Origin of the sequence: Cypionkella aquatica, from assembly GCF_030161095.1 — a bacterium.
In the GTDB taxonomy this organism is placed as follows: Bacteria; Pseudomonadota; Alphaproteobacteria; order Rhodobacterales; family Rhodobacteraceae; genus Cypionkella; species Cypionkella aquatica.
Genome location: NZ_BSPP01000021.1, coordinates 1 through 55,069, shown reverse-complemented (window position 1 = coordinate 55,069; position 55,069 = coordinate 1). Strand labels below are relative to the sequence as shown.

Sequence of the window (55,069 nt, the reverse complement as noted above, 5' to 3'; positions counted from 1 at the left end):
CGTTTCTAAGTGCCGGGGCAAAACCGACCACGGTGATGTTCCAGTTTGATCTGATGGAGTTCTGGAAGAAAAAGTAGCCGTTACGCTGCTGTAACCCGCCGTTCATCGCTTTGTTGTAGCCTTGTGCCAGCTTTTGGGCGTCACAAGGGGGCGGGGTCATGCCGGATCAGGCGGTATTGCGCGTCGATATGGACGGCACAGGGTTGCGGGTCGATCGCGCGGCTTTGGCGCGGGCGCTCGCGGATTTGCCGCGGGCTGCGCCGGTGGTGGTGATGATCCACGGCTATCGCTTTGCGCCGGGCGCGCGCGGCGGCAATTGCCCGCATCGGCATATTTTCTCGATGCAGCCGCCTGCACAGGATTGGACGGCGATTTCGTGGCCGCGGCATCTGGGGCTCAGCGGCGGGCGGGCTTTGGCGATTGGCTTTGGCTGGCCCGCGCGCGGCGGCTTTCACGGCGCTTGCCTGCGGGCAGGGCGGGCGGGGCGGGCTTTGGCGGAGCTGGCGGCTTTGGTGCAAAGTCTTGATCAGGGGCGGGCGTTTGATGTGGTGGGGCATAGTCTGGGGGCAAGGGTTGCGCTGGCCGCCCTGCCCCATGCGGCACCCGGCGATCTGCGGCGGATGATCCTGCTGGCCGGGGCCGAGACGCGGCGGCCTGCGTTGCGCGCGATGGGGTCGGCTGCCGGGCGGGCGGTGCAGGTGGTCAACGTCACCACGCGCGAGAATGATCTGTTTGATTTCCTGTTCGAGTGGCTGGGCGGTGCTGGCCTTGATACTGCGATTGGGCAAGGCTTGTGCAACACGCCGGTGAATTGGCTGGATGTGCAATTGGACCAGCCCGCAACTTTGGCGGCGCTGGCGCGGTTGGGGCATGATCTGCCCAGCGCCCCGGCGCGGATCAGCCATTGGTCGCCCTATTTGCGGCCGGGGGCCTTGGGGCTGTATCGCGCCATTCTGGATGGCAGTTTACCGGTCGAGGCTTTGCAGCGTGCGTTGCCCGAGCGGCGCGATCCGCGCTGGTCGCGGCTGCTGGCGGGGTGGCATTGGCCGTTGGCCGGGCGGACCCAGCGGGCTTAGGGCCGCTGGCACAAGACACTGGCACCCGAAGATGTTACGCCCCGTAGCTGTCCTGCACCGTGCGCACCAGCGCCGTGCGGATCATGTTCGACAGCAGCGGCAACAGGCCAAAATACAGCAGCCAAGTGGTTTCAGAAGCATGGTGGATCAGCGTCTCATTCGCCAAAACCATGCCAAGGTTGTAAATCACCATCACGCGCGTCATCACCGCATCGGTGCCGCGCATCTCGGGCTGTGGCCAGCGAAAGCGGTTGATCGCGTAAGATCCGTCGATGACATCCAGTGTGTAAAGCCCTGCCGCGAATACGAAATACAGGCTGAGGAAGCGCTGGCACAGCAAAGGCTCGGCATGGTAAATCAGCAGCGCCAAGACACCGGGCCCCGCCAGCAGGATTAACGCCACAGTGGCCGGGGCCGAGACTTGCGCGCGGGTGCGGGTGATCAACAGCTGTGATTTCATCACCAGCCGCAGCCCCATACCCAAGACGAAAGCCACCATGAAGGTGGTGCGCGCGTCATCCAGCCATATCCGCAGCAATGGCCAAGCAAACAGGATCAGCAAACCCGGCAGCAGGATTTCGACGGGAAACGGCGTGGTGCGGCGAAAGCTGCGGAAAAACTGCGCCAAGCTGTCAAGTGTGGTATCCAGCATTCTGCCATCCCCGGTTGATCGCGACCTTTCTTAAGCCGCAATCGGGCTGGGGTGGGGCTGCAATGTGGCCAGATTGCGGCAGCCGCCGTTTCGGACGATCCAAACCCGTTTCGCGCAGGCAAAACCCGTTTCGCGTAGGCAAACCCAGAGTCGCAAGGGGCAACGCCGTTTCGAGCAGGACAAAGCGGCGGCGGTCAGTCGTTTTCAGGCGCGCCTTCTTCGATCGCATAGCGGCTGAGCACGCCGCTTTGGCTGATAAAGAACAAGAACAGCGCGGCGGTCAGACCAAAGGTCTTGAACGTCACCCAAGTGTCGGTGCTGAACAGCCGCCAGATCACCTCGTTTGCCAGTGCAAGGCCGAAGAAGAACGCGCAGAGGCGGCGAGTCAGGATCATCCAGCCGGCGGGTTGCAGCGGCAGCGTCTCTTCCATCACCAGTTTCAGATAGGATTCGCCGCGCAAAAGCCCGATGCCCAGCATGATGCCGAACGCTAGATAAAGCAGCGTCGGCTTCATCTTGATAAAGCGCTCGTCGTTCAGCCAGACCGAAAGGCCACCCATCACGATCACCAAAACCAGCGTCATCAGCTGCATTTTCGACAATTTGCCGGTCAGCTTCCACAGGATCGCGGTGGTGGCGATGATCAGGGCGATAAAAATCGCCGTCATCACGATGAACCCCGAATAGTCGCGGCCAAGGATCTGGAAGGTCTGATCCTTGAAGAACCGGAAACCCGCAAAGAACAGCACGATCGGGCCAAGCTCTAGCCCCAGCTTGACCATCGGGTTCAGTTTCGCCGGATTTGTCTTTGCGTCAGTCACAGCCCTACCCCGCCCATTCCATCACCACTGCTCCTAGCGCAATCAGCGCCATCAGGCCAGTGCGCGCGAGCCCGACTTTCTCGCCCAGCACAAGCCAGCCGATCAGGGCTGCGAACACGGTCGAGGTTTCGCGCAGCACGGCGGCCTCGCCCACACGGTCGAGCCGCGTGGCGATCATGATCGAGCCGAATGAGAAATAGGCGACAAACGCGCCGATCAGCCCACGTTTGAACAGGGGGATGGCTTGGGCGCGGCTGAGCGATGCGATGCGCCGCGCCATCAGCGCAGGAATGAAGATGCCGTCGAGCATGAAGAACCATGCCAAGAAGGTGAACGGATCAGCGGTGGCGCGGATGCCCCAAGCATCGTAGGTGGTGTAGATGGCGACGAACGCCCCGGTTGCGGCGGCAAAGCCCAGCGCCGGGACCAGCGTGGCGCGGTTTTCGGTCAGATGGCGCAGATTATACGCGGCAAGGCCAAGGATCCCCGCGACCAGCAGGCAAACCCCGAACCATTGCAGCGGGTGGTAATGCTCGCCAAACACCAGCCCCGCGCCGATCACGGTGAACAACGGCCCGGTGCCGCGCACCACCGGATAGACCACGGTATAAGCGCCGCGATCATAGGTCATGGCTTGCAGCAGTTTATAGATCGCGTGGATCACGAAAGCGCCCGCGAAGATCGCCCACATATGCGGCTCTGGCCATGGCACGATGAACAACGCAAAGGGGGTGGCGATGACGCCATAGGTCAGATCAATGACGGCGCGTGACAGCCAAGGGTCATGCTTGCCCTTTTGCAGCGCACCAAACAGCGCGTGCAAGACGGCGGCCAGCAGCGCCAAGCCCAAGGCGAGGTGCTGGCCCGTCGGGGTGCCTGCGATGGAGACCAGCCAGTTTGACATTCTTCTCGCTGCGCTTGGGGCCAGCAGGCGGGGGTTTCACACCCCCGCACCCCCGTGGGATATTTGGGAACAGATGAAAGGCTTAGTCGGGTTGACCGACAAGGGCGCGGGCGAACTCATCGGGGTCAAAAGGGGCGAGGTCGTCGATCTGCTCGCCCAAGCCAATGGCATGGATCGGCAGGCCGAACTTGTCGGCCAGAGCGACCAGCACGCCGCCCTTGGCGGTGCCGTCGAGTTTGGTCATCACAAGGCCAGAAACATCCGCGATCTTGCGGAAGATCTCAACCTGACTGATGGCGTTCTGACCGGTGGTGGCGTCGAGGACAAGCAGGGTGTTGTGCGGTGCGGTCGGGTCTTTCTTGCGGATCACGCGGACGATCTTTGACAGCTCTTCCATCAGATCCTGACGGTTTTGCAAGCGGCCCGCGGTGTCGATCAGCAAAAGGTCTGCGCCGTCAGCTTGCGCTTTGCTGAGGGCGTCGAAGGCGAGGCTTGCGGGGTCAGAGCCTTCGGGGGCGGTCAGCACTGGCACGCCTGCGCGGTTGCCCCAGACCTGCAATTGCTCCACAGCCGCCGCGCGGAACGTATCGCCCGCCGCGATCACCACCGATTTTCCGGCCGCTTTGAACTGCGCGGCGAGCTTGCCAATTGTGGTGGTCTTGCCCGATCCATTGACACCCACCACCAGCACCACCTGCGGCTTTTGCGGATAAAGTGGCAGCGGCCGGGCTACGGGGGCCATGATGCGCGCGATTTCGGCGGCCAAGGCATCACGAAGCTCTGACGTCGATATCCGCGTGCCAAAGCGCCCTTCGGCAATGTTGGCGGTGACGCGGGTGGCGGTATCAACGCCCATATCGGCAGTTATCAACAGCTCTTCGAGGTTTTCCAGCATGGCGTCGTCAAGCAAGCGGCGCGGCTCGTCACTGCGCCCGATCAGGCGCGAGATCAGGCCGGGTTTGGCCTCTGATGGCGGTGGGGCTGATGCGTCAAGCGGGGCTTCGGGGGCTGCCACCAAAGCCTCAAGCCCTTCGCCGATCTTGTCGGAAGAGCGGAACATCCGGTCTTTCAGCTTTTTGAAGAAGGACATGCGGCCTCGTGGCGAAAGGGGTTTCATCTCACCTAGTCAATTTGACCGGGGTTTGGAAGGGCTCTGGCCTTGGCGCTGGGCCAATAAAGCCGGGCGTTGGCTGGATCGGGCTGCGCGGCGGCTGTGGCAAGCGGTCGGAACCTGCGTGTGGGATCGCGGGGCTGATCGGTTGGGGGCTGTTGGCTCTGGCCCTTCGGAATTCTCATGTTAGATTGACGGCATGCAAAGTGCCCCTCTTCGATCCATGCCAATGGCGCTGTTTGCGCTGGCAGCGCTGCTGCCGCTGGCGCTGTTTGGCGCGGGCGTGGTCTGGGGCGGCTGGTGGAGCGTGGCGGGGCTGCTGTATATGACGGCGCTGGCGGCGGGTCTGGATCAGATCACCGGGTTGTTTCTGGGAGATGCGCCCGAGGGGGCAGAGTTTCCGGCGGCAGATGCGTTGCTGGTGGCACTGGCGCTGGGCGCGCTGGGCCTGATGCCGCTGGCGGTCTGGGCGGTGGCGGGGGACAGCGGGCTGTCGGTTTCGGCGCGGGCGGCGGTGTTTGCGGGCAGCGGGCTGTGGCTGGGGCAAGTGGCCAATCCGGCGGCGCATGAGTTGATCCACCGCAACGGGCGCGGCTTGTTCCGGCTGGGCGGGCTGGTCTATTGCTGGCTGCTGTTTGGTCACCATACCTCGGCGCACCGGCTGGTGCATCATCAGCATGCTGCAAGCGTCGACGATCCGAACACGGCGCGCGCGGGCGAGGGCTATTATGCCTTCCTGATCCGGGCATGGCGCGGCAGTTTCAAGCGCGGCTGGGCTGCGGAAGATGCGCTGCGCCGGCGCGGCAAGACCGGAGTGCATCCCTATGCTGTCTATATCGGGATGGCGGCGCTGTGCCTGTGCCTTGGCTATGCCATCGCGGGGATTGGGGGAAGTCTGGCTTGGGCGGCGCTGGCAGCACATGCGCAGAGCCAACTGATGCTGTCCGACTATGTGCAGCACTATGGCTTGCAGCGCGAGATGCGCGCGGATGGCCGACTGGAGCCGGTCTCGGCCCGGCACAGCTGGAACGCAGGTCACTGGTTCTCGGCGGCGTTCATGCTCAATGCGCCGCGCCATTCCGATCACCATGCGCATCCGGCCCGCCCTTACCCGGCGCTGCGCCTGCCCGATCAGGATGCTGCGCCGCGCCTGCCGTGGCCGCTGCCGCTTGCCTGTCTGATCGCCTTGGTGCCGCCGCTGTGGAAACGCGCAATCCGGCCGCATCTGAACCAATGGCGCGCGCGCGCAGCTGGGGCATAGCTTTGCAGACACAAAGCTGTCACTGGCGTTTCGCGCGTTCTGCAGGCAGGATCATGGCTAACGGAGATCCCGATGCGCCCAAGCTTTAGCCTGACCTGCCTTGCCCTGTTGGCAATTGCCGCCCCATTGGCGGCACAAACCCTGACCCCGCCCAGCCCGCCGATGACGGGGGCGGCGTTTGAGGCCTATGTCAGCGGCAAAACCCTGACCTATGCGATGGATGGCGAGGTTTACGGCACCGAGCAGTACAAGCCGGGCCGCAAGGTGATCTGGGCTTTTACCGAAGATGAATGTCGCGAAGGCAGCTGGTATGAGAACGGGCCGCAGATCTGCTTTGTCTACGAAGACCCGAACGATCCGCAATGCTGGCTTTTCTTCATGGGCGCCCGGGGCATGACGGCGCAGTTCATCGGCGAAGGTGGCAGCGGTGATCTGTCAGAAGTGGCGCAAAGTCAGGGGCCGATGCCCTGCATGGGGCCACAGGTCGGGGTTTGACCGCAAAGTGGTGCCGCCGAGGGTGGCATCGAGCCCCCCTCGGCGGCGCTGCCGGGGCGACACAGCACGGGCCGGAAGGGCTGTTATGTCGGAGCCTGCGGCGCGAGTATTTCAAAAAGAGCAATTCCTTTGCGCATTGCTCTTTTTGAAATACTCCCCCCGGAGGGTCGGCAGCGGCAGGCGGCGATCCGATATCAACATGGCGTTGGACCGATCAGCCGGGGCGCATGCCGCGTGGCTGGGGGCGATCAGAACAGGCTGCCTTGCTCAAAGCCGCCGGGTTTTGGCTTTTTTGTCGGGCGCGGGCCGAGGCTCAGGCGGCCATCGCTGAATTCGATTTCCAGCGTTTGGGCTTTCTCGGCTGCGGATTTGGTCATCACAACGTGACCATCGCCGCGCACCACGGCGTAGCCGCGCTTCAGCGTCTGGTCATAGCCCAAAGTGGTGCGCATCCGCTCTAGCGCGTCCAACCGCTGGGCGAGCAATGCCAAGCGCTGGCCGGGGGCCGATTGCAGGCGTGCGTCCAGCTGTGTCAACTTGGCGCGGCCATCGGCGGTTTTGCGGCCTGCATCCGCGATCAAGCGGGCCAGCGACAGGGGCAGGCGCGAGGCCCACTTGTCAAAGGCGGCGTGTTTGCGCTCCTGCGCCCGCGCCGCGCGATCATTCAGGCGCAGCTGCGCGGCGTTCAGGCTTTCCGCGCGCCGCGCGATCAGGCCAAGCAGCGCTTCGGGGCGCAGGCGCGAGGCGATGGTGGCATAGCTGCCGCGTTTCTTTGCCGCCGCCATCCCCAAGGCGCCGCCCAAGCGTTGCCCCGCCGTATCAAGCCGTTGGCGCGGGGTGGCAAGCAGGCTCTCCAGCCTTGGCAGGGCGCGGGTCAGGTCGCGCAGGCGCTGATCGCGGCGTTGCAGCGTTTGGGCGATGCCGCGCGACTGGCGGGCAGCAAGATCGGCCAGCGTGGCGATCAGATCCATCCGCACCGGCACCGCGATTTCGGCGGCGGCGGTGGGCGTGGGCGCGCGCAGATCGGCGGCATAGTCGATCAGGGTGGTGTCGGTTTCATGGCCGACCGCCGAGATCAGCGGGATTTCAGATGCGGCGGCGGCGCGGACGACGATTTCTTCGTTAAATCCCCAAAGGTCTTCCAAACTGCCACCGCCCCTTGCCACGATGATCAGATCAGGTCGCGGGATTGGCCCACCCGGTTGTAGTGCGTTAAAGCCTTTGATGGCGGCAGCGACTTCCGCCGCGCAGTTTTGCCCCTGCACGGCCACCGGCCAGATCAGCACATGGCGCGGAAAGCGGTCGCGCAGGCGGTGCAGGATGTCGCGGATCACCGCACCAGAGGGCGAGGTGACAACGCCGATCACCTGCGGCAGATAGGGGATCGGTTTCTTGCGGGCGGGGTCGAACAGGCCCTCTGCCCCCAGCGCTGCTTTGCGTTTTTCCAGCATCGCCATCAAGGCACCTGCGCCCGCGGGGGCGACATCATCGACGATCAACTGGTATTTCGACTGGCCGGGGAAGGTGGTCATCCGCCCGGTGGCGATCACCTCCATACCCTCCTCGGGGCGGACCTGCATTTTGGCGACCTGGCCCTTCCAAGACACGGCGTCGAGGGAGGCGCGATCATCCTTCAGCGCGAAATAGAGATGACCCGAGGCCGGGCGGCTGACGCGGCCAACCTCACCACGCACCCGGACAAGGCCGAATTCGCCCTCGATCACCTTTTTCACCGCGCCGGAAAGTTCCGAGACGGTGAATTCGGGGGAATTGGAGGGCGCGGGGGTGTCTTCGAACATATCCATCGGGGGATTTTGCCCGAGCGCGCGCGGCAGTGCAATCGCGATACCGGCTTTTGGCTGAAAACCTATGCCACGCCTTTTCACCGCCCTCGAATCGCCCGTTTTGTTAACCTTGGTTAATATTTGGTTAAGATGAAGGGAAGGTCGGCTGAAAGTGAGGGATTGCTTGCAGAAAATCGGCAGATCTACCGCTCTGCGCGTGTTGATGGCTGTATTTGCCTGTCTTGGCAGCCCGGCACCTGCGCAAAGCTGTGATGAGAATTATGAGGGCGTCTGCGTGCCTGTGGCCTCGGACGTCGATTGCGCCAATGGCAGTGGCAACGGGCCGGAATATGTCGAAGGCCCGGTCTATATCGTCGGTCGTGATATTTATAAGCTGGACCGCGATGGCGACGGCGTGGCTTGTGAGCGCAAGTAGGCACCGCAGGGTTGCGTGGCAAAGGGCGGCAGCCTATGACGCCTGCATCCAACATCCAAGCGGAGGCACGCCATGAACATCCTTATCCTAGGCTCGGGCGGGCGGGAACATGCTTTGGCTTGGGCGGTGAAGCAGAACCCCAAGACCGATCGGTTGATTGTGGCTCCGGGGAACGCGGGCATTGCGATGCTGGCGGAATGTGCGGATTTTGACATTCTCGATGGTGCGGCGGTGGTGGCGTTCTGCGAGGCCAATGCGATTGATTTCGTGATCGTCGGGCCAGAGGCTCCGCTGGCTGCAGGCGTCGCCGATGCGACACGGGCGGCGGGGTTTCTGACCTTTGGGCCGAGTGCGCAAGCGGCGCGGCTGGAGGCCTCGAAGGGGTTTACCAAAGAGATTTGCGATGCTTGCGGTGCGCCGACGGCAGCCTATGCGCGGTTCACCGAGGCGGGTCCGGCAAAGGAATACATCCGCGCCCAAGGTGCGCCGATTGTCGTGAAGGCCGATGGTCTGGCTGCGGGCAAGGGCGTGATCGTGGCGATGACCGAAGCCGAGGCCCTCGCTGCCATCGACGACATGTTCGGCGGCGAGTTTGGCGCGGCAGGCGCCGAGGTGGTGATTGAGGAATTCATGACCGGCGAAGAGGCCAGTTTCTTCATCCTCACCGATGGCGTCAACGCGCTGCCGATTGGCACGGCGCAGGATCACAAGCGGGTGGGCGATGGCGACACCGGGCCGAATACCGGCGGCATGGGGGCCTATTCGCCTGCCCCAGTATTGACCGATGCGATTGCGGCCCGCGCGATGAAGGAAATCGTTTTGCCGACGATTGCCGAGATGGCGCGGCGCGGCACGCCCTATCAGGGAGTGCTGTATGCGGGCCTGATGATCAAGGACGGTCAGGGGCGGCTGGTGGAATACAACGCCCGCTTTGGCGATCCGGAAACCCAAGTGCTGATGATGCGTCTGGGCGCGCAGGCGCTGGATCTGCTACTGGCCTGCGCCGAGGGGCGCTTGGACCGCGCTCAGGTGAATTGGGCGGATGATCATGCGATCACCGTGGTGATGGCCGCCAAAGGCTATCCGGGGACCTATCAGAAGGGCTCGGTGATCGAGGGGCTGGAGCGGATGCCGGAAGACAGCCGCCATATGGCATTTCACGCCGGAACCACGCTGAAAGATGGTCAGATCACTGCCACCGGGGGCCGGGTGCTGAACATCACCGCGCGGGGCGACACGCTGACCGATGCGCGCAACCGGGCCTATGCGATGATTGACCTGCTGCACTGGCCCGAGGGATTTTGTCGCAGCGATATTGGCTGGCGCGCGCTGTAGCCGAATTCCGCCGCGGAATTCGTGCACGGAATTCGCGCGAATTCCGGCTTGGCCCGCAGGTTTGCGCCCTCTTGCACCTATGCGGGTTCCTGCATAAACAGCCCGCATAAAGCATTTGGCGAAGGATGGCGGATGCCGCTTCTCGTGATGAAATTTGGCGGCACTTCGGTGGCCGACCTTGCGCGGATCGAAAACGCCGCGAAAAAAGTGCAGGCCGAGGTCGCGCGCGGCTATGACGTGATCGTCATTGTCTCGGCAATGTCGGGCGAGACCAACAAGATGGTTGGCTTTGTCGAAGGCACGTCAAAGCTGTATGACGCCCGCGAATATGATGCGGTGGTGTCCAGCGGTGAGAATGTCACGGCGGGCTTGCTTGCGTTGCGCTTGCAGGAAATGGATATCGCGGCGCGGTCGTGGCAGGGTTGGCAAGTGCCGATCAACACCACCTCGGCACATTCGTCGGCACGGTTCATCTCGATCCCGCGCGACAATATCGACGCCAAATTTGCCGAAGGCTTCAAGGTCGCGGTGGTCGCAGGTTTTCAGGGCGTGTCGGCCGAAGGTCGGATCACGACTTTGGGTCGCGGCGGCTCGGACACCACGGCGGTGGCTTTCGCTGCCGCCTTCGGGGCCGAGCGTTGCGATATTTATACCGATGTCGATGGGGTCTATACCACCGATCCGCGCATCACCAACAAAGCCCGCAAGCTGGACAAGATCGCGTTTGAAGAGATGCTGGAACTGGCATCCTTGGGCGCCAAGGTGCTGCAAACCCGCTCAGTTGAACTGGCGATGCGCTACAAGGTGCGGCTGCGGGTGTTGTCCTCGTTTGAGGATACCGATGAGACTTCTGGAACGCTGGTCTGCGACGAGGATGAGATTATGGAATCGAAAGTTGTGTCGGGCGTGGCCTATAGCCGCGATGAAGCCAAGGTGACTTTGGTGCGGGTTGAAGATCGCCCCGGCATCGCCGCCGCGATCTTTGGGCCGCTGGCCGAGGCTGGCGTCAACGTGGATATGATCGTGCAGAATATCTCGGAAGTCGAGGCGGGCAGCGTCAAGGGGGCTACCACCGATATGACCTTCTCGTGCCCGACCAATCAGGTCGCCCGCGCGCAAAAGGCGATGGAAGATGCGGTGGCTGCCGGGATGATCACCTATGACGGCATCGTGGTGGACAGCGATGTGGCCAAGATTTCCGTGGTTGGCATTGGGATGCGGTCCCATGCCGGGGTGGCGGCGACGATGTTCAAGGCGCTGTCGAAAGAGAACGTCAACATCAAGGTGATCGCGACATCCGAGATCAAGATTTCGGTACTGATCGACCGCAAATATATGGAGCTGGCCGTGCAGGCCCTGCACGACGCTTTCGAGCTTGAAAAGGCCTGAGAGGGTTCTTTTTTGGCTCAGGAATGGACGCCGGGTGGCTTGGCTGCCCGGCGTTTTCGTTGGTCCCGGGTTGGGACCACAAAAATCCCTCTTTAGGATCAGCATGTTGCGTTTGGAATTAGGGTTTTGGAAACCTCTGGCAAAGACAGCCAATCTGCACGGGTGTCTCAGCGCGCTCGTGCTGGGATTGGCGGGATTGCTGGCAGCGCCGATGGTCGCTGATCCCGCGCCCCAGATCGTTTGCACCCTGATCATTGCCGCCGACAGCGGCGCTGTTTTGCGCGAGGATGGTGACTGCGCAACCCGGGTAACGCCCGCCTCTACCTTCAAGATTGCGCTGGCGGTGATGGGCTATGACGCGGGATTTTTGGAAAGTCCGAGCCAGCCGGTTCTGTCCTACCAGCCCGGCGATCCCAAATGGGGCGGTGCCAACTGGCTGCGCGACACCGATCCCACCGACTGGATGCGCTATTCCGTGGTCTGGTATTCCCAGCGGATCACGCGGGCTTTGGGGGCCGAGACACTGACGCGCTACGGGCAGGCGTTTGGCTATGGCAATGCCGATTTTCGCGGTGATCCCGGGCAGGATAACGGGCTGGAGCGGGCGTGGATTGCCTCGTCCTTGCAGATTTCTCCGCGTGAGCAGGCGGCGTTTCTGCGCGCCTTGGTGACGGATGACTTGCCAGCCAACGCCGCCGCACAGGCCCAAGCCCGCAGTATCGTGGAATGCAGCGCAATTGAGGGCTGGGCGGTGTGCGGCAAGACTGGCACCGCCTATCCACGGCAAAGCAATGGCAGCTTTGACTACGCGCGCGGCTGGGGTTGGTTTGTGGGTTGGGCCGATCACGCAGGCGACAGACTGGTGTTCGTGCGCCTGACGCAGGCCCGCGCGCGCAGCGAAGGCTCGCCGGGTGTTCTGGCGCGCGATGCGTTCTTGGCCGCGTGGCCTGCAGATATGACAGAGTTGGGGCGTTAGCGCTTGACCCCTGCCCGCCAGACAAACCGCCCCGGCCCAGAGCTGGCCAGTATCAGCAAGCCACCGGCGATGGACCAGTTTTTCACCATGATCGTCACCTGCCAAGGGTCGGCGCGCAGCTGCCAGTGAAAGTAGCTGGTGAAGAGGCAATAGGCGGCAAGGATCAATGCCCATTGGCGCACGCCGGGGCCAAAGATCAGGCCAAGCGCTGCGATCAGATTGAACGCCGCAACGGGCCAGACCAGCCAGACCGGCAAGCCTATGCCGGCGATCATGACCTCGACCGGCACGGGGTCGCCCAGCTTCTGCGCAGCACCGCCAAGGAACAGCAGCGCGATCAGGATACGGCCCGCGAGGTTGAGTGCATCATTCATCGCAGCACGATTGCAGGCCAATGCGCCTTGGGCAAGCATGGCGTGATCAAGACGGCGTGACGCTTGCGGTGAGATCAGCACGATCAAAGCAGCGCGGGGCACGATAAGCGCTTGGGATCGTAGTATTTTCACCGCTTGCTACGGGTTTGGGCAAAGGCAAACGCGGGGTTCCCGATGAAAATACTCAGAAACCTACTTCCGACAAAATCTATCAACTATTTGTTTTTGTTTGATTATTTTGACAAAGTTCTTGAGTCTCTGACGCAGATTGGCTATCTGTGCTGCAAGACAGCCAGCCAGCACATTTGCAAGCCAGCTCTCAAACCCCCACCTCCTCTCGCCAGCCAGCACCAGCCAGACAACCGCATTTCTTGCGGCTATCCAGCCATGCCAGCGCGCCAGATCAGAAGGCAGGAACAGGGCAGCTTTCGGGCTGCCCTTTTTGCTGCGCTAGTAGGGTTGCTCGAACGGCGCGTGGCGCAATGAGGCCATGACCACAACCTTGCCCCCATCCTGAACCCGGTCGTGCAAGTCGATCACATCCTGATCCAGCATGCGGATGCAGCCCGAGGACACGGCTTTGCCAAGGTATTTCGGCTCGCACGCGCCGTGGATGCGGTAAAGCGTGTCTTGACCATTCTGGAACAGATAAAGCGCGCGTGCGCCCAACGGATTGCCGGGCCCACCCGGCATGCCGCCATTGGCGACGGAATAGGGCGCAAATTCCGGGCGGCGCGCGATCATGCTGTCGGGTGCTTTCCAGACTGGCCATTTGCGGCGGAACTGCAACCGCGCTGTGCCATTCCAGCCAAAGCCCGCCGCGCCAACGCTGACGCCGTAGCGCAGGGCGCGGTCGGGTGCGGTGATCAGATGCAGGAAGGCGGCATCGGGATCGACGACGATGGTGCCGGGCGCCTCAAACGGGAACGGGTTTTCCACCTCCTGCCCCCACAGGATGGGATCAACGATGCCGTCAGGCACGGCGGGAACCGGATGCGGCTCGGTGAATAGCGCGCCATAGCGGGCGGGCATGGGTGGTGGCGGTGGCGGCGGCAGGGCCTCGGGCGGTTGTGGCGCACAGGCAGCAAGGGATGCAGCAGAGGCCGCAGCCATAAAGGCGCGTCTGGTCAGCATAGGATAATCCTTATCGGCAAAGAGTTGGGCTGAACGAGGCTGCGATCAGAGGCAGCAGCGGTGTTCAGCCAAGCCGGGGCGGGCCATGCGCCAACGGCGGAATTTGCCCGACGCTCTGCGGCCAGGTGCTGGGGCGCAGGCGGGTTGCGGGCGAGATGAAGGCCAAGGAAACCTCGGTCGGCCAAACCGCCAAGGCCGGGTTGCAGGGCGAGCCGGGGATCGCAGGGCCTTTGCAGCGGGCGATCACGGCGGCATAGGTTTTGCGGATCGGTGCCTGCAGCGCATCAGCGGATGCGGGCCAATCCATCTGCACTGCGATCAGCCGAGAGGCAGGCGCAACCGTGCCGAATTTATGCGCAAAGCTGCCCAAGGGCAGCAGCGCAAGCAGCGTCAGCAGCAGCAAAGTTCGGGTCAACAGGGCCATGCCTCTACCTGCCACGCAGCGGCAGGGGTGTCGAGACGCCGGGCAGGCATTTGCGCGGGCAGAGCGATCACCAAATCTCACATCGCCGTGAGGGATGGGCCGCAGCGGCGGGCGTTGAAATGCGCAAGACGGGAAATGCCAGTTGGGGGAACGCCAGATGCGGGACCTAAAGATTGCGGGTCCGAAAGATCGGGGAACGAAAGGCCGTTGCGCGCATTTATGCTGCGCAACGGCTGGACTTGGGCGGTTTTTGCGCAGGCGCTGGATAATCTCGCAGCACCGGGCGCTTGACCACTCCCTTTTGTCGCATAACTCGCCTATAGAGGGCGGATTGGATTTGATCGGATTAAGGGTATGCCCGCAGAGCGCAGCGACAGTGACAGCCGGAAACTTTTGCGCCGCCTGCGCGATGTGTTAAGCACAAAGGCGATGGGGCAGGATCGGCTTGACCAGATCACCCATCTGATCGCGGATTCCATTGGCACCGAAGTCTGCTCGATCTATCTGTTCCGCGATGCCGAAACCCTTGAACTCTGCGCGACCGAAGGGCTGAAGAAAGCCGCTGTGCACCAGACCCGGATGAAGCTGGGCGAAGGTCTGGTGGGCCGGGTGGCGCGCACAGGCCTGCCGGTGAACACCGCTGACGCACCCTCTGAAAAGGGCTTTCGCTTTATGCCGGAAACCGGGGAAGAGCTGTATTCGGCTTTCCTTGGCGTGCCGATCCAGCGGGTTGGCGAAAAGCTGGGCGTGCTGGTGGTGCAGTCGAAACTGGCGCGCGCCTATTCGGAAGATGACATTTACGGGCTGGAAGTCGTCGCCATGGTGCTGGCCGAAATGACCGAGCTGGGGGCGTTCTCGGGCGAGGGCGGCGGCGGCATGGGCAAGCTGCACAAACAGCCGGTGCTGTTTCGCGGCGCGTCGGGGCAGGAAGGCGCCTCCGAAGGCCGGGTCTGGCTGCACGAGCCGCGCGTGGTGGTGACCAATCCGGTGGCCGATGATCCCTTGACCGAGATTGACCGCATCCGCGAGGCCGTAGGCGTGCTGCGGGTGTCGGTGGATGATCTTTTGGCGGCGGAAAGTCTGGACAAAGACCAAAAAGCGGTGCTGGAAGCCTACCGCATGTTCGCCCATTCGCGCGGTTGGCTGCGCCGGATGGAAGAGGATATTTCGTCGGGCCTGTCCGCCGAGGCTGCGGTGGAAAAAGAGCAATCAGCGGCGCGGTCGCGGCTCAGCCAAGTGCCGGATGCGTATCTGCGTGAGCGGTTGCAGGATCTGGACGACCTCTCGAACCGCTTGCTGCGGATTTTGACCGGGCAAGGCAAGGACACCGGGGCGGAGATGCCGGAAAACCCGGTGCTGATCGCGCGCAACATCGGGCCTGCAGAGCTGCTGGAATATGGCCGCAAGCTGAAAGGCGTGGTGCTGGAAGAAGGCTCGGTCGGATCACATGCCGCAATTGTGGCGCGCGCCCTGATGATCCCGATGGTTATTCATGCCGAACGCATCACCAACGAGGCGCTGAACGGCGATGCGATTTTGGTCGACGGCGATCAGGGCATCGTGCATCTGCGCCCCGAAGATACCGTGGCGCGGTCCTTCCGCGACAAGATTGCCATGCAGGCCGAAGCGATGCAGCGCTATGCCTCGCTGCGTGACCTGCCTGCGATGACGAAGGATGGCGTGAAAATCGGGCTGCATATGAACGCGGGCCTGATGGCGGATTTGCCGTCACTGGTGGGGTCCGGGGCCGAAGGCGTTGGGCTGTTCCGCACCGAGTTGCAGTTTCTGGTGCGCAATTACATGCCACGGCGCGAGGAATTGGCAGCGCTGTATTCCCGCGTGATCGAGGCCGCCAAAGGTCTGCCGGTCGCGTTCCGCACGCTGGATATCGGGTCGGATAAGGTGCTGCCCTATCTGAAACCTCAGGATGAACCCAACCCCGCGATGGGCTGGCGGGCGATCCGGGTGGGGCTGGACAAACCCGGTGTGCTGCGGATGCAGTTGCAGGCGCTGATCCGCGCCTCGGCGGGCCGTCCGATGGCGGTGATGTTCCCGTTCGTGTCCGAACACGCCGAATTTGTCGAAGCCCGCGCCCATGTTTTGCGCGAATTGCACCGCGAAAAGTCGCTCGGCCATGCCGTGCCCTCGGCGTTGGAAATCGGCGCGATGCTGGAAACGCCCAGCCTTGCCTATGCGCCGGATGCGTTCTTTGAGATGGCCGATTTTATCTCGATCGGTGGCAATGATCTGAAGCAATTCTTCTTCGCGGCTGATCGGGAAAACGAGCGGGTGCGCAAGCGCTACGATTCGCTGAACGCCTCGTTCCTGACGTTTTTGCAGTTCGTGGTGGCGCGCTGCGCGGCATCTGGCACCAAACTGTCATTCTGCGGCGAGGATGCCGGCCGCCCCGTTGAGGCACTGGCCTTGGCGGCGATTGGATTGCGCAACCTGTCGATGCGGCCTGCGTCCATCGGCCCGGTGAAAGCCCTGCTGCGCCGGGTGGATCTGGCCGAGGCGCGGGCGGTGATTGACCGCGCGCGGTCAGAGGGGGCCGAGACAGTGCGGCCCGCACTGATGGAGTGGTTGGCAAGCGTGGGAGAGTGAGGGGCGCGTATTGCGGATGTAGTCAAAGTCTTCTCGGTGAAAACTGATGTTTGAAGCTGAGGCAACGGAAGAAAGCGCTGGCTTCTGCGATTGTTGCTGAAACACAAGCCGTAAGGTTTGGGGCTTTGTTCCTGAAAATGGCCAGACTATTGCAGCCTATTTCGTTCACTGGACGGTTGGAAAATCATTGCAAACCCACCCCGCCAACTTTGATCTGATTTATGGGCCTTGGGGCGAAGGTTCACAGTTTAAAGACCGCTGCGCTATTTCTCTCATTCACTTTGAAAACGAGTCTGGACCTGGCGTCATGGTGATAGATGCAAATAATCGCCCCCTCGCGGCGCGCGATCTCGCCGGTTCAGCAATGCGGAGGCATGAGGTTTTGGGCACCTCGCTCGCATCAAAAGTGTTCGCGATCTTCGATGCGGTTTTAACTCAGGATCAGCGGCTAAAGTAGCGCAGATAATCAGAGACAGTTCGCGGCACTCACCACACAGGGCAGCACCTGACCGCCGGGTGGGCGAGCCACAGAATTTCTAGGCACTTTATGCCTCAGCCCCTCCCCCAGATGTTCTAAGCGAGACAGCGCAGAAGCGCCCGCCCGAGGGGGCGGTCAGGCGCTGCCCGGCGGCGCTAAAGCGCCTTGATTCCGGGCCGGGTGTTTGCCTGTAAGAGCGTTGACCAACCCACCTACCCCACGCCGCCCCGGACTTGATCCGGGGCCTCGCGTCGCCCTATGAGGCCCCGGATCAAGTCCGGGGCGGCGTGGGAATGTTGTAAACTGCGCGCGGCTTAGTCTTCGCTGCGGCCCGCGCCGCTACGATCCTGCGCGTAGTGCTTCAGCGCAAACTCTGGCAGCCATGCTTCGCGCCGGATGGTCCAAACCTCATAGGTCGGGATGAATTGATCGGGCGCATCCAGTGCGCCAAGGTTCACCTCAACCTCATCCCCCGTGATGGAAAACACCGAGCCGCCGCAGGTCGGGCAGAAATTCCGGCCTTGGTAAGCGCGGGTTTCACCCCTGATTGTCACGGCGGTATCGGGGAAGATCGCGCTGGCGTGGAACAGCGCCCCGTGCTGCTTGCGGCAATCAAGACAATGGCACAGCCCCACGCGGTAGGGTTTGCCTGTGGCCGTGATGCGCACCTGCCCGCAGAGACAGCCGCCTGTGAATATATCCATCTGTGCCTCTGGCTTGGCGAGAGATCGGTTGGGTCAGGCTTTACTAATCTTGGGCGGCTCAATCGCTTTGGCAAAGGCGGCGACGACGGCTTCACCGCCTTGCACCTCGGCCAAGCGCATCAGCGCGAACCGGATGCGGGCCATCTCGCGGTAATAGCGCAGGAAAGCGGCGTTCAGCGCGGCACCGGATACCGCACCCAGCACGGGCACGGCTTGGGCGGCCAGTTTCTGGCCCATGGTCGCCGCAAGTTTCGGCGCGACCGAGGCGATCAGCTTCTGGATTGCAGGTCCGGTCAGGGTCAGGCGGGCCGACAGGAACGCAGCATTGACGCCATCATCACCGTGCAAGGGCGTGCCCGCCGCAAACACCTCAAGACAGGCGGCGCGGATGCCGGGTTCGGTCGGATCATAGCCCGCGCGGATCGCTTCAGAGCGGATGGTGTGCAAAATCAGGGTGATGCTGACCGGAAGTTCGGCGATAGACGTCAGCAGCCCCCCTGCCCCGCCCGCAGCCCCGGTCGCCATCGCCGCAAAGGTTGACGCCCTGCCACCCAGCTTTGGGCCTTGCTCGGCAAGCCCCGCAAGACCATGCGCGGCAGTCAGGGCCTTGATCACCACCTGTTCAATCTGCGCGCGCAGGGCGGCGGGCAGCAGGGTGGCTTGCTGCTCCAGCCCGCCGCCGATCTTGTTCACCAAAGTCATCAGCGGGCCATTGGCGCGTTTATAGGCGCGGGCAAGCTCGGTTATTTCAGTGTTGGAGGCGGGGGTGCGCAGGGCGGGAAGCTGGGTCATACCGCCAATGTGGGGGGTTTGTTGCCGCAGCACAAGAGAGCCGTCAGCCCTGCGGCAGGGTCGCGCCCGAAGCCTTGGTGACATGTCCCTTGATGCCATCCCAAGCGCCCTTTTTCAACGCAAGCCCCAACACGCGGTCAGGGTTCGTTGGCGGCGGCATCACCACACCGTCCAGCTTTTCAAAGCCAAAACGGCGGTAATAGGGGGCATCGCCCACCAGCAACACGCGCTCCCATCCCAGACGGCGGGCCTCGACCAGACTTTCGTTGATCAACAGCGCGCCAAGCCCCTCGCCCTGCCGGGTGGGGTGGACGGCGACGGGGCCCAGCAGCAGCACATCCTCGCCATCCTCGTCATCGCCCTCGTCAATCTCGGCGGGCCAATAGCGGATCGCAGCGGCGAGGGTGCCATCGGCATCGCGCAAAATCAGGCACAGCGCGGCTACAGTCGGCACACCATCGCGCAGGCGGTAAGATGACAAAGCGGTGCGGCCGGGGGCAAAGCACAGATCATAAAGCGCCTCGACTTCCCACCAATCATCCTCGATCTCTTCTTCAAGCTGATACACGGGCGGGCCTTTTTAGAATCATCTGGAAACGCGGGTAACATGCGCTTGGTGCAGGATCAAATCTGAAGGGGATGCGGATGTTTTATCAGCCGGAAAAGGGCCAAGGCCATCGGGAAGCGGGCCTGCCGCACAATCCGTTCAAGGCAATTGTGGCGCCGCGCCCGATTGGCTGGATTTCCACGCGCGGCCCGTTGGGCGACAACCTTGCGCCCTATTCGTTTTTCAACGCGGTGAATGATGCGCCGATGCAGGTGATGTTTGCCGGTGGGATGAAGGATTCGATTGCGAACCTGCGCGACAGCGGGGTTTTCGCGGTGAATGTGGTGGCCGAGGCGATGATCCACGCGATGAACGCCAGTTCAGAAGCCGTGGCGCGCGGGGTGGATGAATTCGCATTGGCCGGGGTTACCAAGGCAGAATGTGCGGTGATTGATTGCCCGCGGGTGGCGCTGGCCCCGGCGACACTTGAATGTCGGGTGGTGCATTTGCTGCAGTTGGCGGGTGAGAACTGGATGGCGGTGGGCGAAGTTGTCGGCGTGCATATTCGCCCTGAGTATCTGCGCGATGGCCGCTTCGATCTAGAGCTGGTGCGGCCCGTAGCGCGACTGGGCTACAAGGATTACGCCGTGGTGTCAGAGGTGTTTGAGCTGACGCGCCCCGATGAAGTGGGGCGCGCCGAGATTTAGCGCCGGGAACTAAAACTGCGGTTTTAGCGCTGCGGTTTCAGCGCAACAGCGGCGGGCGCGGTGGTGGCAGTTCGCCAAGGCCAATGTCGCGGCGCAAATGGTTCGACAGCATCGCGGCTGGCGGAGGCTTTGCAGGCCGTTGCAGCAGCGCGCGCAACAGCGCAAGCAACGTGCGCAGCGGCCCGTGATCGGCGATCAGCTGTTGCAGAACGGGCAGCAAAGCCGCTTGGTCAGAATAACGTCTTGCGTTTTGAACAAGGTTCATTTTGGCACATTCCAGCCGCTTGCACGGACTGGTCCTATGGTTTGAGATTAAAATGCGACGCAAAAGCGCGCGGCGCGCGGTTGGGTCGGATGGGTGTTTTGGTGGGGTTAAGCCGCTAAGGCTTTGGACACGCTAAGGCTTCGAGGATCGGGGACTAGGCCCGATACGAGGTGCCGCAATTGTGTCGCCAGACAGGTGCCGCGGTGGCGACGGATGTAGAATACAACATGTGACGCCCTCCTTTGGTCCTGCGTGGTTTGCGGCTTATGGCATGGTTTTAGGGCCGCGCAAAACGGCGTGGCCTTGGGCGCGCAGATGTTTGACGGGTGTGGTCTTGGCGTCACAGGCACGGCCAGACGGCAAGGCTGGGGGGCTCTCCCCCCAGACCCCCGAGGATATTTCTGCAGAGAGGATGATAATTTTAGGTAAATTTTAGCGAAGGCTGGCGAAGAAGGTTTTCAGCAGCGATTCGGACTCGGCTGCGTTGATGTTGTCGTAGATCTCGGGGGCGTGGTGGCATTGGGGGTGACTGAACACCCGCGCGCCATGCAGCGTGCCGCCGGATTTTGGGTCGGGCGCGCCGATGTAAAGCCGGGCGATGCGGGCGGCGGCGATGGTTCCGGCGCAGATTGGGCAGGGCTCTAGCGTGACGTACAGATCGTGGCCCGGCAAACGCTCGGATTTGGCCAGGCGGCAGGCTTCGCGGATCGCCAAAACCTCGGCATGCGCGGTGGGGTCGCTTAATTCGCGGGTGCGGTTGCCAGCAGCGGCGATGATCTGGCCATCTTTCACCACCACGGCCCCGATTGGCACCTCACCGCGCACGGCGGCCTTGCGGGCTTGATCCAAAGCGGCGTCCATGAAGGTTTTGAACACCGTACTTGCCCCTTGGACGTTGAAAGAATAGTTTGGCCTGATCGCCCGCATGTCGCGCGCTTTGCCCGTTGAAGGATAAAAGACTATGGCCGAGAATACAAATCCCCCGAAAATCGCAAGAGTGGCTGGCCCTAAAGTTGAGGGCAAGGCTGTAGAACGCAAGGCCGCAGTGACGGCCAAGCCTGCGGCGGGCACGCCAGAAGGCGACCGGATCGCCAAGGTTTTGTCGCGCGCTGGCGTCGCCTCGCGCCGCGAAGCCGAGCGCATGATCGAGTTGGGTGAGGTTTCGGTCAACGGCAAGGTCATCACCTCGCCTGCCCTGAACGTCACCTCGAAGGACAAGATCGTCGCGCGCGGCGTGGTGGTGGGCGAGCCCGAGCAGGCGCGGTTGTGGCTGTATTACAAGCCCGATGGCTTGGTGACTTCGGAAAGCGACGAGAAGGGCCGCGAGACGGTGTTTGACAATCTGCCTGCCGAGTTGCCGCGGGTGATGTCGGTGGGGCGGCTGGATTTGAACTCGGAAGGGTTGCTGCTGCTGACCAATGACGGCGCGCTTAAACGGCGGTTGGAATTGCCCTCGACCGGCTGGCTGCGCAAGTATCGCGTGCGGGTGAACGGCAATCCGATGGACCCGGATCTGGAGCCTTTGCGCAAAGGCATCGTGGTGGAGGGAGAGCGGTTTCAGCCGATGATCGTGGTGATTGACCGGATTCAGGGCGCGAATGCCTGGCTGACCGTGGGCCTGCGTGAGGGCAAGAACCGCGAGATCCGCCGTGCGATGGCCGCAATCAATCTGACGGTGAACCGCTTGATCCGGATTTCTTACGGCCCGTTCCGTCTGAACGATCTGCAACCGGGCGAGGTCGAGGAAGTCAAAGGCAAGGTTTTGCGCGATCAGCTGGGCCAAGGGGCGACGGTGGATGAAGATGCGCCCAAGCGCACCCGCGCACCGCGCCCGGCTTCGCGCACCACCACCGCCAAGGCCGACGGCCCAAGCAAACGGCTGAAATCCGGCGAAGGCTTGAAGCAGCTTTCTGATGCCTGGGGCGAGGCCACCAAGCCGCGCAGCTTTGGCACCGCCGCCAAGAAGGCCGAGGCTGGCGCTGGCGCAAAGCCGCGCAGCTTTGGCACCGCTGCGGCAAAGGCAGAGGGCGCTTCCAGACCCGCCAAACCTGCGGCAAAGCGGCCCACATCGACGCGCAGCGCGCCTGTGGGGCCGAAGCCGACCGGCGGGCGGCCAAAGCGCGGGGCTTGATATGGTGTCAGGGGCCGGAAAATTCCCCGGTTTTGCCCACTGGCACGCAGCCAGCGCTGTGCCTATAGTCTAGGGGTTCCCGCCGTGTGGGCCAGTATTCTGAGAAATGAGGCGCTATGTCTGCCAAGGGTTTGGAATCGGGCGCGTTTATGCTGTTGCTGGCGCTGATGGTCTATGTTGCCATCTTGGGTGCGCAGTGATGGGGGTGCAGTGATGGCGGAACGCTTTGGCGGCAAATACTCGCCGGGGAACTCTCGCGTCGATGGCCCTGCGGGGGTCGCGCCCGCGCCGGGGGCTGTGCCACGGTCCAAATCCACCGGGCGCGCGCGGGCGCTGTTCTTGCCGCCGTTTCTGTTCGCAGCCCTTGCGTTCAAGGCAGAGCCGCGCGTTTTGATCCTGGGGCTGGCAGCTTGCGGGATTTTGCTGCTGGCCGCTTGGCTGACCCAACAGGGCTGCATCGCGCAAGACGCCTATGACGCGCGCAAGGTGGCGCGGCGTCCGGCGATCCCGCGCAAGGCTTTTGGCGCGGTGCTGATGGGGGTGGGCCTCTGCGTCGGGGCCATGGTCAATCAGCCGATGATTTACGCGATCTTGCTGGGGCTGGCCGGGTTGATCCTGCATGTCGGCGCGTTCGGGCTGGACCCGATGCGCGACAAGGGCATGGAGGGCGTTGACAGCTTTCAGGTCGAACGCGTCGCCAAAGCCGTGGATGAGGCCGAGGCTTTGCTGGCCGGCATGAAAGATGCGATCCTGCGCGCCAAGGACAGCGCCTTAGAGGCGCGCGTGGCGAAATTCGCAGGCATTGCGCGCGGGCTGTTCCGGTCTGTGGAAAACGATCCGGGCGATCTGACAGCGGCGCGCAAGTATCTGTCGGTCTATTTGATGGGCGCGCGCGATGCGACGGTGAAGTTTGCCGATGCCTATGTGCAGGCCCGCGACCCCAAAATCCGCGCCGATTATGAGACTTTGCTGACCGAGTTGGAAACCACCTTTGCCGCCCGCACTGAAAGCCTGCTGCAAGGCAGCCATACCGATCTTGACGTTGAAATTCAGGTGCTCCGCGATCGCCTGAAACTGGAAACCTGATTTTTACGCAATCCGCCCCGCTGCGGGGTTTTGCCAATCTGCGCATCTGCGCCCTGAACGAGTGAGAGCCATGACCGAAGATATCCGCGCCGCTGCTGCCACCTCGCTGGCCGAAGTTGAAAAAGTCACCGCCACCGTGCTGGCCGAACCCGGCACTGCGATTGTGGTCTTGGAAGCCGCCCCTGCCCCGGTGGCCGAGGATATCCGCAAGCGCATGGCCGAGTTGGATATGACCAACACCCAGTCGATCATCTCGTTCGGCTCCGGCGCGCAGGCTGAATTGCAGGTGATTTCGCAGGAAATGCTGCAGGGCGTGAAGAACAAGGATGTCGGGCCAGCCGGGGATTCCCTGCGCGAAATCGTCACCACCATTCGCGGTTTCTCGGGCGAAGAGTTGGACGTGAACCGCAAGCAAAGCTGGTGGGAATGGCTGACCGGCCACGCCGCCCCCTTGGCGGAATTTGTCGCGCGCTACGAAGAAGTGCAGGGCCAGATTGACAAGGTGACGGCAAACCTGCTGGTGCATGAGACAGTTTTGTTAAAGGATATCAAAAGCCTCGACATTCTGTATGCCAAGACTTTGACCTTCTACAACGAACTGGGCCTTTATATCGCGGCGGGTGAGGCCAAGCTGAAAGAGCTTGATGCCAATGACATTCCCGCGCGTGAGGCTGCGGTGACAGCCGCGCCCGAGGCTGATCAGTTGATCCGCGCCCAAGAACTCCGCGATCTGCGGGCGGCGCGCGATGATCTGGAACGCCGGGTCTATGATCTGAAACTGACGCGTCAGGTGACGATGCAATCCTTGCCCTCGATCCGCTTGGTGCAGGAAAACGACAAGAGCCTCGTCGGCAAGATCAACTCCACCCTGATGAACACCGTGCCTTTGTGGGAAACCCAACTCGCGCAAGCGGTGACGATCCAGCGCAGCAAGGAAGCCGCGATTGCGATCAAGGATGCCAATGATCTGACCAATGAATTGCTGACCGCCAATGCCAACAACCTGCAAGAGGCCAACAAGGTCGTGCGCACCGAGATGGAGCGGGGCGTGTTCGACATCGAGGCCGTGCAGAAGGCCAATGCAACCCTTGTGGCCACGATCGAGGAAAGCCTTGCGATTGCCGACGAAGGCAAGGCGCGGCGGGCTGCCGCCGAGATTGAGCTGGTGAAGATGGAAGGAGAGCTGCGCGATACTCTGGCCTCTGCCCGCGCGCGCAAGACCGCCAGCGGTGCCAATATCGGCAGCGCTGTCTGATCATGGCGCAGCGGGGGCCGCGCATTGCGATCAAACGCTGGCTTGGCCTGACGGCTGCGCTGGCGCTGCTCGGTTGTGGCGAAACGCTGCCGCCTGCGACAAAACCTGTGCCGCGTCCAGAGGTGGCGGCACAGCCTGCGCCCGAACCAAAGCCAGAAACCCCGGCCAGTGCCGCGGCGCGTGCTTATTATGCCGAGGTGCAACGCGGCTTGCTGGGTCAGGGCTTGCTGCGCACCGATGGCGGCGGCGCGGACACGCCGTTCACCGACCGCATGTTGGCTGATAACTTCATCCGCATCGCCCTCTATGACGAATATGCCCGTTCAAGCGGCAGCACCGTGCAGCGCCAGACCGTCAGCGCATTGCGGCGCTGGCAGCAGCCGGTGCGGGTGGGCCTGCGCTTTGGCGATTCCGTCTCGGCGCAGATGCGGGCGACCGATACGGCGCGGGTCGGCTCTTATCTGCAACGCTTGCAGGGGCTGACCGGGCATCCGATCCGGCTGGACGACAACCGCCCGAATTTCTGGATCTATGTCGTCTCGGAAGATGAACGCGCGGGGCTTGGGCCCGTGCTGCAAGCCGCAATGCCGGGGCTGACGGCGAATGATGTCAGCGGCATCACCGCGATGCAGCGCTCCACCTATTGCATCGTTTATGCGCAATCCTCGGGGGCTTCGGGCAATTACACCGGGGCTTTCGCGGTGATCCGCGCCGAACACCCCGATTTGCTGCGCCTGTCCTGCCTGCACGAAGAAATCGCCCAAGGGCTGGGGTTGCCGAATGACAGCCCGCAGGCCCGCCCGTCGATCTTCAACGATGACGAAGAATTCGCCCTGCTGACGACGCAGGACGAGAAGATGTTGCAAATGCTATACAATCCCGCGCTGCGCCCCGGCATGACCGAGTCCGAAGCGCGGCCCATCGTGGAAACACTCGCCCGCCGTCTGATGGGCGGCGAAAGCTAGGCCCGTCGGGGCGTGAAGGAGTAGATCATGGTTTTCGGATTTCTGAAGGGCGAGTTTATTGATGTCATCACCTGGCTGGATGACTCCCGCGACACGATGGTGTGGCGGTTTGAACGGCAGGGCAATGCGATCAAATACGGCGCCAAGCTGACGGTGCGCGAGGGTCAGGCAGCCGTGTTCGTGCATGAGGGCCAGTTGGCCGATGTGTTCGGCCCCGGCATGTATATGCTCGAAACCAACAACATGCCGATCATGACCACGCTGCAAAGCTGGGATCATGGCTTTGACAGCCCGTTCAAATCCGAAATCTGTTTCATCAACACCACCCGGTTCAATGATCAGAAATGGGGCACCAAGAACCCGATCATGTGCCGCGATCCCGAATTCGGCCCTGTGCGCCTGCGCGCCTTTGGCAGCTATTCGATGCGGGTGGCCGATCCTTCGGTGTTCATGCGCGAAATCGTCGGCACCGATGGCGAGTTCACCGCCGATGAAATCAGCGATCAGATCCGCAATGTGATCGTGCAAGAGGCGTCACAAGTGCTGGCGAAATCGGGGATTCCGGTGCTGGATATGGCGGCCAATACCGCCGATCTGGGCAAGCTGATCGCCACGGCCATTGCGCCAAAGATTGCCGAATATGGTCTGTCGATCCCGGAATTCTACATTGAAAACATCAGCCTGCCGGAAGAGGTTGAAAAGGTTCTCGACAAGCGCACCTCGATGGGCGTGGCGGGTGATCTGAACAAATACATGCAGTTCAACGCCGCCGAAGGCATGGCGCAACCAAACAGCGGCATCGGCGCTATGGTGGGTGCCGGCATGGCGGCAGGCATGGGGATGAACATGGCCAGCGGGGCCGGGCCTTGGGGGGCAGCACCCGCCGCCGCCGCCCCGCCGCCCCCGCCCCCGCCTGCTGCGGGCAAAGCTTGGCATGTCGCCGAAAATGGCGCCACGAAAGGCCCGTTCAGCGAATCCGAACTCGCCAGCATGGCCACCTCGGGTGCGCTGTCACGCGCGTCGCAAGTCTGGACGGCGGGTCAGGACGGCTGGAAAGCCGCCGCTGACACCGAACTCGCACAACTGTTTGCGATGGTGCCGCCACCACCCCCGGCAGGCTGACGCATCATGGCCGTGACGGAAGCAAATCATTGGCCCTGCGCGCAATGCGGGGCCGACCTGCGCTATGCGGCGGGTCAGACCGAGTTGAAATGTGACCATTGCGGCTTTGTGCAAGCCATCCCCGCCAAAGCCCCGCGCCAAAAGGCGCAGGCGTTGATCGAGCATCCTCTGGCCAAGGGCCTGTCCGATGATCTGCCCGCTGCGGCAACCGAAGAGGTGCGCTCAACCTCGTGCCCGAATTGCGGCGCTGTGGTCGAGTTTCAGGGCGCCAATCACGCCAGCCAATGCCCGTTCTGCGCCACCCCCGTGGTGGTCGATACCGGCAGCCACCGCCGCATCAAACCGCAAGCCTTGGTGCCCTTTGCATTGACGGAATCGCAGGCCCGCACCGCGCTGAAAGGCTGGCTCGGCAGCCTGTGGTTTGCGCCCAACAGCCTGCTGGAATTCACCCGCGCAGGCCGGACGATGGATGGCGTCTACGCGCCGTTCTGGACCTATGACGCCGACACCGACAGCCGCTACACCGGCCAGCGCGGCGAGTATTACTATGTTACGGAAACCGTGAACGTCACCGTTAACGGCAAGACCGAGCGCCGCCAACAGCAGGTGCGCAAAACCCGCTGGCACGCAGCATCAGGCCGGGTCAGCCGCGATTTCGATGATGTCTTGGTGATGGCCTCCTCCAGCCTGCCCGCACGGCTGGGCAACGATCTGACCCCGTGGGATCTTTCACAATTGCAGCCCTATTCCGCCGATTACCTCGCCGGTTTTCAGGCCGAGGGCTATACAGTCGGCCTTGCCGACGGCTGGGGCCGCGCGCAAGCCGTGATGGCCGGGGTGATCGAGAATGACGTGCGCCGCGACATCGGCGGGGATGAGCAGCGGGTGGATCAGGTCGATACCGATTACAGCGCCGAGACGTTCAAGCATATTCTGCTGCCGATCTGGATGGCTGCCTATAAATACAGCGGCAAAAGCTATCGGTTCATGGTCAATGGCCAGACCGGCGAGGTGCAGGGCGAACGGCCCTACAGCTGGTGGAAGATCAGCTTTGCTGTGTTGGGGGCGGTGGTTCTGGGCTTGGGCGCGGCGTATCTTTACGATCCGTCAATCTTTGGCGCATCGGTTCCTGATTGGATGGACTGACCCCGCGCTGGGGGTATGAAACCATCCGCACCGGTCTTGCAGGGTAAAAACCACAACATATTGTGGTTTATCTGACAAAATCGACGCAAAAACACAAGTCTGTCCCCGCTGGGACAGATTTTGCCGCACCGAACAGGCTCTCACAACCATGCGCTGCACCGGGCCCAACACTTGACTCTGCCCCGACAGTTGACTCTGCCCCGCCCGCGCGCGATGACGCAAAGCATCATTCTGGGCAGCTTGGGGGCCAAACCGTGACCGATCTTTCCCGTGTTCTTGACCATGCCCGCATTGCGGAACTGCCGAACCCCTATTTCGGCAAGGTGCGCGATTGCTACGATCTGCCCGCCACCGCCGATCAACCCGCGCGGCGCATCCTGATTTCGTCCGACCGGATTTCGGCGTTTGACCGCATCCTTGCCGCGATCCCGTTCAAAGGCCAGGTGCTGACGCAAATGGCGCGGTTCTGGTTTGACCATACCGCCGACATCTGCCCCAATCATGTGCTGGCCTATCCTGATCCGAATGTGGTGATCGGCAAGCATGTCACCATCCTTCCGGTCGAGGTCGTGGTGCGCGGCTATCTGGCGGGCACCACCTCGACCTCAGTGCTGACCCAATACAGAAACGGCGTCCGCACCATGTATGGCCACACCCTGCCCGATGGCTTGCGCGACAATCAGGTGCTGCCCACCCCGATCATCACGCCCACCTCGAAAGCCTTCGACGGCGGCCATGACGAGCCTTTGACCGAAACCGAAATCATCGCCCAAGGCCTTCTGACGCCCGCGCAATGGGCGGATGTGTCGGCCAAGGCGCTGGCCCTGTTCGCGCGCGGGCAAAAGATGGCCGCCGCGCGTGGGTTGATCCTTGTCGATACCAAATATGAATTTGGTCAGGATGCTCAGGGCAATATCCTGATCGCTGACGAGATTCACACCCCGGATTCCTCACGCTATTGGATCGCCAGCGGCTATCAGGCAGCGTTCGAGTCCGGTGCGCGCCCCCCAAGCTTTGACAAGGATGTCATCCGCTCTTGGGTGAACGAGCGCTGCGATCCCTATGTCGATGCCATCCCGGAAATCCCGGCCGAGATCATCCTCAAAACCGCTCAGGTCTATATCGACGCCTACGAGGCGATCACCGGGCAGACATTCGTGCCCGATACGACGGGGGCGACGCCGCTGGATCGCGTGCGGGCAAATCTGGCACCCTACTTCGTCTGAAGCCACTGTTTGCGCTAACTTCGCTGTTTCATGTAATCTTGGGAAAATGCCGAGGGAGGCCGTAATGATTCTGTCCTGTGGGGAAGCCCTGATTGATATGCTGCCGCGCAGCTCGACTTTGGGCGAGGCAGCTTTTGCGCCCTATGCTGGTGGTGCTGTGTTCAACACCGCCATCGCCTTGGGGCGGTTGGGCGCGCCCTCGGGGTTCTTTTCGGGGATTTCCAACGACATGCTGGGCGAAATTCTGGCCGAGACGCTGCTGGCCTCAAAGGTCGATATCGCGCCTTGTGCGCGGTCTGATCGGCCCACGACGGTGGCTTTCGTCAAGCTGGTGAACGGGCAGGCGACCTATGCGTTCTATGATGAAGCCACAGCGGGGCGGATGCTGGCGCAGACGGATCTGCCAAGTTTGGGCGATGATGTCGCTGCGGTGTTTGTCGGCGGAATTTCCCTGGTGAACGACCCTGCCGCCAGCACTTACGAGGCGCTGCAGGCGCGCGAGGCGGCACACCGGGTGACGATGATCGACCCTAACATTCGCCCCGGTTTCATCGCGGGCAAAGAAGCCGAATATCGCGCCCGGATCGAACGGATGGTGGCGCGGGCGGATATCGTCAAGCTGTCAGACGAAGATCTGCACTGGCTGCAAGGCGCGGGCGATCTGGTTCAGCTGGCGCGCGGGATTTTGGCGAAGGGGCCGAAAGTGGTGTTCATCACCGAAGGCGCATCCGGCGCGCGGGCGGTGACGGCAACGCAAGATCGCTTTGTGGCGGCGACCAAGGTGGACGTGGTCGATACCGTCGGCGCGGGGGATACGTTCAACGCGGGCGTGCTGGCGGCTTTGTGGCAGGCAGGCGCGTTGTCGAAGCCTCGGGTTGCGGCGCTTTCGGATGTCGAACTGGATGCGGCCCTAAGTCTGGGCACGCGCGCGGCGGCGGTGACGGTGTCAAGGGCGGGCGCGAACCCGCCTTGGGCCAACGAACTTTGAGGGCGCTGCTGCAGCGGGTCAGCCGGGCCAGCGTCGCGGTTGACGGCGCAGTGGTGGGCGAGATCGGTGCCGGGCTGTTGATCCTGATTTGCGCGATGCAGGGCGATACAGAGGCGCAGGCTGATAAACTGGCCAGCAAAATCGCCAAGCTGCGGATTTTCAAGGATGCGGCTGGCAAGATGAACCTGTCGGTCAAAGATGCGGGCGGGGCGGCGCTGGTGGTGTCTCAATTCACCCTCGCCGCCGATCTGCGCGGCAACCGGCCTGGATTTTCCTATGCGGCGGCCCCGGATGAGGGGCGGCGGTTGTATGAGTATTTCTCGGGGCGGGTGGCGGCCGAGGGCATTGCGGTTTCCAACGGCAGCTTTGGTGCGGATATGGACCTGGCACTGCACAATGATGGGCCGGTGACGATCTGGATGGATACGGCGGATATGTGATGGCCCCAACTCGGGACCATTTTTTTGTGGACCTTATCGATAGCTTGAGTTGCGGGTTTTAACGATTTCTTGACCTTTGCGCCCTTGGCACCGGCTGAACCGGGGGCCAGCCCCCAGACCCCCGGAATATTTGCGCCAATGTGAAATGCAAATTTTAGCGGGTTCGCGCGTACAGGGTTCGTGCGTGCAGGATTGTGCGGGGCGCCCTGCCCCGCACCTTGGATTGCGTTATTTGATACCTTCGGAACATTCGATCAAAGCTTGCATCGAGGCTTTCGAGCCTGCCAGCGGGTAATCCCGCACGTCTTCGCCATCGGCATCGCGCAGATGGGCGGTGCGGCCTTCGGCGACTTCGACAAGGAATTTCACGCCTTTGTCGCTGTCGGGCAGATCGAACAGCGCCGAGTTTCCGGTCAGGCTGGCGTTCGACAGGCTCCATTCGCCACGGCGGTCGATTTCGACTTGCAGATCGGCACTGTCACCATCGGTGAAATTCCAGTCGGTCGAATAGAATTGCAAGCGCACCGATTGATCCTGAAACACCCAGATCGTGAAGCTTTCAGAGCCTTCATCCACCGCTGCCTGACAGGCAATCGAGCCATCGTCAAAGCTGTTGACCGCCACCATCCAGTTTTTGTGCTGGAACAGGGTCTGCTGTTCGGCTTGCGCCAAACTTGGTGCCAAACACAGGCCAAACATCACAGCACCAAGTCCAGTTTGCCAAATCTGCATGGCGATCTCCCTCACGTTTCTGAGAGGAAGATCGGCGAAAATCCGCCGTTGCGCAAATGAATTAGGCTGTCATCTTGGCGACGGCCGCGGTTTGCAACCTGTGGTTACGGCTTTTCGACCCAATCCCAGCTTTGCGTAAAGCCGCCAAGAATTGCAGCGACTGCCTCGGTCGAGGCGGGGCCGTTGGCCACCAGTTTGGCCACAAGCCCGCGTTTTTTATCCTCGACCACGGTGCTGACAGTGACGGGCAGGCCCGCTTCGGCCAAAGCGGCGTTGTAGACGCGGGTGATCGCAAGCCGCCGCAGATCGGGTTTGAAGACTTTGCCAACGGCGGTTTTCGGCAGCTCGGGCAGGATTTCGATATGTTTGGGCTGGGCTGCACGTTCCGCGATGTGGGATTTGGCGTAGTCCATCAGCTGTGCCGTGGTCAGGCTGGAGCCTTTCGAGAGTTCGACATAGGCGCAGGGCAGCTCGCCCGAATGGGCGTCGGGCTGGCCGATGGCACCGACAAAACCCACGCCTTCGCAGCCCATCAAAGCCTCTTCGATGATGGCGGGGTCGATGTTATGGCCGCCGCGAATGATCAGATCTTTCGCCCGCCCGGTGATGTAAAGGTAGCCATCGGCGTCCAACCGGCCCAGATCGCCGGTGCGCAAAAAGATGCCCTCGGCGAACAGATCGCGGTTTTTATCCACCTCGGTATAGGTGGACCCTGCGATCACGCCGGGGTTGGCGACGCATATTTCACCGACTTCATCGACATCGCATTGCCGGAAACCGTCTGGGGTTTTTTGCAGGATGCGCAGATCGGTATAGGGGAACGGCAGGCCGACCGAGCCGATTTTCTTGTTGCCATCCGGCGGGTTGACCGCGACGAGGCAGGTACATTCCGTCAACCCATAGCCTTCGACGATTTGCACGCCGGTGACTTTTTCAAAGCGGTTGAACAGCTCTATCGGCAAGGGTGCAGAGCCGGAAAACGCACCGCGTAAAGAGTCGATCTTGGCGTTGACCGGGCGTTGCAGCAGGGCGGAAAGTGCGGTCGGCACGGTGACAAGATAGCTTGCCTGCCAGCGTTCGATCAGCTTCCACAGATTGTCAAACACGCCTTCGCCACGATAGCCTGCCGGGGTGGGGAATACCACATGTGCGCCGGATGCGATCATCGACATCAAGATCGGGTAGGCGGCAAAGACATGGAACAAAGGCAGCGGGCACATCACCGTGTCGGTTTCGCGGAACAGCAGGGTCGCGCCGCACCAGCCGTTGTAGATCATCCCCGAGGCGCGATGCTGGGCGACTTTGGGCATGCCCGTGGTGCCGCCGGTGTGGAAATACGCGGCGATATGATCGGCAGTGCGGTCGGCGAAGGCGAGCTTATCGCCCGAATGGCGGGCGACTTCGGCGTTGAAATTCTTGACGACGGCTGTGTGCTGCACGGAGTTTTTCGGACGGATGAACGGCACGATCCAGCTTTTGGGCGGGCTGAGATAGCGGTTCAGATCGACCTCTAGCACGGTTTTCACATTGGGGGCGGCGCGCAGGGCCTCGGCCACTTTTTGCGCGAGATCGGTTTTCGGGAAGGGCTTCAGCGTGACAACGACTTTCGCCCCGGTTTCCCGCAGGATCGAGGCGATCTGGGCAGGTTCCAGCAGCGGATTGATCGGGTTGACGATGCCTGCGGTGGCCCCCGCAAGCAGGGTAACGGCGGTTTCCAGCGCGTTCGGCAGCACATAGGCCACAACATCGTTGGGGCCGACGCCAAGGCTGCGGAACAGGTTGGCGGCTTGGGTGACTTTTGCGCGCAGCTGGGTCCATGTCAGGGTTTGCGCGGGGTCCGCGGGGCCGGACAGCAATTGATAGCTGATGGCCGGGCGGGCACCATGTTTGGAGGCAGTGCGCGATAAGAAATCATAGATCGAATGGGCGATGTCGCGGTTTTCCCACGATGATTCTGCCTCAATGGCTTTGAGGTCCGCGCGCGATGCGAAGCCGCCTGTCATGATATTCCTCCCGTTTGCCGGGCCGTTCTCTGGCGGCCTCGATCCGCTTAAGATGGGCAAGATTGCCGCGTGGAGCAAGGAAAACTGGCGCTAAAAACGCAACGTCAAAGGCTTAGGCCGCGCCATCGGTGAATTGCAGGCGCGCGAGGCGGGCGTAGAGGCCGCCTTGCGCCACCAGCTCGTCATGCGAGCCTATGGCGGCGATGCGGCCCTGATCCAGCACCACGATGCGGTCGGCGCGTTTGACGGTGGCAAGGCGGTGGGCGACCACGATGACGGTGCGGCCTTGCGACAGATGATCGACGGCGGCCTGCACGGCGCGTTCGGATTCCGCGTCCAGCGCCGAGGTGGCTTCATCCAGCAGCAGGACCGGGGCGTCGCGCAGGATGGCGCGGGCGATGGCGATGCGTTGTTTCTGGCCGCCCGACAGCATGGTGCCGCGCTCGCCCAGATAGGTCTGATAGCCTTGCGGCAGGCTTTCGATGAAGTCATGCGCGGCGGCGGCGCGGGCGGCGGCATGGACTTCGGCTTCGGTCGCGTCGGGGCGGCCAAAGCGGATGTTTTCCAGGGCAGAGGTCGCAAAGATCACCGGATCTTGCGGCACCAGCGCCATCTCGGCCCGGAAATCACTGCGGGCGAGCGATTTCAAATCAATGCCGTCAAGCGCAAGCGTGCCCGATTGCGGGTCGTAAAACCGCATCAGCAGTTGCAGCACGGTGGATTTGCCAGCACCTGATGGCCCAACAAGGGCAACGGTCTCGCCGGGTTTGACGTGCAGGCTGATGCCGTGCAGCGCGGGCGCGTTGGGGCGGGCGGGATAGTGGAACACCACGTTATCCAAGGTTATAGCACCTTGCACTGGGCGCGGCAGGGTGGCGGGCTGCGCGGGTTCGGCGACAGGATCGGTGGCATCCAGCATCTCAACCAGACGCTCGGTCGCGCCTGCGGCACGTTGCAACTCGCCCCAGATTTCGGAAAGCGAGCCTACGGCCCCGGCCACCAGCACGGCGTAAATCACGAATTGCACCAGTTGCCCCGGCGACATGGTGCCGTCGCGGACATCGCGCGCACCCATCCACAGCACACCGACCACGCCGCTGAACACGAGGAAAATAACGATCACCGTCATTGCGGCGCGGGTGGCCATGCGGGTTTTGGCCGAGGTAAAGCTGCGCTCGGTCACGGTTGCAAAATCGGCGCGGGTCAGGGCTTCGTGGGTGAAACTTTGCACGGTTTGCACAGCGCTGAGCGCTTCCGAGGCGGTGCCAGAGCTTTGCGCGATCCAATCCTGATTCTCGCGGCTTTGCCCGCGCAGGCGGCGGCCCAAAGTCACGATGGGAATGATGATGGCGGGGACGATCAGCAGCACAAGCCCGGTCAGCTTGAACGAGGTCAGGCTCATCAGCACCATGCCGCCCAGCACGGTGAGAGAGTTGCGCAGCGCCACCGAAACCGAAGAGCCGATCACCGACAAAATCAGCGTGGTGTCGGTGGTGATGCGGCTGAGCACCTCGCCCGTCAGGATTTTCTCAAAATACGCGGGGCTCATCCCCATCACCCGATCAAACAAGGCGCGGCGGATGTCGGTGACCACACGCTCGCCCAGACGGGTGACGAAATAATAGCGCACGCCCGTGCCAATCGCCAAGGCGGCCGCGATCAACAGCGCCGCGCCGAAGTATTTATCAACAAGGCTCAGATCGCCCGCGCCAAAGCTGTCGATAACCCGGCGCACCGCCATCGGCAGGATCAGGCTGACCGAGGCGGTCAGGATCAGCGCAAGCGCTGCGGTGATCACCATGGCGCGGTAGGGGCGGATGAAGGGCCAAAGGCCGCGCAGGGCACCGACTTTCTTGGAAGCCGCGCGTTGTTCCGTGGTGGTATCGGCCATGTGATCGCCCTTTTCGCTTCGGCAAGCGTCTAAGCCCGCTTGCGCGGGGCCGCAAGCGCCGCAATGTCGCGTGGCGGGCGCCAGATTGCAAAAACGCCACGCCGCCCCGGACTTGATCCGGGGCCTCATGGCAACGGCTGGTGAAAAGAGGCCCCGGATCAAGTCCGGGGCAGCGTGGTTGGGGCGGTAAGGGGGCTTTCCGCCCTGCCCTGCGCGTGGCAAGTTGCAGGCGAAATGGGGGCGTGTATGGTCGATTTCTTTACAGCGTCGGATGGCGCAAAGCTGGCTTATGCCGACGAGGGTGCGGGCTTGCCGCTGTTGTGCCTTGCGGGGCTGACGCGGACGATGGCGGATTTTGACTATCTGCGGCCCCATCTGCCGCCTGTCCGGCTGATCTGCATGGATTATCGCGGGCGCGGCGCAAGTGATTGGACTGGCGCTGCCAGCTATACCGTCTTGCAAGAGGCGCAGGATGCTTTGGCCTTGCTGGACCATCTCGGCCTTGAGCGCGCGGCGGTTCTGGGCACCTCACGCGGGGGGCTGATCGGGATGCTGCTGGCGGTGCTGGCCAAACCCCGGCTGATCGGGCTCTGCCTGAACGACATCGGCCCGGTGATCGAGCGCAAGGGGCTGGAGCGGATTTTCGATTATGTCGGCCGCAATCCGTTTGTGAAAACCCATCAGGCGCTGGCCGAGCGTTTGCCGGGCGCGATGCCGGGGTTTGTGGTGCCACCCGAGCGTTGGCTGGCAGAGGCACAGCTGCATTACACCCAAACGCCAGAGGGGCTGCGGATCACCTATGACCCGGCCCTGCGCGAAAGTTTTATCGCCGGATTTGAGGGGCCAGCGGTGGATGCCTGGCCGTTGTTTGAGGCGCTGGCGGGGTTGCCCGTGGCGCTGATCCGGGGCGCGAACTCGGACCTTTTGTCGCTGGAAACGGTGGCTGCGATGCAGGCACGCAGGCCGGATATGTTGTTTGCCCAAGTGCCCGACCGCGCCCATATTCCGTTTCTGGACGAGCCGGAAAGTCTGGCAGTGATCCGGGCGTTTCTGGAGGCCTGCGCATGAATATCGAGATGATCCACGCGGCGGCGGGGCGGTTGGCGGGCCATGCGCGGCTGACGCCTTTGTTGAACGCGCCGCTGTTGGACCGGATTGCCGGGCGGCGTGTGTTGGTGAAGGCGGAATGTCTGCAATGGACCGGCAGCTTTAAATATCGCGGCGCTTGGGCGGCAGTCTCGGCGTTGCAGGGCACGCGCGGGGTGATTGCGTTTTCATCGGGAAATCATGCCCAAGGGGTGGCACTGGCCGCAGCCCAGCATGGCCTTTCCGCGGTGATCGTGATGCCAAAGGATGCGCCGCAGGTGAAAATCGACAACACACGGGCCTATGGGGCCGAGGTGGTGTTGTATGACCGTGAGACCGAGAACCGCGATGCGATCGGCGCGGCTTTGGCCGAAGCACGCGGTTTGGTGCTGGTAAAACCCTATGACGAGCCAGAAGTGATTGCTGGGCAAGGCTCGGTCGGGTTGGAGATTGCGCAGCAGTTTCAAGGGGACGCCGAGATATTGGTGTGCTGCGGCGGCGGTGGGCTGTCCAGCGGGGTGGCGCTGGCCTGCGAGGGCAAGTTTCGCGTCCGCACCGTCGAGCCTGCCGGGTTTGACGATGTGGCGCGGTCTTTGGCGGCGGGCGCGCGGCTGCGCAATGCGGCACTGGCGGGGTCGATCTGCGATGCGATTGTGACGCCAATGCCGGGTGAGATCACCTTTCCGATCTTGCAGCGGCTGTGCGGGCCGGGGCTGGCGGTCAGCGATGACGAGGCCTTGCGGGCGATGGTGCTGGCGTTTCAGCATCTGCGCATCGTGCTAGAGCCGGGCGGTGCGGTGGCGCTGGCGGCGGCTTTGTTCCGGCCAGATTTGCCCGAGACAGTGGTGGCAGTGGCCACGGGCGGCAATGTCGATCCGGCGGTGTTCGCGCAAGCCATGGCGCGGTTCGGCTGATGCTGGTCTATCTGGATGATATTCGGCTGAACGCGGAAGTGTCGGGGCCGGTTGGCGGGCCTGCGGTGGTCTTGCTGCACGCTTTGGGCACGAACCTGACGATCTGGGATCAGGTGGTGCCGCTGCTGCCAAAGGGCTGCCGGGTGCTGCGCTTTGATCAGCGCGGGCATGGGGCCTCGGATGTGCCAGAGCCGCCCTATGCGATGGGCGCGCTGATCCGCGATGCCGAGAGGATGATGGCGCATTTCGGGCTGCGGGATGCGGTGGTGGTGGGGCTGTCTTTGGGCGGTCTGGTGGCGCAGGGCTTGGCGGTCAAGCGGCTGGATCTGGTGCGCGGTATGGTGTTGTCGAACACCGCCGCCAAGATCGGCTCGGCTGAAATGTGGGGCGCGCGCGTGGCGCAGGTGCAGGCGCGCGGGCTTGCCGATTATGCCGACGGCGCGATGGAGCGGATGTTCGGGCGGCGCTGGCGGGATGTCGCGGGGATGCCCCGGGTGCGCGCGATGCTGGAGGGGACGGACCCGCGCGGCTGGGTGGGCTGTGCCTCGGCGATTGCGGGGACGGATTTTTACACGCCGACGGCGGCGCTGACCTTGCCAACCTTGGCGATTGCCGGGGCGCATGATGGGACCACGCCGCCCGATCTGGTGCGGGAGACAGCGGATTTGATTTTGGGCAGCAGGTTTCATCTGATGCGGGGCGCGGGGCATGTGCCGATGGTCGAGAAACCTGCGGAATATGCGGCGGTGGTGTCGGAATTTTTAGCCTCGGTCGGGCAGGTTTGAACGGTTGCAGCGGGGGCCAGCCCCCGCACCCCCGGGATATTTAGGAACAGATGAAACAATTTTAGTCGAATTGTCGGGAATGGGCGGACGGCTTTGGGTTTGGTTGGGAGAGAAGATGTTTGCGCGCGGTAATCTGAGTTTGCTGTTCATCCTGTTCACCGTCGCGCTGGATGCGATTGGCATTGGGCTGATCTTTCCGGTGATGCCGGATCTGATGGAGGATGTGACCCACGCAGGTTTGGGCGAGGCTGCCCTTTGGGGCGGGGTGTTGGCCGCGTCTTTTGCGGTGATGCAGTTTGTCTGCGGGCCGCTGGTGGGCAATCTGTCGGATCGCTTTGGGCGCAGGCCGGTGCTGTTGGTGTCTTTGGCGGTGATGGCGCTGGACTATGTGGCGATGGCTTTGGCGCATACGGTCTGGCTGCTGCTGATTGCCCGGATCGTTGCCGGAGTGGCCGCGGCGACGCATGCGACGGCGAATGCCTATGTGGCCGATATTTCCGCCCCGGATGAGCGGGCCAAGCGCTTTGGCCTGATTGGTGCCGGGTTTGGCATTGGCTTTGTGGCGGGCCCTATCCTGGGCGGTTTGTTGGCGGGGATTGATGTGCGCGCGCCGTTTTGGGCTGCGGCGGTGTTGGCTTTGGCCAATCTGGTGTTTGGCTGGTTTGTGATGCCCGAAAGCCTTGGCGCGGACAAGCGCCGGGCTTTCACGTGGGGGCGGGCCAATCCTTTGGCCTCGCTCCGCGCGATCCGGCGCTTGCCGGGGTTGCGGCGCTTGTTACTGGTCAGCTTCCTCTACGCCGTGACTTTCAACGTCTGGCCCGCGATCTGGTCGTATTACAGCAAAGCGGCCTTTGGCTGGGATGCGCGCTGGATCGGCTTTGCCTTGGCCGCCTTTGGCATCTGTATGGCATTGACGCAGGCCCTGTTGGTGGCCCCGATGATCCGCCGCATCGGCGAGCGGCGCACGGCGGCGGTCGGCATGGGGCTGGAGGTGGTGTCTTATGGCTTTTACGGCGTTGCGACCTCGGGGTTTTGGGCGCTGGTGTTCACCCCGATTGCGGCTTTGGGGGGCGTCACCGGGCCAAGCCTGCAAGCGATGATGTCGCGCGCGGTGCCCGAAAATCAGCAGGGCGAATTGCAGGGGGTAAATTCTTCGCTGAACGCTTTGGCGATGATCATTTCGCCCTTGGTGATGACCTGGGTGTTTGGCTATTTCACCAGCCCGACAGCGCCGATCCAGCTTCCGGGCGCGCCGTTTCTGCTGTCTGCGACACTTATGGTCGCGGTTGTTATACTCTTTGTCGCGGGAACGCGCGAAACGCCCAAGTCCTGATCTAGCCTGACGCAAAACAGGGGGTGCCTTATGAAGCTGCGCGATCTTGAGATTTTCACCGTCGCACCACCTGCTCCGGGTTGGGGCGGGCGCTATTGGACATTCGTGAAACTGACGACAGATAACGGCATCGTCGGCTATGGCGAGTGCTATGCCTCGACCGTTGGCCCCCGCGCGATGGATGCTGTCATCCATGATGTGTTCGAGCGCCATATGCTGGGCGAAAACCCCGAGAATATCGAGCTGATGTATCGCCGCGCCTATTCTGCGGGCTTCACGCAGCGCCCCGATCCCACCGTGATGGGCGCGTTTTCCGGGCTGGAAATTGCCTGCTGGGATATTCTTGGCAAGGCCCGCGACCGCCCGGTTTGGGCTTTGCTCGGCGGGATGATGAATGAAAAGGTGCGCTCGTATACCTATCTTTATCCCGAAGCGGGTGAGATTCCGGCCGATTTCTGGGTGAACCCGGATATGGCCGCCGAGGCTGCGGCGCGCTGCGTCAGCCAAGGCTTTACCGCTGTGAAATTCGACCCTGCCGGCCCCTACACCATTCGCGGCGGGCATGAGCCTGCGATGTCGGATATCTCGCGCTCGGTTGAATTCTGCAAGAAAATCCGCGAGGCGGTCGGCGACAAGGCTGATCTTTTGTTCGGCACGCATGGCCAGTTCACCACGCCCGGCGCGATCCGGCTGGGGGTGGCGATCGAGCCCTATAACCCGCTGTGGTATGAAGAGCCCATCCCGCCAGACAACCTTGCCGAATTTGCCGAAGTGGCGCGCTCTGTCCGGGTGCCGCTTGCGACGGGTGAGCGGTTGACCACGAAAGCCGAGTTCGGTGCGCTTTTGCGTCATGGCGGGGTGAAGATTTTGCAACCTGCCTTGGGCCGTGTCGGTGGCATCTGGGAGGCCAAGAAGATCGCAGCGATGGCCGAGGTCTATAATGCCGAGATGGCGCCGCATCTTTATGCAGGCCCGGTGGAATGGGCGGCGAATGTGCATTTTGCGGTGTCGATCCCGAACATTCTGATGGCCGAAACCATCCAGACCGGCGGCGACTTCCATCTGAAGCTGATCAAGAACAGCCTGAAGTGGGAGGATGGCTATATCCTGCCGCCGACGGCACCCGGCTTGGGGATTGAGTTTGACGAGGATGTCGCCCGCGCGCATCCCTACACCGGCACCGCTTTGCATCTGCAGATGCAGGAAGCGCCCTGCGATTATCGCCACGGCAACCGCTTTGAAGGTGGCGCGCCCGCGCCGACCTCGGTTTAAGAAAACTCCCGCAATGCTATATATTGCGGGGGAATTTCTTCAAACCACATCCTATATAACTTTGTCCCCGCTGGGACGCTGACGGCAGACAGTTTTGTCCCCGCGGGGACACCGCATACAGTTAGGGTTGTCCCCGCGGGGACAGCACACGCAAATCGTTTTGTCCCCGCGGGGACGGGCCAAAGCTGGCCAAAACGCAGTCATCGCCAAGACCTATCGCAGGGCCAGAACAGCCGTCGCTGCAAGAAACCAGCCTTGCGGCGCTTAGATTGCGCCACTTGGCCACCCGTTTTTCCGCATGAACGCCAGCAGAGCCTTCCCAGTGCTGCCATGCCAAACCCGCTCTTTTTCTACGAATCCGGCTTTTGGCGCGCGGGGATTTCGCGTAAAACATGCCACCCCATAAGGTTTTGCACATGACCGATGTTTTGCTGTTGGCGTTTTTGTTCCTTGTTGCGGGGGTGGTTGCCGTGCCGATTGCCGCCCGGCTGGGCTTGGGCTCGGTGCTGGGTTATCTGATCGCGGGCATCGTGATCAGCCCGGTTCTGGCGGTGCTGCAGGTTGATGTGGTGTCGATCCAGCACTTTGCCGAATTCGGCGTGGTGATGATGCTGTTTCTGGTCGGGTTGGAGCTGGAGCCGAAAAACCTCTGGGCGATGCGCACGCGGCTTTTGGGCTTGGGCGGCGGGCAGGTTGTGCTGACGGTGGCGGCGGTGATGGGCGTCGGTATGGGGTTGGGCTTGGGCTGGTCGGTGGCTTTGGCGGTGGGTCTGGTGCTGGCGATGTCCTCGACCGCCATCGTTTTGCAGACTTTGGGCGAAAAGGGCCTGATGAAAAGCGATGCGGGCCAAGCCAGTTTCGCGGTGCTGCTGACGCAGGATATTGCGGTGATCCCGATGCTGGCCCTGATCCCGCTGCTGGCTTTGCCCGAATTGCAGGGCGGCCATAGCGTCACCGATCACGAGGTGGGCTTCAGTCTGGTGGCGGGTCTGGCCAGCTGGCAGGTGGCGCTGGTCAATATCGCCGCGATCATTGGCGTGGTGTTGGGCGGCAACTATCTGACCCGCCCGGTGTTCCGCTTTGTGGCTTCGGCGCAATTGCATGAATTGTTCACCGCGACCGCGCTGATGATGGTGATCGGCATTGCGTTGCTGATGACTTTGGTGGGGCTGTCGCCCGCCTTGGGCACGTTTTTGGCGGGGGTGGTTTTGGCCAACAGCGAATACCGTCACGAGCTGGAATCCGATATTGACCCGTTCAAGGCGCTGCTGTTGGGGCTGTTCTTCATGACCGTCGGTGCAGGGGTGAATTTTGCGCTGCTGTGGGACAATCTGGGCCAGATCGCGGCTTTGGTGGTTGGGCTGATCGTGGTGAAGGTGGCGGTGTTGCTGGTGCTGGGTCGGGTGTTTCGCTTGGCTGCGGCGGACAAATGGCTGTTCGGGCTGGCGCTTGCGCAGGCGGGTGAGTTCGGCTTTGTGCTGATCTCGCTTATGGTCAGCTCGGCGGTTTTGCCGCCCGAGATTGCCGACAAGATGCTGTTGGTGGTGGCTTTGTCGATGCTGCTGACGCCGGGTCTGTTCATCTTTTACGACCGGGTGATTGCGCCGCGTTTTGCCGAAACCATGCAGCGCGAGGCGGATGAAATCACCGATCCCAGCCATATCATCATCGCGGGCGCAGGCCGCGTCGGCGGCTTGGTCAACCGAATGCTGCGGGCAGCGGGTTATCACACCACAGTGATCGACTTTAGCAGCAAGCAGCTCGAGATGATGGCAAAATTTGGTGTGAAGGCATATTTCGGCGATGCCACCCGGCCCGATATGCTTCATTCAGCAGGCATTGCCGAGGCCAAGCTGTTGGTGATCGCGATTGATGATCGCGACCAGATCACCGAGATGGTGCAGCATGTGGTGGCCGCCCATCCGAACCTGCATGTGATCGCGCGGGCGGTGGATCGCAACCATGTCTACGACCTTTGGGCCGCTGGTTGCCGCGATATTATCCGCGAAACCTATGACAGCTCGATCCGCATGGGCCGCTCGGCGTTTCAGGCTTTGGGGGCGACGCCGGAACAGGCCGAGGCGATGCGGCAGGTCTATCACGAGGCCGATCAGAAGATCATGCGGGCGATGGCTGAACATTACGATCCCAACATCCCGAATTTTGAAAACCCCGCTTATGTGGCGCGGGCGCGAGAGCTGTCGACCAAGGTCGAGCAAAAGCTGATCGTGAAATTTGCCGAGATCCTTGGCAAACCGGCGTTTGAAACCCTGCTGCCGTCGGGGATGCGCGAAAGCTATGAGACCACCGGTGAATTGCCGATCGAACTGCCAACCGAGCCTTCGGAATCCGAGGTTTCGGTTTAGCCTCTAGCCCAGCTGCCACAGTATCTGCGCCAGGGCCGTGGCATCGGTGCCGGTCATTTCGGCGCGCAGCTTGGCGTGTTCATCGCGCCAAAGCGGCACCGCTTGCGCCACAACAGCGCGCCCGGCCTCGGTCAGGATCGGGCGGCGGGCGCGGGCGTCGGCCTCGTCCGCGATCAATTGCACCAAGCCGCGCTTTTCCAAGGTTTTCGCAGCGGCCGTCATGGTAGTGGCATCCATCGCCAGAAACTCGGCCAACGCGCCCAAGCGCGGTTGCCATTGCCCTGACAACGCCACAAGCATGGAGAACTGGCCATTGGTCAGCCCCGAGGGCGCCAACACACGGTCAAACCGCCGCGCCAGTTTGCGCGCCGCGCGCTGGGTTGCAAGGCACAGGCATTGGTCGCGGATCTGCAGAACGGTGGCGATGGACAGGCTTGCTTCACTCATTTTACATTGATATCAAACCAACCAAGGCGGAACAAGCGGCGGCTTGTCGCAGGCATTTGATCGACGGAGGCGCTATGGCAGAGTCCGCATATCGTTGGGTGATCGTGGCTGCGGGCGGGGTGATGGGCTGCGTGGCGATGGGGGCGCTGTTTTCGCTTCCGGTGCTGCTGACGCCAATGGTTCAGGCCACGGGCTGGTCGCGCACCGGAATTTCGGCGGCGATGACGATTGCGTTTTTGTCGATGGCGGCAATGGCGATGATCTGGGGCGCTCTGTCGGATCGTTACGGCGCGCGACCTGTGGTCATGACGGGGGCGGTGGTTTTTTCGATCAGCCTGTGGGGGGCGGGCCATGCGCCGTCTTTGCTGTGGTTTCAGCTGATTTTTGGCGTGCTGGTCGGCGGCTCGGTCGCGGCATTTTTCGCGCCGATGATGGCGACGGTGACGGGGTGGTTTTCAACGCAGCGCAGTCTGGCGGTGTCGCTGATCTCTGCTGGGATGGGGATGGCACCGGTGACCATGTCGCCCTTGGCGGCGTGGCTGGTGCAAAGCTATGACTGGCGCGTGGTGCTGTCACTTCTGGCCGGGCTGGTGGCGCTGGTGACTTTGCCGCTGGCACTGCTGTTAAAGCGCCCGCCTGCGCAGGCAGAGGTCGGCTTTGATGCGCCGGATTCGGCGATGACGGTGCGGGGGGCAGTGCGCTCGCCGCAGTTCATCGTGCTGGTGGCTGCGAATTTCTTTTGTTGCGCCACCCATTCCGGGCCGATTTTTCACACGGTCAGCTATGCCGAGATTTGTGGCATCGCGGCGCTGGCGGCGGTGTCGATTTACTCGGTGGAGGGTATCGCCGGGATGTTTGGCCGCATAGGGTTTGGCGTGATGGGCGACAAGTTTGGCGCAAAGCGCGTATTGGTGGCGGGGCTTTTGGTGCAGGCGTTTGGGGCGCTGGCGTATTTCTTCGCCCGCGATCTGGGGCAGTTTTATGCGGTGGCGGCGCTGTTTGGCTTTATCTACGCCGGGATCATGCCGCTGTATGCTGTGCTGGTGCGTGAGAACTTCCCGATGAAAATGATGGGCACGATCATGGGTGGCACGGGGATGGCGGGCAGTCTGGGCATGGCGACGGGGCCGGTGCTGGGCGGCTGGATTTTCGACAAAACCGGCAGCTATGGCGGGCTGTATATCACCTGTTTCGCGCTGGGGCTGGCGGCATTTGCGGTGGCCGCGACGTTTCGGCCATTTGCACGGGGGCCGATGGTTGGCGCTGCCGCCTGAGTTTTCCCCAAGCCGCCCCGGATCACGTCCGGGGCGGCTTGGTGTCAGACCTCTACCCCGCCTTTGACGCCGGTGATGTAGGACACGATATCGTTGCCGTCGGTTTCGTCCTTGCGCAAGGATGCGACGATACGGCCACGGCGGAACACCACGATGCGGTCAACCAGATCGAAGACTTGCCGCAGGTTGTGGCTGACCAAAATCAGCGGCACGCCGCGGTCTTTCAAACCACGAATGATGTTTTCGACCTGGGCGGTTTCCTGCACGCCCAAGGCCGCCGTCGGTTCATCCATGATCACCAGTTTTGACGCGAAAGCTGCCGTGCGGGCGATGGAAACACATTGGCGCTGGCCGCCCGACATATTGCGGATCGGGTTATCAACATTGGGGATTTTGACGGCAGTGGTCTTCAAAGCCTCCATTGTCTTTTCGCGCATGGTTTTGCGGTCAAGGATCGAGAACGGGCCGAGTTTGAACTTGAACAGCTCTCGCCCGAGAAACAGGTTCGAGGGCACGTCGAGATCATCGGCCAAGGCCAAGGTTTGGAACACGGTTTCAATGCCGGATTCGCGGGCTTGGAGCGGGCCTGCGAAATTCACCGGGGCGCCGTCGAAGATCACTTCGCCCGCCGAGCGCTGTTCGACCGCAGTAATCTGGCGCACGAAAGTCGATTTGCCAGCACCGTTGTCGCCGACCACAGCCACATGTTCTCCATGACGCAGGGTGAAGTTGGCGTCCTCCAGCGCATGCACGCCACCGTAGCGCTTGGTGAGACCACGGGTTTCCAGAATAAAATCGCTCATACCCGTGCCCCCCGGCTTTTCTGCCGCCATTGATCCAACACAACCGCGCCGACGATGATCGCGCCCTTCACCATCTCCTGATAGTAGGCGTCGAGTTTCAGGAAGGTGAAGCCCGAGATGATCACGCCGAAAATCAGCGCGCCAATCACCGTGCCGATGATCGAGCCGCGCCCGCCTTGCAGGGAAATCCCGCCGATCACGGCCATGGCGATGGCATCGAGTTCATACATCACGCCCATATTCGCCTGCGCGGTCTGGCCTTTCGACGACACCACGATGGCGGCAACCGAGGCGAGCATGCCGGCGATGACATAGACCAGCACCTTGTGGCGGTCGACGTTGATACCCGACATGCGGGTGGCTTGTTCGTTCGACCCAATGGCGTAGGAGTGTTTGCCGTATTTGGTATAGGTCATGATCAGGTGGAACAGCACGGCGAGGGCGATGAACACGAACACCGGGCGCATCCCCGAACCGATAGCGTTGTAGCTTTCGGTTGGGAAGGAAATCGGGTTGCCGGTGGACCACCAACGCGCAAAGCCGCGCGCCGAGACCATCATGCCAAGCGTGGCAATGAACGGCGGGATTTTGGTATAAGCGACCAAAGCGCCGTTGATCAGACCCGCGATCAAACCGCAGCCAAGACCAATCAGAATTGGCACAAGAATTGGCAGATCCATCGCCCAATCGCCAAAGATCGCTTTCGGATTGGGGTTGCCGTTGACCAAGGCGGTCTGCGCAAAGCTCATCGCCACCATGGCGGTGGCACCGACCACCGAACCTGAGGACAGATCAATGCCGCCGGTGATGATCACTTGCGTGACGCCGATGGCGATGATGCCGACGGTGGCGACTTGCAGAATGATGATCGACAGGCGCTGGGTGTTGAACAGCCCTTCGACATTGTCGCGGGTGTTGAACAAAAAGCTGTCGCCAAGGATTAGGCGGCCCAGAATCTCGAACGCGGCCACGATGATCAGAAGCGCTACGAATACGTTCAGCTCTTGTGGTCTGGCTTTCTTCGATGGGTCATATTTCAGGCCACCTAGGCCATGGTTAGGCTCTGCCACGGGTCTCTCCCCCCAAATTATCAGATGAAATCAGTGTATCGGCGTTTCCCAGCGCACGATAAGGCGAAGGGCAACACCTTGCGGATGCTGCCCTTCTTTCCCAAAGGGATCAGTTCTTGGCGGCGTAGTCAGCCACGTTGGCCGCCGTCACCAGTTGGAACGGGACGTAGACTTTCTGATCAACCGCCTCGCCTTTGCTCAGCTTGATTGCGGCATCCAAAGCGCCCGCGCCCTGCCCTGCGGCATCCTGGAACACGGTCACGTCAAGATCACCCGCCTGCATCGCAGCCAAAGCGTCTTGTGTGGCATCAACGCCTCCGACCACGACCGATTTCATGTCGATATTGGCGGCCTTCATCGCCTGAATCGCGCCAATCGCCATTTCGTCGTTGTTGGCGATGACGCCGTCAAACGCGGTGCCCGAGGACAGCCAGTTGGTCATCAGGGTTTGCGCCTGATCACGGCTCCAGTTGGCGGTTTGCTCGTCGATGATGGTCAACTCGACCACGCATTTGCCAGCGGCCATCACATCATGGATGTCAGCGGTGCGCTGCACGGCGGCTTGGTTGGAAAGCTCGCCCATCATCACATAGACATTGGCTTTGTCTTTGCCAGCAGCCTTCAGCTGTGCGCAAACCTCGATGGTTTCCAGCGTGCCAGAGTCGACTTCGTTAGAGGCAACAAAGGCCTGATTGTCAGGCAGCGTGTCGACGTTGATCGGCTGGCGGTTGACATAGACCAGCGGGATGTTGGCGGCTGCGGCGGCATCCGACATCGCTTGCGTCGCCGATGTGTCAACCGGGTTGACGATGATCGCCGAAACGCCCGAAGCGATGAAGTTGTTGATCTGATCAAGCTGCTTGGCCACGTCGTTCTGCGCATCTTCGATTTGCAGCGAAACGCCCAGCTCTTTGCCCTTGGCATCCATGCCATTGCGCAGCACGGTCAGGAAGTTGTCGTCAAACAGCGCCATCGACACGCCGATGCCGTCTGCCATCGCGCTGGTGCCCATCAGGGCTGCAAAGCCAGCGGTCATAATGATCTTTTTCATGTGTCTCTCCTCCACAAGTTGGTGTCCGGCACACCGTTTTATTGGCCGGACCGCCCCCTCCCTCAGGGGCGGTATTCTGCCGCTTCAGGCGAGCACGCCCGCGCGGATGAATTGCATAGAAGCTTCTAGCGCCACCTTGGGCTGGGCCAGATCGTGAACACTTTTGGCGAAAGGCTCGTAGCTGACAGCGCCCTTGTAGCCTGCGCGACGCAGGGCGCGGATTTGCGCGACATTGCCCAGCAGATCATCGGCATCAACCAAGACGCGGTGTGGGTCGCGCATGTCATTGACGTAAAGCTGTGCATCGACAACGCCAGAAACGTGAACGATTCCTGTCAGTTCCGGGTAGATTGGCCCACCCCCGGCAAGGGCGTGGTGGAAGGTGTCATGCACGATGAAATAGGTGCCTGTGCCGCCGACCGCCGTGATCACTTCGGCCAGAACATCCTTGTAGCGCAACGAGCACACCTCGAAGCCCAAGGGTTCGACCATGGCTTTCAGGCCGTAGGATTGCAGCATCGGCAAAAGTTCACGCAAAGCGATTTCCGTGACGCGGCGGCTCTCGGCGCGGTCCGTGGCGACGTTATCATTGCGCGGGATCAAGCTGATCGCCTCGGCACCGCAGGCCTTGGCAATTTTCATCAAAGCATCAGCCTCAGCACGTTTGGCTTCCGACCAATCGTTGAACATCTTGACCTCGGCCAGCGCAAGGATACGCAAACCGGCGGCGCGGGCGGCAGCGCCCACTTCGGCAGGATCGGTGCCACCAAACAGCGGCTTGTTGAAATCATTGCGGAATTCGACCCCGACACAGCCCAGAGACTGGGCAAGGTCAAGAAAGGCCCGCCAGCCAAGGTTCGGCGTGGTCATGTGGTTCAAAGCAAACGGCAGCATTGTGGAAATTCCTCGACTCATGGCCCCTCCTCGGGCCAGTTTTATCACTGTCGTGGAATTGAAATTCTATTTCAAGTCTGATCTCATGCGAAGGTTCTATTATAGGTCGGCGTTTCTGATGCTTTTTGACGAAACTTTGAGTGAGTGCGCCCGTTTCGTCACCTATGCCAAGGTGGCACCAAGCCTCAGACAGATTCTGCCACATGAAGATCCGGCGGTAAAAAGTGCTGCATGCCGCCCGCACCTCGGCCTTCCAAAGCAGCGCGGGTCATCAGCATCATCAGATCGCGGCACAGTTTTTCCAGCGGTGTATCGACCACCAATGTCACCAAGCCCTCGGCCAGACCTGCTCGCGACTCTGGGGTCAGCGCCGAAACCACCAGAGCCACATCCTGCACGGGGCGCGCTTCTCGCAGGGCGGTGATCGCACCCTCCATACCGCCACCGGCCACATAGATGCCGCGCAGATCGGGCTGCCGGGTCAACAAGGCCAGCGTGGTTTCATAGGTCAGCTGGCGGGTCTCAAGATTAACCAATGTGTCGAGAACGGTCAGATGCGGCGCACATTCGCGCAGATAGCCGCGAAATCCGGTCTCGCGCAATTCGTGGCCATGAAAGCGGTGCCCGCCCACAAATAGCGCCATCGCACCGGGTTTTCGAGCGGTTTGATGCATGAACCATGCCGCGGTGCGGCCCACCTTCAGGTTGTTCAGCCCCAGATAGCCCGCGCGCACGCCCTGCGCAAAGTCTGACAACAAGGAAAATACCGCCGTGCCCTTGCTGGACAGCTCTTCCACAGCTGCTGTCACCTCGGGGTGGTTAACGGCGGTGGCGGCCAGAACATCGCAGCGCCCCGCCATCGCCCGCAAGGCACTGGCCATCTCACTGGGGGCTTGGCTGGACGAAAACTCCAGCACCAAACGGCCTTCGACACCGGGCGCCTGGGCGACAGCGCGGTGTAGGGTCTCGGCGAAGGCCTTGTAGAAATCCTGCCCCTGCTTGTGCAGCACCACACCGAACCGCAGACCGGGCAGATCAAGCGGGCGCGGCGACAAGCGGCGTGCGGCGGGATGGCCAATGCGCTCCGCCGCCGCAATGATCTGCGCCCGTGTATCTTCGCGCACCGGTTCGCGGCCATTCAGCACCCGATCCACGGTCGCAATAGACACCCCTGCCGCCCGCGCCAAATCGGCCATGCCCAAACGCTTCATCACAACCCCCTGACGACTTTCCCCCAACTGAGGTCAAGTTCTGACGATAATTGATGGCAAATTCCAGAGGACGCGTCGAGAAAATGGAATGTTTCTTCCAAATAGCGCCGGGAGGGAGGGATTGGTGCGGTGCGCTGGCTGATTTTGGGTGGAAATCAGGGGACTTTCTATGAAAAGCAAAACCCCCGCTGTTGCCAGCGGGGGTTTTATTCTGAACCGGGTGACGGCCTGCGGGTTTTTATCGAAACCCGCTACACCGCACTGGTTTTGCCCAAAGGCTAAACCTTACCAGTCTTCGCGGGCGACCACGCGGGTGGTGACCGGAAGCTTCATCGCGCCAAGGCGCAGAGCTTCACGCGCGATGATCTCGGACACGCCGTCGATCTCGAACATGATGCGGCCCGGTTTGACCTTGGCTGCCCAGTAGTCGGTCGAGCCTTTACCTTTACCCATCCGCACTTCGGTGGGCTTGGACGAGACCGGAACATCCGGGAAAATCCGGATCCAGACACGGCCTTGGCGTTTCATGTGACGGGTGATCGCGCGGCGAGCCGCTTCGATCTGACGGGCCGTCACACGCTCTGGCTCGGTGGCTTTCAGCGCAAAGGAGCCGAAGTTCAGCAGGAAGCCGCCCTTCGCTTCGCCGTGGATACGGCCTTTGTGCTGCTTGCGGAACTTAGTCCGTTTTGGTTGCAACATCTGTCTTCTCCCTTACGCGCGTTCGCGGTCGCGGCGAGGCGAACGCGGTGCTGCACCTTCTTGCGCTTCGGCAAGACGGCGATCATGGGCTTGCGGATCATGCTCAAGGATTTCGCCTTTGAAGATCCAGACCTTCACCCCGATGATGCCATAGGCAGTCGTGGCTTCGGACAGAGCATAGTCGATGTCAGCGCGCAGGGTGTGCAACGGCACACGGCCTTCACGATACCATTCGGTCCGTGCGATTTCGGCGCCGCCAAGACGGCCACCAACATTCACACGAATACCGAGCGCGCCCAAACGCATGGCGCTTTGCACGCCGCGCTTCATGGCACGACGGAAAGACACCCGGCGTTCCATTTGCTGCGCGATCGACTCGGCAACCAATTGTGCATCCACTTCAGGCTTGCGCACTTCGACGATGTTCAAATGAACATCCGACTTCGTGAACGCCGTCAGTTTCTTGCGCAGGGTTTCGATATCGGCGCCTTTTTTGCCGATGATCACGCCCGGACGTGCAGTGTGAATGGTCACACGGCATTTTTTGTGCGGACGCTCGATGATCACGCGGCTGATGCCAGCTTGCTTGCACTCTTCATGCACAAACGCGCGCATTTTGAGGTCTTCCAGCAGCAGGTTGCCGTAATCTTTCGATTCAGCAAACCAGCGGCTGTCCCAGGTGCGGTTGACCTGGAGGCGCATACCGATCGGATTGACCTTCTGACCCATTATGCAGACTCCCCGACTTGACGCACGATGATCGTCAGCTCGCTGAACGGTTTCATGATTTTGCCGAAACGGCCACGCGCACGCGGGCGGCCACGTTTCATCACCAGGTTTTTGCCGACCCAGCTTTCAGCCACGATCAGGCTGTCCACGTCGAGGTTGTGGTTGTTCTCTGCGTTGGCAATCGCCGACTGCAGGCACTTCTTCACGTCACCCGCGATGCGGCGCTTCGAGAAGGTCAAATCGGCCAGAGCCTTTTCAACTTTCTTACCGCGGATCAGACCAGCGACAAGGTTCAGTTTCTGCGGCGAGGTGCGGAGCATCCGGCTGATCGCCATTGCTTCGTTTTCCGCCACGCGACGGGGGTTCTTTTCCGTGCTCATGGCTTATTTCCTCTTGGCTTTTTTGTCGGCCGCGTGGCCGTAATAGGTGCGGGTCGGCGAATATTCACCAAACTTTTGACCAATCATCTCTTCGGTCACAGCAACCGGGATGTGCTTTTTGCCGTTATAGACGGCAAAGGTCAGCCCGACGAACTGCGGCAGAATAGTGGAGCGACGCGACCAGATCTTGATCACTTCGTTCTTGCCCGAGGCTTTCGCGGTTTCTGCTTTTTTCAAAACATAACCGTCGACGAACGGGCCCTTCCAAATAGAACGTGACATGGATTAGCGCCCTTTCTTCGCGTTACGCGACCGGACAATCAACTTGTCCGAAGCCTTGGCCTTACGGGTCTTGTTACCCTTGGTGCCTTTGCCCCATGGCGTAACCGGATGACGGCCGCCCGAGGTCCGACCTTCACCACCACCATGCGGGTGGTCGATCGGGTTCATTGCAACACCGCGCACGGTCGGGCGAACGCCCTTGTGACGCATACGGCCTGCTTTACCGAAGTTCTGGTTCGAGTTGTCGGGGTTGGACACGGCACCGATGGTGGCCATGCATTCCTGACGCACCAGACGCAGTTCGCCCGAAGACAAACGGATCTGCGCGTAACCACCGTCGCGACCCACGAACTGAGCGTAGGTGCCTGCAGCGCGTGCCAACTGGCCGCCCTTGCCGGCTTTCAGCTCGACGTTGTGGATGATCGTACCGATCGGCATGCCCGAGAACGGCATCGCATTGCCCGGCTTCACGTCGGTCTTGGCACCCGCGATGACAGAGTCACCGATTGCCAAGCGCTGCGGCGCCAGAATATACGACAGCTCGCCATCCGCGTAGCGGATCAGAGCGATAAAGGCGGTGCGGTTCGGATCGTATTCAATCCGCTCAACGACCGCCGGGATATCAAACTTGGTGCGCCGAAAATCGACCACACGGTAGAGGCGCTTGGCGCCCCCGCCCTTGTGCCACATCGTGATACGTCCGGTGTTGTTCCGGCCACCTGTCTTGGTCAAACCCTCAGTAAGGGCTTTGACCGGGCGGCCTTTCCACAATTCCGAACGGTCGATCAGAACCAACCCGCGTTGGCCAGGCGTCGTCGGCTTATACGACTTAAGTGCCATGCTTTCTGTCTTCCGTCATTGGATGGATCAGATTTTGCTGATCCAAGGTTATAGGGCTCCGTAGATCCCCGAGTAAGGCCTGCGCTGGTAGGACCAATTCAGACCGATTCCGTAAAAATCCACGGCCCCGGAGAACCGGGGCCGTGGGATTCGCCGCCAATATCAGAGGCCCGTCGAAACGTCGATAGAGTTTCCGGCTTCCAAAGTGACATAGGCTTTCTTCTTGTCCGAGCGCTCGCCTGCGCGACCGCGGAACTTCTTGGCCTTGCCTTTGGTGATCGTGGTGTTGACCGCTTTCACCTTGACCGAGAAGATGTTCTCAACAGCTTCTTTGATCTGGGGCTTGGTTGCATCCATTGCGACCTGGAACACAAACGCGTTGTTCTCCTGAGCCATAGTGGCTTTTTCGGTGATCACCGGCTTTTTGATCAGGTCGTAGTGCTGGGGCTTGATGCCCGTTGAAGTCTTGCTCATTTCAGACGAGCCTCCAAAGCTTCGACACCTGCTTTGGTGATCACCAGAGTGTCACGCTTCAGGATGTCATAGACGTTTGCGCCCATGGTTGGCAGCACGTCGATGCCTTCGATGTTGCGAGCAGCCAACGCGAAATTCGCGTCAACGCTTGCGCCGTCGATGATCAGCACGCGCTTCCAGCCCAACTCGGACACATGTTTAGCGAGGATCGAGGTTTTGGCTTCGGCCATGGTGGCCACGTCCAAAATCACCAGCTCGCCTGCCTTGGCTTTCGCCGACAGAGCGTGACGCAGACCCAGAGCGCGGAATTTCTTCGGCAGATCATGAGCGTGCGAACGCGGGGTCGGGCCTTTGACAACGCCACCGTGACGGAAGATCGGGGCTTTCTTGGAACCGTGACGTGCGCCGCCGGTGCCTTTTTGCTTGTAGATCTTCTTGGTCGAGTAAGACACTTCGGCGCGGGTCAGCGTCGAGTGGGTGCCTGCCTGCATGCGGGCGCGCTGCCAACGGACGACACGGTGCAGAACGTCTGCGCGCGGGTCGAGGCCGAACAGGGCTTCGTCAAGGTCGATGGTGCCAGCTTTGCCGCCATCAAGTTTGATCACGTCAAGTTTCATGCTTCACCTCCTTCAACAGCGACAGGTGCAGCAGCAACCGAACGAATGGCCGCAGGCAAAGGCAAACCAGCCGGAGCCGCTTTCTTCACTGCGTCCTTGATGGTGACCCAGCCACCTTTGGTGCCGGGGACAGCGCCTTTGATCATCAGCAAGCCACGCTCGGCATCCGTGCGGATGACTTGCAGGTTCTGGGTGGTGCAGCGCACAGCGCCCATGTGACCAGCCATTTTCTTGCCTTTGAAGACTTTACCCGGATCTTGACACTGACCGGTCGAGCCGTGCGAACGGTGCGAAACCGACACGCCGTGGGAAGCCCGCAGACCACCAAAGTTGTGACGCTTCATAGCACCCTGAAAGCCTTTACCGTTGGTCGTGCCAGCGATATCGACGAACTGGCCTGCCAAATAGTGGTCAGCAGTGATTTCAGCGCCGACTTCGATCAGGTTCGCGGGCGAGACGCGGAATTCCGCGATCTTGCGCTTCGGTTCGACCGAGGCTTTGGCGAAGTGGCCACGCATAGCAGCGGTGGTGCGCTTGGCTTTCGCCAGACCAGCACCAAGCTGAACAGCGGTATAACCATCGCGGTCAACGGTGCGTTGAGCCACAACTTGCAGGTTGTCGAGTTGCAGAACGGTCACCGGAACTTGGGTGCCGTTCTCGAGGAACAGCCGGGTCATGCCCAGCTTTTTAGCGATAACGCCAGAACGCATGTTATCTCTCCTCCCTTAAACTTTGATCTCGACATCCACGCCAGCGGCGAGGTCGAGCTTCATCAGCGCGTCAACGGTCTGGGGGGTCGGATCAACGATGTCGAGAAGACGCTTGTGCGTGCGGATTTCCCACTGGTCGCGCGACTTTTTGTCGATGTGCGGACCACGGAGAACCGTGAATTTCTCAATTTTGTTCGGCAGCGGAATCGGCCCGCGCACAGTGGCGCCGGTGCGTTTCGCGGTGCTTACGATTTCTGCAGTGCTGGCGTCCAGCACGCGGTAATCGAAGGCTTTCAACCGAATACGGATGGTTTGACCTTGCATGTGTACTTCCTTCTGAACGTAGGCGGGGCAACAGGCCCGGCCCATAGGTTCACGTTTCTTTGTCGGCGTAGCGGATGGTGGTTCTTCCAAGTGCACGGCGCGCCCCCGAAGGAGCGCGCCGCTGGTGGTCCCTTATAGTGTGCGACCGCCTTTGGAAAGGCGATTCGCGCAGCTTTACTTCAGGATCTTCGATACGACGCCTGCACCGACGGTGCGGCCGCCTTCGCGGATGGCGAAGCGCAGCTTTTCTTCCA

58 protein-coding genes (1 of these 58 cut by a window edge) are annotated in these 55,069 nt (G+C 61.7%); 26 read left to right on the top strand and 32 right to left on the bottom strand.

Translation table 11 applies throughout. From position 1 onward, the window contains the following. Window positions 1-77, top strand: the end of a protein-coding gene (locus QQJ98_RS19500) for a hypothetical protein (protein WP_284326956.1). 643 nt of this gene lie to the left of the window's left edge; only the last 77 of its 720 coding nucleotides appear in the window; the start codon falls outside the window, past its left edge; the stop codon is at window positions 75-77. Between the two features lie 81 nt (window positions 78-158). Further along, window positions 159-1,076 (top strand): alpha/beta fold hydrolase, encoded by a 918-nt coding sequence (locus QQJ98_RS19495; RefSeq protein WP_284326955.1) that lies wholly within the window; start codon window positions 159-161, stop codon window positions 1,074-1,076. Between the two features lie 34 nt (window positions 1,077-1,110). On the opposite strand, the gene QQJ98_RS19490 is transcribed toward QQJ98_RS19495, so the two are convergent. The 4 genes from QQJ98_RS19490 to ftsY all read right to left on the bottom strand — a co-directional run bounded on the left by QQJ98_RS19490 (window position 1,111) and on the right by ftsY (window position 4,543). Further along, window positions 1,111-1,728 (bottom strand): hypothetical protein, encoded by a 618-nt coding sequence (locus QQJ98_RS19490; RefSeq protein WP_284326954.1) that lies wholly within the window; start codon window positions 1,726-1,728, stop codon window positions 1,111-1,113. Window positions 1,729-1,922: 194 nt separating this feature from the next. Next, window positions 1,923-2,510 carry an inner membrane-spanning protein YciB gene (locus tag QQJ98_RS19485; protein ID WP_284326994.1) on the bottom strand — a complete coding sequence of 196 codons (588 nt, stop codon included), beginning with the start codon at window positions 2,508-2,510 and terminating at the stop codon, window positions 1,923-1,925. 43 nt (window positions 2,511-2,553) lie between these two features. Then, window positions 2,554-3,453: an EamA family transporter gene (locus QQJ98_RS19480; protein WP_284326953.1), complete on the bottom strand. Its 900-nt coding sequence runs from the start codon at window positions 3,451-3,453 to the stop codon at window positions 2,554-2,556. 82 nt (window positions 3,454-3,535) lie between these two features. Next, window positions 3,536-4,543 carry a signal recognition particle-docking protein FtsY gene (gene ftsY / locus QQJ98_RS19475; RefSeq protein WP_284326952.1) on the bottom strand — a complete coding sequence of 336 codons (1,008 nt, stop codon included), beginning with the start codon at window positions 4,541-4,543 and terminating at the stop codon, window positions 3,536-3,538. Window positions 4,544-4,793: 250 nt separating this feature from the next. Here ftsY and QQJ98_RS19470 point away from each other — a divergent pair, with 250 nt between their 5' ends. Further along, the gene (locus QQJ98_RS19470) at window positions 4,794-5,825 is read left to right on the top strand and encodes an alkane 1-monooxygenase (RefSeq protein WP_284326951.1); all 1,032 of its coding nucleotides are present in this window, start codon (window positions 4,794-4,796) and stop codon (window positions 5,823-5,825) included. A gap of 72 nt (window positions 5,826-5,897) precedes the next feature. Next, window positions 5,898-6,320, top strand: a complete 423-nt coding sequence (locus QQJ98_RS19465) for a hypothetical protein (protein WP_284326950.1) — start codon at window positions 5,898-5,900, stop codon at window positions 6,318-6,320. A gap of 248 nt (window positions 6,321-6,568) precedes the next feature. Here QQJ98_RS19465 and xseA read toward each other — a convergent pair whose 3' ends face one another. After that, the gene (gene xseA, locus QQJ98_RS19460) at window positions 6,569-8,125 is read right to left on the bottom strand and encodes an exodeoxyribonuclease VII large subunit (protein WP_284326949.1); all 1,557 of its coding nucleotides are present in this window, start codon (window positions 8,123-8,125) and stop codon (window positions 6,569-6,571) included. Window positions 8,126-8,327: 202 nt separating this feature from the next. Between xseA and QQJ98_RS19455 the strand changes: the two genes are divergently transcribed. From QQJ98_RS19455 to blaOXA, 4 genes are all read left to right on the top strand, one after another. Further along, entirely contained in the window at window positions 8,328-8,540 is a 213-nt protein-coding gene (locus QQJ98_RS19455; RefSeq protein ID WP_284326948.1) for an excalibur calcium-binding domain-containing protein, read from the top strand. A 72-nt stretch (window positions 8,541-8,612) separates the two neighbouring features. Continuing rightward, window positions 8,613-9,875 carry a phosphoribosylamine--glycine ligase gene (purD, locus tag QQJ98_RS19450; RefSeq protein WP_284326947.1) on the top strand — a complete coding sequence of 421 codons (1,263 nt, stop codon included), beginning with the start codon at window positions 8,613-8,615 and terminating at the stop codon, window positions 9,873-9,875. Window positions 9,876-10,007: 132 nt separating this feature from the next. Next, on the top strand, window positions 10,008-11,264 hold the full coding sequence (locus QQJ98_RS19445; RefSeq protein WP_284326946.1) for an aspartate kinase: 1,257 nt from the start codon (window positions 10,008-10,010) through the stop codon (window positions 11,262-11,264). A gap of 211 nt (window positions 11,265-11,475) precedes the next feature. Then, window positions 11,476-12,240 (top strand): class D beta-lactamase, encoded by a 765-nt coding sequence (gene blaOXA, locus QQJ98_RS19440; RefSeq protein WP_284326945.1) that lies wholly within the window; start codon window positions 11,476-11,478, stop codon window positions 12,238-12,240. On the opposite strand, the gene QQJ98_RS19435 is transcribed toward blaOXA, so the two are convergent. The 3 genes from QQJ98_RS19435 to QQJ98_RS19425 all read right to left on the bottom strand — a co-directional run bounded on the left by QQJ98_RS19435 (window position 12,237) and on the right by QQJ98_RS19425 (window position 14,172). After that, the gene (locus tag QQJ98_RS19435) at window positions 12,237-12,716 is read right to left on the bottom strand and encodes a DoxX family protein (protein ID WP_348523146.1); all 480 of its coding nucleotides are present in this window, start codon (window positions 12,714-12,716) and stop codon (window positions 12,237-12,239) included. The genes blaOXA and QQJ98_RS19435 overlap by 4 nt on opposite strands. Window positions 12,717-13,064: 348 nt before the next feature. Beyond that, complete coding sequence (locus tag QQJ98_RS19430; RefSeq protein WP_284326944.1) at window positions 13,065-13,748, bottom strand: L,D-transpeptidase; 684 nt, start codon at window positions 13,746-13,748, stop codon at window positions 13,065-13,067. Window positions 13,749-13,812: 64 nt separating this feature from the next. Next, window positions 13,813-14,172: a hypothetical protein gene (locus QQJ98_RS19425; protein WP_284326943.1), complete on the bottom strand. Its 360-nt coding sequence runs from the start codon at window positions 14,170-14,172 to the stop codon at window positions 13,813-13,815. 354 nt (window positions 14,173-14,526) lie between these two features. Between QQJ98_RS19425 and ptsP the strand changes: the two genes are divergently transcribed. Next, complete coding sequence (gene ptsP, locus QQJ98_RS19420; RefSeq protein WP_284326942.1) at window positions 14,527-16,776, top strand: phosphoenolpyruvate--protein phosphotransferase; 2,250 nt, start codon at window positions 14,527-14,529, stop codon at window positions 16,774-16,776. 792 nt (window positions 16,777-17,568) lie between these two features. Here ptsP and QQJ98_RS19415 read toward each other — a convergent pair. From QQJ98_RS19415 to QQJ98_RS19405, 3 genes are read right to left on the bottom strand one after another with little or no spacing between them, the layout of a single operon-like run. Beyond that, window positions 17,569-17,958, bottom strand: coding sequence for a GFA family protein (locus tag QQJ98_RS19415; RefSeq protein ID WP_284326941.1), 390 nt, complete (start codon window positions 17,956-17,958; stop codon window positions 17,569-17,571). 33 nt (window positions 17,959-17,991) lie between these two features. Continuing rightward, window positions 17,992-18,750, bottom strand: coding sequence for an EcsC family protein (locus QQJ98_RS19410; protein WP_284326940.1), 759 nt, complete (start codon window positions 18,748-18,750; stop codon window positions 17,992-17,994). Window positions 18,751-18,793: 43 nt separating this feature from the next. Next, the gene (locus tag QQJ98_RS19405) at window positions 18,794-19,318 is read right to left on the bottom strand and encodes a GNAT family N-acetyltransferase (protein ID WP_284326939.1); all 525 of its coding nucleotides are present in this window, start codon (window positions 19,316-19,318) and stop codon (window positions 18,794-18,796) included. A 77-nt stretch (window positions 19,319-19,395) separates the two neighbouring features. Between QQJ98_RS19405 and QQJ98_RS19400 the strand changes: the two genes are divergently transcribed. After that, window positions 19,396-20,004, top strand: a complete 609-nt coding sequence (locus QQJ98_RS19400; RefSeq protein WP_284326938.1) for a flavin reductase family protein — start codon at window positions 19,396-19,398, stop codon at window positions 20,002-20,004. A 37-nt stretch (window positions 20,005-20,041) separates the two neighbouring features. Here QQJ98_RS19400 and QQJ98_RS19395 read toward each other — a convergent pair whose 3' ends face one another. Both QQJ98_RS19395 and QQJ98_RS19390 read right to left on the bottom strand, forming a co-directional pair. Next, window positions 20,042-20,269, bottom strand: coding sequence for a hypothetical protein (locus QQJ98_RS19395; RefSeq protein ID WP_284326937.1), 228 nt, complete (start codon window positions 20,267-20,269; stop codon window positions 20,042-20,044). Between the two features lie 432 nt (window positions 20,270-20,701). Further along, window positions 20,702-21,130, bottom strand: coding sequence for a nucleoside deaminase (locus QQJ98_RS19390; protein WP_284326992.1), 429 nt, complete (start codon window positions 21,128-21,130; stop codon window positions 20,702-20,704). 100 nt (window positions 21,131-21,230) lie between these two features. On the opposite strand from QQJ98_RS19390, the gene QQJ98_RS19385 reads away from it, so the two are divergent. From QQJ98_RS19385 to dtd, 9 genes are all read left to right on the top strand, one after another. Next, window positions 21,231-22,400 carry a pseudouridine synthase gene (locus tag QQJ98_RS19385; protein WP_284326936.1) on the top strand — a complete coding sequence of 390 codons (1,170 nt, stop codon included), beginning with the start codon at window positions 21,231-21,233 and terminating at the stop codon, window positions 22,398-22,400. A 213-nt stretch (window positions 22,401-22,613) separates the two neighbouring features. Next, window positions 22,614-23,486: a 5-bromo-4-chloroindolyl phosphate hydrolysis family protein gene (locus QQJ98_RS19380; RefSeq protein WP_284326935.1), complete on the top strand. Its 873-nt coding sequence runs from the start codon at window positions 22,614-22,616 to the stop codon at window positions 23,484-23,486. A gap of 70 nt (window positions 23,487-23,556) precedes the next feature. Further along, a complete protein-coding gene (locus tag QQJ98_RS19375) occupies window positions 23,557-24,741 on the top strand; it encodes a toxic anion resistance protein (protein ID WP_284326934.1) in 1,185 nt (394 codons plus the stop codon). 2 nt (window positions 24,742-24,743) lie between these two features. Further along, window positions 24,744-25,706: a DUF2927 domain-containing protein gene (locus QQJ98_RS19370; RefSeq protein ID WP_284326933.1), complete on the top strand. Its 963-nt coding sequence runs from the start codon at window positions 24,744-24,746 to the stop codon at window positions 25,704-25,706. Window positions 25,707-25,730: 24 nt separating this feature from the next. Beyond that, complete coding sequence (locus tag QQJ98_RS19365; RefSeq protein ID WP_284326991.1) at window positions 25,731-26,828, top strand: SPFH domain-containing protein; 1,098 nt, start codon at window positions 25,731-25,733, stop codon at window positions 26,826-26,828. A 6-nt stretch (window positions 26,829-26,834) separates the two neighbouring features. After that, window positions 26,835-27,974, top strand: a complete 1,140-nt coding sequence (locus tag QQJ98_RS19360) for a TFIIB-type zinc ribbon-containing protein (protein WP_431307842.1) — start codon at window positions 26,835-26,837, stop codon at window positions 27,972-27,974. Window positions 27,975-28,228: 254 nt separating this feature from the next. Then, a complete protein-coding gene (locus QQJ98_RS19355) occupies window positions 28,229-29,200 on the top strand; it encodes a phosphoribosylaminoimidazolesuccinocarboxamide synthase (RefSeq protein WP_284326932.1) in 972 nt (323 codons plus the stop codon). A gap of 64 nt (window positions 29,201-29,264) precedes the next feature. Next, on the top strand, window positions 29,265-30,188 hold the full coding sequence (locus QQJ98_RS19350; RefSeq protein ID WP_284326931.1) for a carbohydrate kinase family protein: 924 nt from the start codon (window positions 29,265-29,267) through the stop codon (window positions 30,186-30,188). Beyond that, entirely contained in the window at window positions 30,185-30,628 is a 444-nt protein-coding gene (dtd, locus tag QQJ98_RS19345; RefSeq protein ID WP_284326930.1) for a D-aminoacyl-tRNA deacylase, read from the top strand. The genes QQJ98_RS19350 and dtd overlap by 4 nt, the downstream gene beginning before the upstream one ends. Window positions 30,629-30,856: 228 nt before the next feature. On the opposite strand, the gene QQJ98_RS19340 is transcribed toward dtd, so the two are convergent. From QQJ98_RS19340 to QQJ98_RS19330, 3 genes are all read right to left on the bottom strand, one after another. Then, window positions 30,857-31,360 (bottom strand): hypothetical protein, encoded by a 504-nt coding sequence (locus QQJ98_RS19340; protein ID WP_284326929.1) that lies wholly within the window; start codon window positions 31,358-31,360, stop codon window positions 30,857-30,859. 104 nt (window positions 31,361-31,464) lie between these two features. After that, complete coding sequence (locus tag QQJ98_RS19335) at window positions 31,465-33,363, bottom strand: acyl-CoA synthetase (RefSeq protein ID WP_284326928.1); 1,899 nt, start codon at window positions 33,361-33,363, stop codon at window positions 31,465-31,467. Window positions 33,364-33,475: 112 nt separating this feature from the next. Next, complete coding sequence (locus QQJ98_RS19330) at window positions 33,476-35,254, bottom strand: ABC transporter transmembrane domain-containing protein (RefSeq protein ID WP_284326927.1); 1,779 nt, start codon at window positions 35,252-35,254, stop codon at window positions 33,476-33,478. Window positions 35,255-35,500: 246 nt separating this feature from the next. On the opposite strand from QQJ98_RS19330, the gene QQJ98_RS19325 reads away from it, so the two are divergent. The 6 genes from QQJ98_RS19325 (at window position 35,501) to QQJ98_RS19300 (ending at window position 43,010) form a co-directional block, all read left to right on the top strand. Beyond that, a complete protein-coding gene (locus tag QQJ98_RS19325) occupies window positions 35,501-36,322 on the top strand; it encodes an alpha/beta fold hydrolase (RefSeq protein ID WP_284326926.1) in 822 nt (273 codons plus the stop codon). Next, window positions 36,319-37,254, top strand: coding sequence for a threonine ammonia-lyase (locus QQJ98_RS19320; protein WP_284326925.1), 936 nt, complete (start codon window positions 36,319-36,321; stop codon window positions 37,252-37,254). Before QQJ98_RS19325 ends, QQJ98_RS19320 begins: the two co-directional genes overlap by 4 nt. After that, window positions 37,254-38,039 carry a 3-oxoadipate enol-lactonase gene (pcaD, locus tag QQJ98_RS19315; RefSeq protein WP_431307841.1) on the top strand — a complete coding sequence of 262 codons (786 nt, stop codon included), beginning with the start codon at window positions 37,254-37,256 and terminating at the stop codon, window positions 38,037-38,039. Before QQJ98_RS19320 ends, pcaD begins: the two co-directional genes overlap by 1 nt. 115 nt (window positions 38,040-38,154) lie before the next feature. Continuing rightward, window positions 38,155-39,372: a TCR/Tet family MFS transporter gene (locus QQJ98_RS19310; protein ID WP_284326924.1), complete on the top strand. Its 1,218-nt coding sequence runs from the start codon at window positions 38,155-38,157 to the stop codon at window positions 39,370-39,372. A 30-nt stretch (window positions 39,373-39,402) separates the two neighbouring features. Further along, window positions 39,403-40,644 carry a mandelate racemase/muconate lactonizing enzyme family protein gene (locus tag QQJ98_RS19305; RefSeq protein WP_284326923.1) on the top strand — a complete coding sequence of 414 codons (1,242 nt, stop codon included), beginning with the start codon at window positions 39,403-39,405 and terminating at the stop codon, window positions 40,642-40,644. Window positions 40,645-41,060: 416 nt separating this feature from the next. Next, complete coding sequence (locus tag QQJ98_RS19300; protein WP_284326922.1) at window positions 41,061-43,010, top strand: monovalent cation:proton antiporter-2 (CPA2) family protein; 1,950 nt, start codon at window positions 41,061-41,063, stop codon at window positions 43,008-43,010. A gap of 3 nt (window positions 43,011-43,013) precedes the next feature. Here the strand turns inward: QQJ98_RS19300 and QQJ98_RS19295 are convergent, their stop codons facing one another. After that, complete coding sequence (locus QQJ98_RS19295) at window positions 43,014-43,457, bottom strand: MarR family winged helix-turn-helix transcriptional regulator (RefSeq protein WP_284326921.1); 444 nt, start codon at window positions 43,455-43,457, stop codon at window positions 43,014-43,016. 74 nt (window positions 43,458-43,531) lie between these two features. On the opposite strand from QQJ98_RS19295, the gene QQJ98_RS19290 reads away from it, so the two are divergent. Next, the gene (locus tag QQJ98_RS19290; protein WP_284326920.1) at window positions 43,532-44,731 is read left to right on the top strand and encodes an MFS transporter; all 1,200 of its coding nucleotides are present in this window, start codon (window positions 43,532-43,534) and stop codon (window positions 44,729-44,731) included. A gap of 44 nt (window positions 44,732-44,775) precedes the next feature. Here the strand turns inward: QQJ98_RS19290 and QQJ98_RS19285 are convergent, their stop codons facing one another. The 15 genes from QQJ98_RS19285 to QQJ98_RS19215 form a co-directional block, all read right to left on the bottom strand. Beyond that, a complete protein-coding gene (locus tag QQJ98_RS19285) occupies window positions 44,776-45,534 on the bottom strand; it encodes an ATP-binding cassette domain-containing protein (RefSeq protein ID WP_284326919.1) in 759 nt (252 codons plus the stop codon). Continuing rightward, a complete protein-coding gene (locus QQJ98_RS19280; RefSeq protein WP_284326918.1) occupies window positions 45,531-46,604 on the bottom strand; it encodes an ABC transporter permease in 1,074 nt (357 codons plus the stop codon). The genes QQJ98_RS19285 and QQJ98_RS19280 overlap by 4 nt, the downstream gene beginning before the upstream one ends. A 109-nt stretch (window positions 46,605-46,713) precedes the next feature. Then, window positions 46,714-47,655: a sugar ABC transporter substrate-binding protein gene (locus QQJ98_RS19275; protein ID WP_284326917.1), complete on the bottom strand. Its 942-nt coding sequence runs from the start codon at window positions 47,653-47,655 to the stop codon at window positions 46,714-46,716. An 84-nt stretch (window positions 47,656-47,739) separates the two neighbouring features. After that, window positions 47,740-48,570 (bottom strand): TIM barrel protein, encoded by an 831-nt coding sequence (locus tag QQJ98_RS19270; protein WP_284326916.1) that lies wholly within the window; start codon window positions 48,568-48,570, stop codon window positions 47,740-47,742. 164 nt (window positions 48,571-48,734) lie between these two features. Further along, on the bottom strand, window positions 48,735-49,760 hold the full coding sequence (locus QQJ98_RS19265) for a LacI family DNA-binding transcriptional regulator (protein ID WP_284326915.1): 1,026 nt from the start codon (window positions 49,758-49,760) through the stop codon (window positions 48,735-48,737). Window positions 49,761-50,045: 285 nt separating this feature from the next. Then, entirely contained in the window at window positions 50,046-50,459 is a 414-nt protein-coding gene (rplP, locus tag QQJ98_RS19260; RefSeq protein ID WP_054006322.1) for a 50S ribosomal protein L16, read from the bottom strand. A gap of 12 nt (window positions 50,460-50,471) precedes the next feature. Then, window positions 50,472-51,188: a 30S ribosomal protein S3 gene (gene rpsC / locus QQJ98_RS19255; protein WP_284326914.1), complete on the bottom strand. Its 717-nt coding sequence runs from the start codon at window positions 51,186-51,188 to the stop codon at window positions 50,472-50,474. Further along, on the bottom strand, window positions 51,188-51,568 hold the full coding sequence (gene rplV / locus QQJ98_RS19250) for a 50S ribosomal protein L22 (protein WP_054006320.1): 381 nt from the start codon (window positions 51,566-51,568) through the stop codon (window positions 51,188-51,190). Before rplV ends, rpsC begins: the two co-directional genes overlap by 1 nt. A 3-nt stretch (window positions 51,569-51,571) precedes the next feature. Beyond that, entirely contained in the window at window positions 51,572-51,850 is a 279-nt protein-coding gene (gene rpsS / locus QQJ98_RS19245) for a 30S ribosomal protein S19 (RefSeq protein ID WP_284326913.1), read from the bottom strand. 3 nt (window positions 51,851-51,853) lie between these two features. After that, entirely contained in the window at window positions 51,854-52,690 is an 837-nt protein-coding gene (gene rplB / locus QQJ98_RS19240) for a 50S ribosomal protein L2 (RefSeq protein WP_284326912.1), read from the bottom strand. A gap of 162 nt (window positions 52,691-52,852) precedes the next feature. Next, window positions 52,853-53,164 (bottom strand): 50S ribosomal protein L23, encoded by a 312-nt coding sequence (locus QQJ98_RS19235; RefSeq protein WP_284326911.1) that lies wholly within the window; start codon window positions 53,162-53,164, stop codon window positions 52,853-52,855. Then, the gene (rplD, locus tag QQJ98_RS19230) at window positions 53,161-53,781 is read right to left on the bottom strand and encodes a 50S ribosomal protein L4 (RefSeq protein ID WP_284326910.1); all 621 of its coding nucleotides are present in this window, start codon (window positions 53,779-53,781) and stop codon (window positions 53,161-53,163) included. The genes QQJ98_RS19235 and rplD overlap by 4 nt, the downstream gene beginning before the upstream one ends. After that, on the bottom strand, window positions 53,778-54,491 hold the full coding sequence (rplC, locus tag QQJ98_RS19225) for a 50S ribosomal protein L3 (protein WP_284326909.1): 714 nt from the start codon (window positions 54,489-54,491) through the stop codon (window positions 53,778-53,780). The genes rplD and rplC overlap by 4 nt, the downstream gene beginning before the upstream one ends. Before the next feature lie 15 nt (window positions 54,492-54,506). Then, window positions 54,507-54,815: a 30S ribosomal protein S10 gene (rpsJ, locus tag QQJ98_RS19220; RefSeq protein WP_054006329.1), complete on the bottom strand. Its 309-nt coding sequence runs from the start codon at window positions 54,813-54,815 to the stop codon at window positions 54,507-54,509. Between the two features lie 174 nt (window positions 54,816-54,989). Next, on the bottom strand, window positions 54,990-55,069 hold an 80-nt coding region (locus tag QQJ98_RS19215), incomplete at its 5' end, for an EF-Tu C-terminal domain-related protein (RefSeq protein ID WP_164736703.1).

What these genes read in the sequence shown, in the direction of transcription:
- QQJ98_RS19495 (WP_284326955.1), top strand. Translation starts at nt 159, where the DNA reads ATGCCGGATCAGGCGGTATTGCGCGTCGATATGGACGGCACAGGGTTG.
- QQJ98_RS19490 (WP_284326954.1), bottom strand. Translation starts at nt 1,728, where the DNA reads ATGCTGGATACCACACTTGACAGCTTGGCGCAGTTTTTCCGCAGCTTT.
- QQJ98_RS19485 (WP_284326994.1), bottom strand. Translation starts at nt 2,510, where the DNA reads ATGGTCAAGCTGGGGCTAGAGCTTGGCCCGATCGTGCTGTTCTTTGCG.
- QQJ98_RS19480 (WP_284326953.1), bottom strand. Translation starts at nt 3,453, where the DNA reads ATGTCAAACTGGCTGGTCTCCATCGCAGGCACCCCGACGGGCCAGCAC.
- ftsY (WP_284326952.1), bottom strand. Translation starts at nt 4,543, where the DNA reads ATGTCCTTCTTCAAAAAGCTGAAAGACCGGATGTTCCGCTCTTCCGAC.
- QQJ98_RS19470 (WP_284326951.1), top strand. Translation starts at nt 4,794, where the DNA reads ATGGCGCTGTTTGCGCTGGCAGCGCTGCTGCCGCTGGCGCTGTTTGGC.
- QQJ98_RS19465 (WP_284326950.1), top strand. Translation starts at nt 5,898, where the DNA reads ATGCGCCCAAGCTTTAGCCTGACCTGCCTTGCCCTGTTGGCAATTGCC.
- xseA (WP_284326949.1), bottom strand. Translation starts at nt 8,125, where the DNA reads ATGGATATGTTCGAAGACACCCCCGCGCCCTCCAATTCCCCCGAATTC.
- QQJ98_RS19455 (WP_284326948.1), top strand. Translation starts at nt 8,328, where the DNA reads ATGGCTGTATTTGCCTGTCTTGGCAGCCCGGCACCTGCGCAAAGCTGT.
- purD (WP_284326947.1), top strand. Translation starts at nt 8,613, where the DNA reads ATGAACATCCTTATCCTAGGCTCGGGCGGGCGGGAACATGCTTTGGCT.
- QQJ98_RS19445 (WP_284326946.1), top strand. Translation starts at nt 10,008, where the DNA reads ATGCCGCTTCTCGTGATGAAATTTGGCGGCACTTCGGTGGCCGACCTT.
- blaOXA (WP_284326945.1), top strand. Translation starts at nt 11,476, where the DNA reads ATGGTCGCTGATCCCGCGCCCCAGATCGTTTGCACCCTGATCATTGCC.
- QQJ98_RS19430 (WP_284326944.1), bottom strand. Translation starts at nt 13,748, where the DNA reads ATGCTGACCAGACGCGCCTTTATGGCTGCGGCCTCTGCTGCATCCCTT.
- QQJ98_RS19425 (WP_284326943.1), bottom strand. Translation starts at nt 14,172, where the DNA reads ATGGCCCTGTTGACCCGAACTTTGCTGCTGCTGACGCTGCTTGCGCTG.
- ptsP (WP_284326942.1), top strand. Translation starts at nt 14,527, where the DNA reads ATGCCCGCAGAGCGCAGCGACAGTGACAGCCGGAAACTTTTGCGCCGC.
- QQJ98_RS19415 (WP_284326941.1), bottom strand. Translation starts at nt 17,958, where the DNA reads ATGGATATATTCACAGGCGGCTGTCTCTGCGGGCAGGTGCGCATCACG.
- QQJ98_RS19410 (WP_284326940.1), bottom strand. Translation starts at nt 18,750, where the DNA reads ATGACCCAGCTTCCCGCCCTGCGCACCCCCGCCTCCAACACTGAAATA.
- QQJ98_RS19400 (WP_284326938.1), top strand. Translation starts at nt 19,396, where the DNA reads ATGTTTTATCAGCCGGAAAAGGGCCAAGGCCATCGGGAAGCGGGCCTG.
- QQJ98_RS19395 (WP_284326937.1), bottom strand. Translation starts at nt 20,269, where the DNA reads ATGAACCTTGTTCAAAACGCAAGACGTTATTCTGACCAAGCGGCTTTG.
- QQJ98_RS19390 (WP_284326992.1), bottom strand. Translation starts at nt 21,130, where the DNA reads ATGGACGCCGCTTTGGATCAAGCCCGCAAGGCCGCCGTGCGCGGTGAG.
- QQJ98_RS19385 (WP_284326936.1), top strand. Translation starts at nt 21,231, where the DNA reads ATGGCCGAGAATACAAATCCCCCGAAAATCGCAAGAGTGGCTGGCCCT.
- QQJ98_RS19380 (WP_284326935.1), top strand. Translation starts at nt 22,614, where the DNA reads ATGGCGGAACGCTTTGGCGGCAAATACTCGCCGGGGAACTCTCGCGTC.
- QQJ98_RS19375 (WP_284326934.1), top strand. Translation starts at nt 23,557, where the DNA reads ATGACCGAAGATATCCGCGCCGCTGCTGCCACCTCGCTGGCCGAAGTT.
- QQJ98_RS19370 (WP_284326933.1), top strand. Translation starts at nt 24,744, where the DNA reads ATGGCGCAGCGGGGGCCGCGCATTGCGATCAAACGCTGGCTTGGCCTG.
- QQJ98_RS19360 (WP_431307842.1), top strand. Translation starts at nt 26,835, where the DNA reads ATGGCCGTGACGGAAGCAAATCATTGGCCCTGCGCGCAATGCGGGGCC.
- QQJ98_RS19350 (WP_284326931.1), top strand. Translation starts at nt 29,265, where the DNA reads ATGATTCTGTCCTGTGGGGAAGCCCTGATTGATATGCTGCCGCGCAGC.
- QQJ98_RS19340 (WP_284326929.1), bottom strand. Translation starts at nt 31,360, where the DNA reads ATGCAGATTTGGCAAACTGGACTTGGTGCTGTGATGTTTGGCCTGTGT.
- QQJ98_RS19335 (WP_284326928.1), bottom strand. Translation starts at nt 33,363, where the DNA reads ATGACAGGCGGCTTCGCATCGCGCGCGGACCTCAAAGCCATTGAGGCA.
- QQJ98_RS19330 (WP_284326927.1), bottom strand. Translation starts at nt 35,254, where the DNA reads ATGGCCGATACCACCACGGAACAACGCGCGGCTTCCAAGAAAGTCGGT.
- QQJ98_RS19325 (WP_284326926.1), top strand. Translation starts at nt 35,501, where the DNA reads ATGGTCGATTTCTTTACAGCGTCGGATGGCGCAAAGCTGGCTTATGCC.
- QQJ98_RS19320 (WP_284326925.1), top strand. Translation starts at nt 36,319, where the DNA reads ATGAATATCGAGATGATCCACGCGGCGGCGGGGCGGTTGGCGGGCCAT.
- pcaD (WP_431307841.1), top strand. Translation starts at nt 37,254, where the DNA reads ATGCTGGTCTATCTGGATGATATTCGGCTGAACGCGGAAGTGTCGGGG.
- QQJ98_RS19310 (WP_284326924.1), top strand. Translation starts at nt 38,155, where the DNA reads ATGTTTGCGCGCGGTAATCTGAGTTTGCTGTTCATCCTGTTCACCGTC.
- QQJ98_RS19305 (WP_284326923.1), top strand. Translation starts at nt 39,403, where the DNA reads ATGAAGCTGCGCGATCTTGAGATTTTCACCGTCGCACCACCTGCTCCG.
- QQJ98_RS19300 (WP_284326922.1), top strand. Translation starts at nt 41,061, where the DNA reads ATGACCGATGTTTTGCTGTTGGCGTTTTTGTTCCTTGTTGCGGGGGTG.
- QQJ98_RS19295 (WP_284326921.1), bottom strand. Translation starts at nt 43,457, where the DNA reads ATGAGTGAAGCAAGCCTGTCCATCGCCACCGTTCTGCAGATCCGCGAC.
- QQJ98_RS19290 (WP_284326920.1), top strand. Translation starts at nt 43,532, where the DNA reads ATGGCAGAGTCCGCATATCGTTGGGTGATCGTGGCTGCGGGCGGGGTG.
- QQJ98_RS19285 (WP_284326919.1), bottom strand. Translation starts at nt 45,534, where the DNA reads ATGAGCGATTTTATTCTGGAAACCCGTGGTCTCACCAAGCGCTACGGT.
- QQJ98_RS19275 (WP_284326917.1), bottom strand. Translation starts at nt 47,655, where the DNA reads ATGAAAAAGATCATTATGACCGCTGGCTTTGCAGCCCTGATGGGCACC.
- QQJ98_RS19270 (WP_284326916.1), bottom strand. Translation starts at nt 48,570, where the DNA reads ATGAGTCGAGGAATTTCCACAATGCTGCCGTTTGCTTTGAACCACATG.
- QQJ98_RS19265 (WP_284326915.1), bottom strand. Translation starts at nt 49,760, where the DNA reads ATGAAGCGTTTGGGCATGGCCGATTTGGCGCGGGCGGCAGGGGTGTCT.
- rplP (WP_054006322.1), bottom strand. Translation starts at nt 50,459, where the DNA reads ATGTTGCAACCAAAACGGACTAAGTTCCGCAAGCAGCACAAAGGCCGT.
- rpsC (WP_284326914.1), bottom strand. Translation starts at nt 51,188, where the DNA reads ATGGGTCAGAAGGTCAATCCGATCGGTATGCGCCTCCAGGTCAACCGC.
- rplV (WP_054006320.1), bottom strand. Translation starts at nt 51,568, where the DNA reads ATGAGCACGGAAAAGAACCCCCGTCGCGTGGCGGAAAACGAAGCAATG.
- rpsS (WP_284326913.1), bottom strand. Translation starts at nt 51,850, where the DNA reads ATGTCACGTTCTATTTGGAAGGGCCCGTTCGTCGACGGTTATGTTTTG.
- rplB (WP_284326912.1), bottom strand. Translation starts at nt 52,690, where the DNA reads ATGGCACTTAAGTCGTATAAGCCGACGACGCCTGGCCAACGCGGGTTG.
- QQJ98_RS19235 (WP_284326911.1), bottom strand. Translation starts at nt 53,164, where the DNA reads ATGAGCAAGACTTCAACGGGCATCAAGCCCCAGCACTACGACCTGATC.
- rplD (WP_284326910.1), bottom strand. Translation starts at nt 53,781, where the DNA reads ATGAAACTTGACGTGATCAAACTTGATGGCGGCAAAGCTGGCACCATC.
- rplC (WP_284326909.1), bottom strand. Translation starts at nt 54,491, where the DNA reads ATGCGTTCTGGCGTTATCGCTAAAAAGCTGGGCATGACCCGGCTGTTC.
- rpsJ (WP_054006329.1), bottom strand. Translation starts at nt 54,815, where the DNA reads ATGCAAGGTCAAACCATCCGTATTCGGTTGAAAGCCTTCGATTACCGC.